This is a genomic window from Polynucleobacter sp. JS-Fieb-80-E5, from assembly GCF_018882015.1.
In the GTDB taxonomy this organism is placed as follows: domain Bacteria; phylum Pseudomonadota; class Gammaproteobacteria; order Burkholderiales; family Burkholderiaceae; genus Polynucleobacter.
In genome coordinates this window covers 515616-570963 of record NZ_JACVPH010000001.1, presented here as the reverse complement: position 1 = coordinate 570963, position 55348 = coordinate 515616, and the positions used below count along the sequence as shown (strand labels likewise).

Genomic DNA, 55348 nt, shown 5'->3' with positions numbered 1-55348 from the left:
ATGTTGGCAATGCTTAAGATTGCGAACGCACATCCTAAAAAGTAGTAGGAAAGTTGCTGAACTACTATGTGCGCCACCATACCCGCAGCTTGTGAATCGCTAATTAATAAATAAGCCGCTAGGCAGCTTATGGCTTGAGAAATGATTCCGCCGGCCAGAATGCAGGCTAGAAAGCGAAGTAGCCGATGGGTAAGGGGGTGCTGGGGTCTAGTTATTTCAACCATAAGTTAGATAGGGTTAATTAATGCGCTGCAGCACACTTTTCGGATCAGTTTCATACTAGCCTCAATCTAACTTTTATGCAGAAACTCCCATGGAAGTCACCAAAGCAGTCAGGGTAGCTCTCAATACCCTCGTAGATATTGCAAGCCATTCAGCTAATGGGCAGCTTGTCCCTGCTCCAGAGATAGCAAAAAGACAGCATATATCAGTCAGTCGTATCGAACTTTTGCTGCGTCCACTAAGGGAGTCGGGTCTTGTGACTGCAGTTAGAGGTCGGGCAGGCGGGTATCAACTTTCAAAGGATCCTAGAATTATTACCATCAAGGATATCGTTCTAGCAATGAACCAAATTAAGAAGAGAAAAGTTGAGGTATCGGATATTGCTAAAGAGCTTTATCAATCGCTTGAAACATATATGATGAGCTGCATCTCAAATGTGACTCTAGCTTCTGCAATCAAAGATTACATTCCACGATTTAGTGAAGTACAGACGGCGCCAGAGCGGAAACCCTACTTGCAATTAGAAAAGCAAGTAACCCCTAGTCAGGAAAAAAAGAAAAAAGGCGAATCTCAGAAGGTTGTGAAAACAAGCTTCAAAAAAGTTGAGGATGTGGCTCGCGGCCCCAATTCCATTTTCAGTTTTGCTGAATACCTAAATAGAGGTCCATCGGCAAACTAAATGGATTTTATGTCTCTCGCGTGAACAGTCAGCCTGGCCCTTACCCCGATTTAGCTTTTGTTGATATTGAAACCACAGGGTCTCATTTCGATCGTGATCGCATTACTGAAATTGGAATTAAAACACTAGCGGGTAATCAGATTCAGGTATGGGAAAAGTTAATTGATCCGCAGACCTATATCCCACAAAATATTCAAAGACTGACTGGTATTTCACCATCAATGGTGCAAGGACAGCCCTGTTTTTCTGAACTTGCGGAAGATTTAAAAAAAGAGCTTGAGGGAAAAATATTTGTTGCTCACAACGCTCGCTTTGATTATGGCTTTATCAAAGCCTCTTTTAAGAGGGTTGGCATTGACTTTAAACCTAAAGTTTTATGCACCGTAAAGCTATCTCGATTACTTTTCCCAGATCAGCCCCGCCATAATCTCGATACCATCATTAGCACCCATGGACTAAAGGTAAGCGCTAGACATCGCGCACTAGGGGATGCTGATTTATTGCTTCAATTTTGGCGTGTGTGTGAGTCAAAGTTCGGGCAAGAAAAATTGAATGAGGTTATAAGTCAGCTCATTGGTAATGCCAGTCTGCCCTCGAACATAGACCAGAATTTAATAGACTCCATACCCGATGGTCCGGGTTGTTATATCTTTTATGGGGAAAATAAGACCCCTCTTTATATTGGCAAAAGTATTTCCTTGCGGAGCAGGGTGATGGGGCACTTTCAGGGCGCTTTAACGCAACGCAAAGAAATGAAACTTTCTTTGCAGGTTCGAGATATTGATTGGATCGAAACGAGTGGAGAGCTGGGCGCTTTAATTCTAGAGTCGAGATTAATAAAAGAGCGCATGCCCTCTCTCAATATTAAGCTGCGTAGATCTAAGGATCTTTGTGCTTGGAGCTTGGAGGAGGATGCTATTGGAGTTCTGACGCCTTCTTTGGTCACCCATCATCATTTAGCCCCCGGGTTACAAGATAATTTATATGGCTTGTTTTATAGCAAGCGAGAAGCACATTCTTATTTAAAAGCGATCGCAAAAAAATACAATTTATGCGAAGCATTGCTTGGTCTAGAGAAGCGTATTGAAGGTAAATCTTGCTTTGGCTATCAAGTAAAGCAATGCAGTGGGACCTGCATCAATCTTACCCCTATTGCCTTACATAATTTACAGTTAAAAACAGCCATGGAACTCTTTAAAGTTCAGGTTTGGCCTTATTCTGGAGCCATCGCCATTAAAGAGGGCGGCGAAATGATCGTAATTGATAAATGGTGCTATTTGGGTACCGCGATTAATCAGGATGAGCTTTATGAGTTGGCACAGTCAGGTGAGGCTGAATTTGATCTCGACATTTATAAGATAGTCAAAAAAGCGCTATCGGGTACCTATAGGAATCAAATAATTCAGATTGGCACAGATAAATGACAACTGCATTCTATTGGTTTAGAAATGATCTCCGTCTAGAAGATAACCCATCGTTTTTACAGGCATGTAAGTCTGTGGATCATTTGCTACCAGTCTATATTCATCAGCCCAACCTAGGACAAGATACTGCATGGGGATTTCCGAGAATAGGAGAGCATCGCAAGGTATTTTTGGATCAATCTTTGCGGGAATTACGCAGTCAGCTTCGAGACTTGGGATCAGATTTATTTGAAATGACTGGTAATGTCTTATATGTTTTTGAGAAGTTAAAAGCACAGATTGATACAGACATTATTTATTGTGAGCAAATTCAGGCTCCCGAAGAGCTGGAGCAGCTGGCGCTATTAAGAAGTGCTAGTTTCCAGATTAATCCATTATGGCAATCAAGCATGTTGGACGCCCTATCTCTTCCATTTTCATTACAGGAGATGCCAGATATCTTTACCCAATTTCGTCAGCAAGTCGAAAAACAAAAATTACGTTTTGCTATTCCCGTAGATGCTCCCAAGAGCATTCCTTCATTGCCGGTCATTGAGACGACCTCCATCAAAGGGTTGGGCGGTAATACTATGTCTGGTGGTAGCAAGTTTCGGGGTGGGGAGCGGAGTGCTCAAACCCATATTCAGCAATATTTCGAGCGACGCCTTACCGATACTTATAAACAAACACGTAATGAGCTGATTGGTATGGATTACTCCAGCAAATTCTCCCCATGGCTAGCGCAGGGTTGTTGCTCTGCAGGATTCATTGCAAAGCAATTAGCGGATTATGAAATTTGCTATGGAGCAAATGATGGGACCTACTGGCTTTGGTTTGAATTACTTTGGAGAGACTACTTCCGGTTTCTCCACTTTAAGTATGGCAAAAGGCTCTATAACTCCAAAGGTTTAAGTAAGGCGCCTAGCAATCAGTTTGATGGTGAAAAATTCTCCAAATGGTCGTCTGGTAATACAGGGGAATCGCTGATAGATGCCGGTATGCGTGAATTGAAAAAAACGGGATATCTATCCAATCGCATGCGTCAAATAGTGGCAAGTTATTGGATTTATGACATGAAGGGTGATTGGCAAGGGGGTGCTGCTTGGTTTGAATATCAATTGATTGACTACGATGTTTATAGCAATCAAGGCAACTGGTTATATATTGCCGGAAAAGGCACCGATCCTAGGGGAGGCAGATCTTTTAATGTAGCCAAGCAAACCCAAGATCATGATCCGGATGGCATTTATCGCCAAATGTGGCTAACTTAGCCTTCAAAGACATTCTGCAGGTGGTGCTGGGATGGATAATGGTGCTCACAATATTTTTTGCGCCATTTTGGAATCATTCCCATGGAAATTAAAGTCAATTTTCTCGATAAGTTTCGTCTAGAAGCAAAGTTTGATGACTTTACGGTCATTACTGACCAACCAATCCGCTATAAGGGCGATGGATCTGCGCCGGGACCATTTGACTACTTCTTAGCTTCATCAGCTTTATGTGCAGCTTATTTTGTAAAGCTGTACTGCGAAACTCGGAATATTTCTACTGAGAATATCCGTCTATCGCAAAACAATATTGTTGATCCAGAAAATCGCTACAAACAAATCTTTAAGATTCAAGTTGAGCTGCCGGCCGATATTTCGGCAACTGATCGACAAGGTATTCTCCGCTCAATTGAGCGCTGTACAGTTAAGAAGGTAGTACAGGAAGGCCCCGAGTTTGTTATTGAGCAGGTTGCCAATCTTGATGCTGATGCGCAGAGTCTATTGACCTTAAGGCCTGACGTTAGCGCTAGCACCCGTATTCTGGGTAAAGATCTGCCCCTAGAGCAAACCATTGCCAATATGTCAGGTCTTTTGGCTAACCTGGGTATTAAGATCGAAATCGCGTCGTGGCGCAACCTGATTCCGAATGTATGGTCCTTGCATATACGTGATGCGCATTCCCCGATGTGCTTTACCAATGGTAAAGGTGCAACCAAGGAAAGTGCTTTGGCTTCTGCTCTGGGCGAGTATATCGAGCGCTTGAGTAATAACCATTTTTATGCCGGCGCGTATTGGGGTGAGGATATTGCCAATGCAGAGTTTGTGCATTACCCCAATGAGCGTTGGTCCAAGCCAGGTAAGAAAGATGCATTGCCCACTGAAATTCTAGATGAATACTCTCAAAACATTTATAACCCAGATGGAGAGCTAAAGGCTTCGCATCTAGTGGATACTAATTCCGGTAATGTAGAGCGTGGCATCTGTTCATTGCCGTATGTGCGGCAATCGGACGGCAAGACTGTGTATTTTCCATCTAACTTGATTGAGAATCTGTTCGTCAGTAATGGGATGAGCGCTGGCAACACACTAGCTGAAGCGCAGGTGCAGTGCTTGTCAGAGATTTTTGAGCGAGCAGTAAAGCGTGAAATTTTGGAAGGCGAAATTGCATTGCCGGATGTACCGCAAGAAGTGCTCTTGAAATATCCCAGCATTCTGGCTGGTATTCAGAGCTTGGAAGAGCAGGGCTTTCCGGTACTAGTTAAAGATGCATCACTTGGCGGAGTTTATCCAGTGATGTGCGTCACCTTAATGAACCCAAGAACAGGGGGCGTCTTCGCCTCTTTTGGTGCTCACCCAAGCCTTGAAGTTGCCTTAGAGAGAAGTTTGACTGAGCTATTGCAGGGGCGCAGCTTAGAGGGCTTGAATGATTTGCCCCCGCCTACTTTCGCCAGCGAGGCCGTGACTGAGCCGAACAACTTTGTTGAGCACTTTATTGATTCCAGCGGCATTGTATCCTGGCGTTTCTTTAGCTCTAAATCAGATTATGAATTCGTAGAGTGGGATTTTTCTAGCAAGGGCGAGGATTCGAATGCTAAAGAAGCCCAAACTCTGTTTGGTATTCTGAAAGCGATTGGCAAAGAGGCTTATGTAGCTGTCTATGATCAACTGGGCGCAATAGCTTGTCGAATCTTAGTCCCAGGATACTCTGAAGTCTACCCAATTGAAGATTTGATTTGGGACAACACTAATAAGTCTTTACTGTTCCGCAAGGATATTCTCAATTTATCCCAACTAGATGATGCTAGCTTAACTGCACTTCTGGATCGTTTGGAAAATAACGAACTAGATGAGTATGGCGACATCGCCACATTAATTGGCATTGAGTTTGATGAGAATACCGTTTGGGGCCAACTTACTATTCTGGAGTTAAAGCTGTTGATTCATCTTGCGCTAAAGCAATTTGAGGAAGCACATGAGCTAGTGGGCGCTTTTCTTCAGTACAACGACAATACAGTAGAGCGTAAATTGTTTTACCAAGCTCTAGATGCTGCCCTTGAAGTTCACTTAGATGATGAATTGGAGATGGCAGACTATGAATCGAACTTCCGCCGTATGTATGGTGATGCTAGGATGGATGCCGTTTTGGGTTCAATCGATGGAAGCGTGCTTTTCTATGGTTTAACGCCAACGAGCATGAAGTTAGAGGGGCTAGATAGGCATCATCGTTTAATCGATAGTTATCGGAAGCTACATAAAGCAAGAGCTAAGTAGCGCTAAACCTAAATAAAGCTAAGGAATCTTTATGCAGACATTAACTCCAGCCGAGGCAATTACTTCGCGTATGTCGGTAAGAGCATTTACAAAAGAAGCCGTCACCAAAGAGACCGTGCTCAAGTTACTCAATATTTCTGCGCGTGCACCCTCCGGTACTAATACGCAACCTTGGAAGGCCTATGTTGTAGAAGGCAAAGCTCTTGATGATTTATGCAAAAAGGTATGCGCTGCTTATGATGACATTGCACTCAATCCCGATTTAGCAAAAGAATATCAATCCGCCTACGACTATTACCCCACAAAATGGTTTAGCCCTTATATAGACAGGCGTCGTGAAAACGGTTGGGGCCTGTATGGTTTATTAGGGATTACTAAAGGCGATAAAGATAAGATGCATGCTCAGCATCGAAAAAACTTTGAGGCATTTGGTGCGCCAGTTTGCATCTTCTTCACTATCGATAAAGAGCTTGGTAGGGGCTCGATGCTTGACTATGGAATGTTCTTGCAGAACATGATGGTTGCAGCCAGAGGTGAGGGCTTGGATACTTGTCCACAAGCGGCATGGAATGACTATGCAAAGATCATCCTGCCTTGCATTGGTGCGAAAGAGAACGAGATGCTTGTGTGCGGTATGGCACTTGGATATGCCGACAAAAACGCATTAGTGAACAGTTTTCACACTCCTAGAGTCAGTGCAGAGGAATTTACCACCTGGGTAAAGTAGGAACGCCTAACCCTTTATTGCTAATGATTTTTGGAAGTTCCTAGCTAATTCCCCTAAAAACTATATGGGAAAATTAGAATTTAATTACCCAATAAACCCTATTTAAAGCCTTGAAATGGGGTTTTAGAAAATATATGTTGCTTTGCAACAAAAATATCTTGCTTTTGGAAAATAGGGATCTTAGAATGGTGCATTGCAATATAAATACCCATTTAACAAATTAAGGATAAATCATGTTCCAAACTCAATTAAACGACCAACTCGCTGCTGCACAAGCTAAAGCAATCGAAACTGCTAAACATTTGGCACAAGTTGCTGTTGAAAGCGCTCAAGAATTAGCTGAAATCAACCAAGCTGCTGCTAAAGATGCTTTAGTTGCTGCTCAAGATACAAGCTCACAATTGTTGGCAATCAAGGATGCACAGCAATTAGCTAAATTAGCTCAGCCAGAAGCTGCTCAAGAAGCCGCTAAATACGCTGCTGCTTATCAAGCTAAAGTAAACCAAGTAGTTCGTAACGGTAACAAGGAAGTAGCTCAAGTAGTTGATGCTTCTGTTAATGACGCACGTGCTGATTTGGTTAAGTTTGTTCAAGAAGCTACTAAGACAGCTCCTGCTGGTTCTGAAGCTTTTGTTTCTGCATTCAAAACTGCATTTGATTCTTCACTCCAACAGTTTGATCAAGTTCGCGCATCTGCAACTGACGCATTTGCTAACTTTGAGAAGAGTGTTGATGCTGCTTTGGCAAATATTCAAGGTCAATACGCTGTTACTAAGCCAGCCGCTAAAAGCCGTAAAGCTGCTTAATTAACTGAATAGTTAATTTTGCTGTTAAAAAAGCCACCCTCGGGTGGCTTTTACTTTTTCTATACTTCTATTTCTTACTCAATCCAAGTAACAAAGTCTTCCTTAGGCTTTCTGACTTTTTTCAAGTTAAGCAACCAGTCTTCATCTGCCTTTCTATAACCTAGCGGCAGCATGACAACACTGCGCAAACCTTTTGCTTTGAGGTCGAGGATTTCATCGAGAGCTGCAGCATCAAAGCCTTCCATTGGTGTGGAATCAATCTGCTCGTACGCTGCCGCAATGAGGGCAGTACCAAGTCCTATATATGCTTGCTTTGCAGCATGGGTGTAATTGGTTTCAGCATCTCTCGCGGTATAACCATTAAGTAGCTTCTGGCGGTAAATGTCACCAGCTTCGCTTTTGAAGTTGCGCAGCTTCTCAGTCATATCAAATGATTGATTAATTCGCTCTGCCGTATAGGTATCCCAAGCGGCAAAAACGAGCAAATGAGAAGAATCTACTACTTGGGTTTGGTCCCAGGAAATGGCTTTAATCTTCTCGCGAATAGCTTGATTGGTAATCACAAGCACTTCATACGGCTGTAATCCACTAGAGCTGGCAGTCAGGCGAATCGCCTCTAGGATTAACTCTACCTTTTCATGTGGTACGGACTTTGTGGAGTCCATTTTCTTGGTGGCATAGCGCCACTGTAATTTGTCAATTAAGCTCATTCTGATTTCCTTGGATTTAATAAAGCAATAGATGGCACAGTGTAATTTATAACGGAGGCTAGTGCTAAACGAGCTAATATGTAGGCATTCAATCTCAAAAGACCGGAACATGAATCAAATTGAAATTATTCGCGATGTCAGTGATGTGATGGATGCCCTTGGAGTCGCCGTAGTATCCATCGGTGTTTTATGGGGCCTCTTCTGTTTTGCAAAAGGCCTGATTACGCAGACGGCCGATATCGCCTATAAAACTTTTCGTATTCAGATCGTTCGCTCTTTGATCCTTGGTCTTGAAGTCTTGGTTGCGGGGGATGTGATCCGTACTGTAGCCATCAGCCCAACCTTGACAAGTGTGGCAGTATTGGGCGCCATTGTTTTAATTCGTTGCTTTTTGAGTTGGTCACTCACATTAGAAATCGATGGTCGCTGGCCATGGCAAACACCTAGACCAGGTCAATCAGAGTAAGAGGTATTTACTTCAATAAGAGAAAGGGAGTCGAAAGACTCCCTTTGTTTTGCTGCAAATTGATTATTAGTTATGCAGCAACCGCTTCTTCTGGCTCGGTAACCGATGAGCGAATGAGGTAATCAAATGCTCCTAGAGAAGCTTTAGCACCTTCACCCATAGCAATAATGATTTGCTTGTATGGAACAGTGGTGCAGTCTCCAGCTGCAAATACTCCCGGCAAAGAAGTTTCACCTTTTGCGTCGATGATAACTTCCCCGTGCTTAGAAAGATCAATAGTGCCTTTGAGCCAATCAGTGTTTGGTAACAAGCCGATTTGTACAAAGATACCTTCCAGTTCAATATTGTTCTCAGTGCTGTTGGTGCGATCTTGGTAGCGCAAGCCATTGACCTTGCCATTGGCACCCAATACTTCTTTGGTGAGTGCGCTCATAATGACAGTAACGTTTGGCATGCTAGCCATCTTCTTTTGCAATACTGCATCAGCCCGCAACTTACTATCGAATTCAATTAAGGTCACGTGACTAACGATACCCGCTAAATCAATGGCAGCCTCAACACCGGAATTACCGCCGCCAATCACCGCTACACGCTTACCTTTAAATAAAGGGCCATCACAGTGAGGGCAGTAAGCAACCCCTTTGCCGCGGTATTCTTGTTCGCCAGGAACATTCATTTCTCTCCAGCGGGCACCAGTACTGATGATCACAGATTTGCTATTCAGAACTGCACCGTTGGCTAATTCCACTTCAAGACCATGATTCGTTTTGCGCAAAGCATTGGCGCGCTGTAAGTTCATGATGTCGACTTCATAGCTCTTCACGTGTTGCTCGAGCGCTTGCACTAATTTAGGTCCTTCCGTTTCTTTTACAGAAATGAAGTTTTCAATACCCATAGTGTCCATGACCTGTCCGCCAAAACGTTCAGCCACAATGCCGGTGCGAATACCTTTGCGTGCCGCGTAGATAGCAGCAGCAGCACCGGCAGGCCCACCGCCAATGACTAAAACATCAAAGGACTCTTTAGCAGAAAGCTTTGCAGCCTCTTCTTTAGGGGTAGAGGTATCAAGCTTGGCAACAATCTCTTCAACACTCATGCGGCCTTGACCAAATACTTCGCCATTGAGAATCACAGTTGGTACAGCCATGATTTGGTATTGATCTACCAAGCCTTGGTAAAGAGCGCCATCAACCATTTCATGGGTAACGTTTGGATTGAGAGTTGCCATTAAGTTCAGTGCCTGAACAACGTCAGGGCAGTTGTGGCATGACAACGAGATGAAGGTCTGAAAGCTAAGCTTGTCATCTAATTTAGTAATGCGATCAATGATTTCTTGCTCTACTTTGGCTGGGTAGTCGCTAGCCTGCAAAATAGCCAAGATGAAAGATGTCATCTCGTGACCCATTGGTAGGCCGGCAAAAGTAATGCGAGCAACTTGATCAGTCTTGCTAACGGTAAAGCTAGGCTTATGTTCAGCTTGACCATCTGTTTTAAGGGTGATTTTGTCTGACTGCTCAGCTACTTCATTTAAGAGTTCAAGCATCTGCTTGGAGCTGTCGCTGTCATCTAGGCTAGCCACGAGAACGATGGGGCTAACAATCTTTTCAAAATATACCTTTAACTGGGATTTGATATTGGTATCGAGCATGATGATTTCCTTGGGTATTTTTTAGGTGAGTCTATTGGGCAGGATCTAGTCCTCTCCAATAGACTCTCCGAAGAGAGTCTATGGATTACTGATTCAACTTAGATCTTGCCTACGAGATCCAAAGATGGAGTCAATGTTGCTGCGCCTTCTTTCCACTTAGCAGGACATACTTCACCTGGGTGTGCTGCCGTGTACTGAGCGGCCTTCAACTTACGCAAAGTTTCAGAAACATCACGAGCGATTTCATTTGAATGAATCTCTGCTGTCTTAATGATGCCTTCTGGGTTGATGATGAATGTGCCACGCAATGCCAAACCAGCTTCAGGAATGTGAACACCGAAAGCGTTTGTCAATGTGTGTGTTGGATCGCCAACGAGTGGGAACTTTGCTTTCCCAACAGCAGGAGAAGTCTCGTGCCAAACCTTGTGTGAGAAATGAGTATCGGTTGTCACGATATATACTTCAGCCCCTAATTTTTGAAATTCAGCATAGTTCTCAGCTGCATCTTCAATTTCTGTTGGGCAGTTAAAAGTAAAAGCTGCTGGCATGAAAATCAAAACTGACCAATGGCCTTTGAGGGTTTCATCAGTAACAGTTACGAACTTGCCGTTGTGGAAAGCTTCGGTTTTGAATGGTTGAACTGCGGTATTAATAATGGACATACTGTGCTCCTAGTGTTGGTTAATCAATTTCTTTAGTAACTACTGCAACTGGATGAATTTTGAACCTCAGTTGATTATTTGTCTAATGAATAAATTTGATATTTATGATCGAATTTATAGATAATTGATTTCAGGGCCTGGGGTGTGCTTAAAACGGGTTATTTCTAGATTTTTCATCAACATTACGATTTTTTAGGTATTAGAAGGGCGTGGGTTGGTCTTTGGGCTATAGTGGTCTTAATGCCTGCAAGGCTAATTTTTTTACTGAATCTGGAGAAATGACATGAGTCTCATGAAACAAGGATTACTAGCCTTATCTATTGCAGCACTTGCGCTCTTAAGTGCCTGCGTCACCGAAGGTAAATACAACCAATTGGACCAGGCGTATAGCCAGCTCCAACAGGCTTACCAGGGCGATGAAGTAGAAATTCGCCAATTACAAGGTGAGTTGCGCATCACGATCCGCGACAAAATTTTGTTCCCAGAAGGCGGCTATCGTTTGAATGCCAAAGCTGAGCAGGTATTAGCAAAAATGGCGCCCACATTATCTGGCTTCAAAAATACTAAGGTAGTGGTTCGTGGCTATACAGATAACGTTGCTATTGGTGCTGAGTTACGTAATCAAGGCATTACTACTAATCTCGATCTGTCATCCAAGAGAGCGGATAACGTGGTTGACTACCTTATTCGCAAGGGCGTAAGTCAGAGTCTTATTTCTGCGCAAGGCATGGGCGAATCTAATCCAATTGCTTCTAATGCAACTCCAGAAGGTCGTGCACAGAATCGTCGCATTGAAGTTACTTTGGTTGGCCCAGGTAATTAATTCGTAGCTTATATAAAAGGATCAACAATGAAATATTTATTAAGACTTTGCGCAGTAGTAACAGTTGCATTGGGATTGGCTGCTTGCTCGGGTGCGCCTGATGTCAAAACATCTTCAGCAGATTTTATTAAAGTAACCAATGGTATTTTGACTAGTAGTTATGGCAAGACCATTTATACCTTTGATAAAGATCAGGCAGGCTCAGGCAAGTCAGAGTGCGTATCAACCTGTGCGACCAACTGGCCTCCAGTCTATGTGGAGCCAGGCATTAAGCTCTCCGGTGACTTTTCCTATATCAGTCGTAACGATGGTCAGAAGCAATTGACCTATAAAGGCAAGCCACTGTACTTCTTTGTTAAGGACAAAAACCCTGGCGATAAGACGGGTGATAACGTCAATAATGTTTGGCATGTTGTAATGCCGTAAGCTGCAAAATATTTAAAGAGCTATATTTAATAAATGCCACCTTAGGGTGGCATCGCCTTTTTATGAAATTATTTTTATTACTCATCATCAGTCTTTTTGCTTCAGCAAGTTATGCAGAGGGCTTACTGGTTCCCCTCTCAAAATTTGATAATGATTCTCAGCAGCTGACGAACAGCAAGGTGTTAGAGTTTTGGGGTTATCACAATTACGACGGTAACGATAATTATCAAAATATTTTGAAGTTACGTTACTACAATCCCTTGGAGGCAGGTGATTGGCGAGGGCGTATACGTCTCGATAGTTCTTACGCATCCAATTACAACTCCATTTCGTCCGCTAATAATTCAGGGCAATTCAGTGCGGGCAACACCATGGTCACTATCTGGGGTCAAGACCGAACTTTTCTTAAGTCATTGGGTGCTTTGGTTGGTGGTCGTGTTGTATTTCCATTTGGTAATAATGGGCAGTGGGCGGTTGGCCCGCAATTAGGGTGGTCATTTGTTCCTGAGGTCGATAGTCTGTTGGGTGTGACCGATTTCTCGCCCTTATTGCGCTATATGTACGGCTTCGATACTAAAAACAATAATCAGACCATTAACCCCAATCAACCTGCATTGGTCAGAAACCTGCAAATATTCCCAACTATTGGCTTCCAGCTATCTCCAAACACAATGCTGCGTTTTTGGGATGAAAACGGTGCGGTTTACAACTCTGCTGGAGGGGGCTGGTTTGTGCCGATTGATGCTATGGTGACCCATCGCCTCACTAAGGACTGGGTATTTGCAGTGGGTGCTAGTAAACAAGTGGTTCAAAGTTATCACCAGTACGACTGGTCTACCTACGCGAAGATCTCCTATAACTTCTAGAGCGCAGGTCTTTTACGGTTAAGCCTACAGACTATAATTAGTACCAAAATTAGTATTAAATATTTCCTTACCAACCTTATATCGCATCGGTCCTTTTATGAATAAGAAAATTCTTGCATCTCTAATAGCTATATCTGCAATCTTCATGTCTGTAGGTGTTGCTCATGCAGATGAGGCGCTCACACCGATTCCCAAGATCTCTAATCAGTGGACTGTTGATGTAACGCCTTATGTCTGGCTTCCTAATATTAGTTCAACACTGAATTACAAAGGTAAGTACCTTAATACTGCAGACGTGAACATGAGCGATATTATTAGCAACCTCAAATCAGGAGGAATGATTTCTGGAGAGGCTCATTATGGTAGCTGGGGAATAATGGCTGATCTGGTTAGTGCTACATTGCAAAAGAGTGGTACTACTTCAGTCACTCCAGCGCCGGGTTACAACTTTAAGCTGGCGATGAAACCTACGGTTCAGCAAACTATGCTGACTGGTGCTGCTACTTATAATTTAGTCAATAATCAAAATGCCAATATTGATGGTTTATTAGGGGTTCGCTGGATTAGCATGACTGCTACGATGAACCTTGCACTTGATGGCACCAACTATTCATTAAGCGACTCTAAGACTGTCAGTACTGTCGATCCGATTGTTGGCTTTAAAGGACGCTATCGCATCGCAGATTCCACTTGGTATATTCCTTTCTACGCTGATATCGGCAGTGGCGGCGGAACAACTAACGTGACTTGGCAGGCAATGGCTGGTGTTGGTAAGACGATTGAAAAGTGGGTTGATGTCTCCTTGGTTTATCGCGGTCTTTACTATGACATGAGTAGCTCGAAGACTAACGGTGCAGGCCTTCTTCAGAAGACAACCTTTCAAGGCCCGCAATTATCAGCAACATTCCACTTTTAAATCTCTTTTAAATATTTTATGAAATTTACTTTAAAAATATTTACTCCTTTAGTGGCACTTGGATTCATAAGCATTTCAGTTTTTGCTCAAGAAATTCCTGCGCGTGCAGGCACAATTTCGGCTGAGAAATCTGGCGAAGTGAGTGTTTCTGCCAAGCCAGAGGTAAACAACGTTGATATTGCCAAGAAATTGGCAAACCCAATCGCTAATATGATCTCTGTGCCACTGCAATATGAATTTAGTCGTGGCGTAGGTAAAAACCAAGGCGGCTCAGAGCAGTCACTCCTATTTCAGCCGGTAGCGCCATTTAATATTGGCGGTGGGGATGTCTTTATCGTGAGACCAATTGTTGCGGGTGTGAGAGAAGTTAGTGTTCAAGATGCTTCAGGCAAGTCATTCTCTGGCTATGGCATTGCTAGCGTAACTCTCGAGTCTTTCTATGCGCCTAATACCAACTCCTCTTGGATTTGGGGTATTGGCCCCTACGCTCAATCACCATCAGGTAATAGTGGTAAGTTTGGCTCACAACAAACAGGTGCCGGCGTGACTGGGGTAGTACTAAACCGTGATGGCCCATGGACTTATGGCCTGCTTGGTTATCAATCATGGAATGTAGGTGGCAATCCAACTTTTGGTACACAAAATAATTTGTATGGACAACCTTTTGTGGCCTATACCAACAAAGAGGCTTGGACTTATACGGTGAATATGGAAGCGCTTTATAACTACGATGCTCACCGTACCTCCAACCCTCTTTACGCTGGCGTCTCTAAATTAATGGTGTTTGATGGTGTTCCTGTTTCTTTCGGTGCAGGCCCGATGTATTACGTGAGCAATACTCCGGGCGGACCATCTGGTTGGGGTGCTCGTGCAACAGCAACACTAGTTATTCTGAAGTAATTTGCCTTAGAAGTACTAACTTATACAAGATAGGAAGTTAATCATGAAACAAAAGATGTTCAAAAAAGTACTAGCTGCTTCGGTTTCGGTTACTTTGGCATTTGCTCCATTAGTGAGTAATGCCTGCACTAGCTTCTTGCTAAAAGGGAGCGATGGCGGCTATGTTTATGGCCGCACAATGGAATTTGGTTTGCCATTGAATTCTCAGTTAACGACTATTCCAAGAGCTTATGCCCATCAGGGAATTGGTGTTGATGGTAAATATGGTTCTGGTCTGAATTGGAATTCAAAATATGCGGTAGCTGGAATGAATGCGCTTGGCTTGCCTGAACTTGTCGACGGCATGAATGAGAAAGGCCTCGTTGGAGGTGTACTGAATTATCCCAATAGTGCCGCTTACCAAGCAGTTACTCAAGCTGAGTCATCCAGTAGCATCAATTCAGTTCAGGTGCTCACTTATGTGCTGACGAATTTTGCTACTGTTGATGAAGTGAAGGCCGGTCTACCAAAGATTAAAGTCAATGGCGCAAAGTTGGCTGTTTATGGAAATCAAACTCCACCAGTGCACTATACGTTGCACGATGCTAACGGTAAAAGTATCGTAGTAGAGTACTCCAAAAATGGATTATCTATTATGGACAATCCAACGACTGTTTTAACAAATGATCCTCCATTTCAGGATCACCTCAATAGCATTGGAAATTATGCCAATCTCTCTAAGGTAGAGAAGCCACCACTAGTTATTAATGGAGCTACCTACGCAGCACCGAGTTCTGGTAATGGATTGCATGGTCTTCCTGGCGATTTCCTAAGCCCAAGCCGCTTCATTCGCGCACTGTTTTTATCTAACTCAGTGCCAACAAACTTTACCAACGCCCAAATGGACGGTGCTGCTTGGCACATTCTAGGAAGCTTTGATATTCCTCCTGGATCAGTGACCTTGCCAGCTAGTAACCCTTATGGTGGCGGCACTGGTGGCTATGAGGTAACTGAATGGAGCATTGTGGCGAACAATAAAACCATGGTTTACAACGTCAAGATGTTTGAAAACAATAATACGTATGCATTTGATCTGAAAAAAATGGATGTGAATGCTAAAGAAATAAAGTATGTCAAATTAGCTCAACCTAAGATTTTGGTTCCAGTGAATTAATTAATTGAAGTTTGGATATCCATGATTAAAAGGGGCTCGCTTGTCGAGCTTCTTTTTTTAATAGATTGATGATTGCAATTGACGCATGCTTAGTATTTTATAAATGAAGGTTTGATAGAGGCTCCCAGTGAATCTAAAGTCTAAAATTATTTATGCCGGTGTACTAGGTCTATTCTCTGGCCTTGTTTCAGCGGTTCAATTGCTTGATCCTCCATCAACACCTAAGGTCACCAATATCACTGTATTTGTGGCCAAAAAAATTGTCACGATGGATCCGGCGATTCCTAATGCAACTGCTGTTGCTGTTGCTGATGGACGTATTTTGTCTGTAGGCTCTTTGGAAGATATGAAGCCTTGGACAAGCAAGTACCCAACGCAGATTAATAAAGATTTTGCTAATAAAGTCATGTACCCGGGATTTATTGAGCCACATGCGCACCCTTTGTTGGGTGGTATTTTGTTCAACAAACCATTACTGACACCATCGCCTATGCCAAATCCATGGGGGCCAGCGTTTCCTGGGGTTGCTAATTTACAGTCAGCAATGACACAGCTCAAAAAATACTCTGATGACATCAAGGATCCGAACAAGACACTATTGGCTTGGGGCTTTGACGTAGTGGCTATGGGGAAGATGCCTGATCGTCAGCTCTTAGATCAAGCTTCGAGCACGAGACCCATTGTTGTATGGGATGCTTCGGGCCATGATATGTATGTCAATAGTGCTTTCATCAAGTTTTATGGCATCACGCCTGAGAAGGTGAAGAATGTGAAAGGCGTAGGCATTGATAAGGATGGTCAATTAAATGGCCAGTTCTTAGAAATCCCTGCGGTAACTTATATTTTGGGCATTGCTGGAAAAGATGTTCTCAACCCCAGTGAAATTCCGACTGACTATTTATATATGAGTGATCTCATGCAGCAGGGCGGAATCACCACTTCTGGTGATTTGGCATTTGGTACTTTGAACATCGATATGGAGCTCAAGATTGCTAAGGCCTTTAGTCAATCCTCCGCAGGCGCCTTAAGGATTGTTCCTGTCGTTTACTCAGAGCCCTTTATTCAGAAGTATGGTGATAAGGCGATTGCAGAAGCACAGGCTCTACAACAGCAAGACAACGACCGTTTGATATTCCAAGGCGTGAAGTTCTATAGTGATGGCGGTTACTTACCAGAAACCATGCGTATGGAGCACCCAGGCTATACCGATGGAAGTCTAGGCTCGTCAAACTATAAGTCTGCACAAGACTTTGCTACTGCCATGAAGCCATGGTGGGACGCGGGTTATCACATTCACATTCATAGCAATGGGGATATTGGCAATCAAAATTCTATTAACGCTTTACAGTTAATGATTGATGCCAAGCCACGCTTTGATCATCGGTACACGATTAACCATTTTGGTATTCCATCGACTGCAATGGTGATGAAGATTAAGGCCCTTGGTGCTGTAGTCAGTGCCAATATTTCTTATATTTCTGAGCGCGCTAAATTGGAATACCCAGCCTTAGGTATGGATCGCGTATCTTATGCAACTCGACTTGGTACTTTAGTTCGCAATGGCATTGTTACTTCTATTCATTCAGATGCGCCTGTGTCTGCGCCTGTGCCCTTAAAAGAGGCGTGGACTGCAGTGACTCGTAAGGATGTGTACAACGATGGCAAGGTGTGGGGCTCAGCTGAGGCGGTAACTGCCTCTGATGCAATGAAGATGATCACCATTAATGCTGCTTACACTTTAGGAGTAGAGGATAAGGTAGGGAGTATTGAAGCCGGCAAGTTCGCAGACTTTGCGGTCTTAGATGCGGACCCACAAACTGTTCCCGCAATCAAAATTAAAGATGTTGGAGTGTATGCGACAGTTTTGGGCGGAAAAGTTATTCCGGTATCGGAAACCAAGAAGCCCAGATCCTTAGAGTAATACTCTCAATTGAGACTGACTATTTAAACCCTATCAATCACCTAAATATGACCAATACACATAAATCTTTTTTGAAATACCTTACCTTAACTTTGTTGTCAGCAGCTTTTCTAGCTGGCTGCCAATCCACTGGTCAAGATGGCAAGCCGCTCACTACTGCAGAGATTATTCAAAAGCGCGATGCTACTTTGAAAATGTCAAAGACTGGTCTTGATGCATTAATTAAGCAAAACCCTTCTGTTCGCAAAGAGATTGACGAGGCAGCTGGCTATGCAGTCTTCACTACTACCAATGTCAATATCGTTTTGCTAGTAGTGGCCCGTGGTGAAGGCGTCCTTTTTGATAAGCGTCGCAAAGAACCTATCTTTATGCAAGCGCTCAAAACAGGTGAAGGTTTGGGGGCTGGGTATCAGGATCAATACCAAGTGGCGATCTTTAAGACTCCCGGTGCTATCGATCAGTTTTTGTTGACTTCAATTGATGGGCGCCGTGGCGGTATCGATGTAGATGCGAACTTTTCTGCTGGTTCTGGCGGTACGATTCGTTCCTTCAACCCAGATATTACTTTCTACACAGTAGGTCTCTCAGGATACGATCTGCAGGCCAACTATGGGGGTACGCTCTACTTAGTGGATCAGCAGCTCAATAGTGCCGAGACTCTGAACAGTCTTCCAAAGAAGAAGCCAGATACAAAGTAAGTTTGGAGTAAAGCTAAAACCAGAGTCTATCCATGTCTCAGCAGTCTTAGAGCCCCAGCTAGCAATGTCTGGGGCTTTTCTTTTGCCTGTATCGGGTAGATCTACTGGTATTTCTCTATAGAAACCCGCCTGAACGAGAGTAGATTGGTATCTGACATTTCCCATCTGAAAGGCTGATATGACCAAGAAATCACTTGATATGAATGCAATTCCAGGACAACAAAGAGCTATTGATGCAACCAAGGCAGCTGGGCGCGTGGCGATTGAAAGTGCTCAGGCAATCGCACAGATTAATCAGCGGGCGACGCAGGAATTAGCCGGCATGATTCAGAAGAGAGTATCTGAGCTAATGAAAACTCAGGATCCTCGATCTGCATTTGAGTATGTTCATGCAGAGGTATTGCAGGATGCTGCCAAAGAGATCTCCCAATATCACAACCAATTACTTCAGGTGCTTAAAAGCGGTAATCAAGAGCTCGCCGATATTGCCGAAACCATGATTCAAGAATCTAAGGCGGATTTAATTCACTTTGTAAATGATGCTACAGATAATGCTCCGCTTGGTAGCGAGGCTTATGTCTCAGTTTTTAAAACCTCATTTAATAATGCCCTGCAAAATTTTGAGTTGATTCGTGCCGCAATGGCAGACTCATTTACGAATTTTGAGAGCAGCGTTGAGAATGTCAGTAGTCTCGCTAGCCCAAAAAGCGTCTCAAAAAAGAAGAGCTAAAGATTTAATATTGCTTCTGAAATTGCAGGGCGGTCTTAATGGTCTGAAAGTGAATATCCACTGTAGATGTCACTTCCTTTCCGTAACCGCCCGCCATTGAAAACGCGATGGGTAGTTGTCTATCCAAGGCATACTGAAATACAGTCTCATCGCGCAAGCGCATTCCTGCTGTACTGACATTCAGCCTTCCTAGGCGATCACCTTCATGGGGGTCGGCACCAGCTAAAAAAATGAGAAAGTCTGGCTTAAAGCGTGAATCCAGTTGATCTAGGGATTGGCATAGGGCATGTAAATAGGTGGCATCATCGCAACCGTCCTCTAAGCCCAAATCAAGATCGCCCTTTTCCTTTTTAAATGGAAAGTTATTTTCTCCATGAATAGAAAGGGTAAAAATAGAATCGTCATTTTGCAAAATAGACGCAGTGCCATTTCCTTGGTGCACATCCAAATCAATCACTGCAACTTTGAGGGATGAGCTAATCTCTTTTTGTAAAGCGCGGGCAGCAATAGCTGAGTCGTTGAAAACACAAAACCCACTACCAGCATCTCGATATGCATGATGGGTACCGCCCGCAAGATTGGCGGCAATACCTTCTCGTAAAGCAGTTTTGGCTGCAGCAACCGTGGCGCCTGCTGAGCGACGTGAACGTTCCACCATCTGCTTGCTCCACGGAAATCCAATCTCTCTTTGTTCTTGTGGAGAAAGCTTGCCCTCAATGACTTTTATGAGATAGCTTGGGTCGTGAGCATACAGAATTTGGGTATCTGTTACAGGTGGTGCTTCTACAAGTTCAATATTTCTTTCTCCACTCACCAAATCACGTAAGCGAGAATACTTTTCCATCGGAAAGCGATGACCCTCTGGAAGTGGTAATACAAAATGGTCGGTATAAAACGCTTTCACACTTTTACATTTCTCTGGAATATTCTTTCAGGATATTCAAAGGGACAGTCTCTAGTGCTTTGATGTGAGTACTTTCTAGTTTGATAGAGGGCGCGCATTGGGCATTGAATGCCTCCACCCAGCGATTGATGCATAGGCACCATTGGGCACCAGCCACTAACCCTGGAAATTGATACTCTGGTCTTGGGGTGATGAGGTCATTTCCTTTTTGCAGGCTAAATTGCAAAAATTCATTTGTCACAATCGCACAAACTAAGTGACTGCCCACATCCTCTTCATTGGTTTTGCAGCAACCATCCCTAAAAAACCCTGTTAGGGGATCGAAAGAGCAGGGAATGAGGGGCTCACCAAAAACATTTAGCGCAACTTCTTTTTGCATAGCAACCTTAAAAATATCCGTGTCAGCCAGTTTATTGAATAAGCCGTAAACTTGCTGAACAATGACTCAATTAGAAAAGCTTACCTTGTTTTACGATGGCGCTTGCCCGTTGTGCCAGGCGGAGATTCTCTTTTTATCGGGACGCAATCAAGACAATCTATTGGGCTTTGTCGACATTAACTCAGATCAGTATGATCCTCAAAAGGTGGGCGTCTCTTGTGAGGCTGCATTGGCGGCGATGTATGGTCAGTATGCTAGTGGCAAATTGACTCAAGGCGTCTCAGTTTTTCCTGAGGCCTATCGTCGTGCAAACTTACCTCGTATGGCCTGGTTTTTTTCAAGAAAGCCGCTCCAACCATTCTTGAAATTGGCTTATCTCTTTTTTGCCAAGAATCGGCATGCGATATCTAATCTTTTTGGGCCAGCAGCATTACGATTAGTCAAGGCCCGTTCAAGGTCTGTAAAGCAATGAAGAAAATTCACCTACTTCTCATCGCTACTCTACTGAGTTTCTTGGTGCCGACCAGTTTTGCGCGCGATCCTTTGGAAGTGCCAGCATATTTAAGCACTGCAAAACTGCAAGGAAGCGGGCGACTGACTTGGTGGGGCCTACATATTTACGATGCTTCCTTTTATAGGGTAGGCTCATTGTCTTCCTCTGAGTTTGCCTTAGATATGCGCTATCAAAAATCCTTCTCCGGTAAATCAATTGCCAATCGGAGCGCAGAGGAAATGAAGCGCACTGGCGTGCCTGATGATCAGGCTGCCCTTTGGGGTAAGGAGTTGGCGTCATTCTTGCCTAATGTTGAGTCAGGGCAGACTTTGACTGCTATCTATTCCCCTAAGCAAGGGACAGTTTTTTATCATGATGGTAAGCAAATTGCGCAAATATCTGGACCTGAGTTTTCAAAAGCATTTTTTGGAATTTGGTTAGATCCTAAAACAAGCTCCCCTAAACTGAGAACAGAACTATTGGGGCAAACCTGTCCACCACCACTTTTTAATGAGGCTTGTTAAGTTATGAAATCTTTTTTTACGCGCCTTGCATTCACAATATTTTGTGGAGCGCTTTTAGTCTCATGCTCTTCACCTCAGGTATCTCAATATGCGGCTGAGAAACCAGCCTTAGAGCTGAGTGAATACTTTTCTGGAACGATTGATGCCTATGGCATCTTTACTGATCGTAGCGGTGAAGTGAAAAAGCGCTTTACTGTGCTGATCAAAGCAAATTGGACGGTAGTTGAAGGTAAAAAAGTCGGCACCTTGGATGAACGTTTTGAATACTCTGATGGCACAAAGCAAACACGCATCTGGACGCTAACTGAGCAATCTCCAGGTAACTATATTGGTAGGGCCGATGATGTGGTGGGGGATGCACAGGGTCAGCTCGCCGGAAATGCTCTGAACTGGACCTACACCCTTGCATTGCCGGTGGATGGCACCATTTATAACGTGCAATTTAATGATTGGATGTACTTAGTCACCCCCAAGGTAATGCTCAATAAGGCCAAGATGAGCAAGTTTGGGATTGATTTGGGTGAGGTGACTTTGAGCTTCTATAAGCGCTAAGCAAAAGCGCCCGATTTGTGTCACACTTTCTTGGAAGTCGCCTTTGGGCGCCTCATCCAAGGAGATCTAAATGAACAAGAAATTCAAGCAAATTTCGATTGCTTTGTCCGCTGTGGGAATGTTGTCATTAGTAGCATGCCAATCGATGGAGCAAGGCACGGGTCAAAAAGCCAGCGCTAGCCTCGATTCAAGATCAGGCTCTCAGGCAAAGGGTGATGTTATGTTTACCTGGCAAGGAGATGACGTTCTCATCAATGGTAAGTTTTCTGGATTAAAGCCAAACTCAGAGCAAGGTTTTCATGTTCATGAAAAAGGCGATTGCTCTGCTCCGGATGCAACCAGCGCAGGTGGTCACTTCAATCCTGAAACAAAATCTCATGGCATGCCCAATAGCGGTATGAATCATGCAGGAGATTTGCCCAACATTAAGTCCGATGCCAATGGCAACGCAACTTACACGGCTAAGTTACATGGATTTGCTGTAAATACAGGCCCAACTGGAATTGTCGGTCGCTCTGTGGTTGTGCATAGAGATCCGGATGATTACAAATCTCAGCCTGCAGGAAATTCTGGCCCACGTATTGCATGTGGCTTGATTAAGTAATCACATCTATTTATTAAATTAGTACATATAGGGCATTTCATGAGAATCGAAGATACCGATCCAGCGCGACATGCAGGGATTGAATATCCAATGGAGGTGGGTGCTCCCGTGTTTGCGCCCATCAAAGTAACTGAGGAAAAAGATAAGGCTGTAAATGTAGCTCGCCAAAATGCCAAGCTTGAGTACGATCGCATTATGGAGCAGGCTGAGGTCTTGATGAAACAAGCTAAAGCCCTGCAAGCAAGGCTAGATGCTACGGAAATGGTGCATAGCGCTAAATTTGGCTTTAATCCTATTCATGGAAAAATTTATCATCTGTACTATGACGGTAGAAATAACACCAATGTATTGATTCAGAATGGTCCGAAAGAATGGAGCTGTGGAATTCCAGGTGGCTGGACTTATTCAATGGCAGTAAAGAAGTTGGGTGACAGTACTTGGGCGGTAATTGAAGACGATTCTGTTGGCGCCCTTACTGTATGATGTTTTTTCTATATATAAAAATAATTAGGTGACCTGTGACAAAAGCTCGAGTCGTTAGTCTTACTGAACTAGGTAGTGCAGACGTAATCAAAGTGATTGATAAAGAATTGCCACCACCTGCAAAAGGTGAAGTGCAACTCCGTCAAACTGCCATTGGATTTAATTTCATTGACGTATATCAGCGCTCAGGCGTTTATCCATTAGAGATGCCTACGGGCCTTGGGCATGAGGCTACGGGTGTGGTTGAGGCTTTGGGCGAAGGCGTAACTGATTTAAAAGTGGGTGATCGCGTCGTTTATATGAATGCTGGGATTGGTGCTTATGCAAGTGCACGTAATGTAGCAGCCGACAAATTGGTTGTTCTGCCAAGCAATATTTCTGATGAAGTAGCCGCAGCCGTTTTCTTTAAAGCAATGACTGCACAATATCTTGTGCAAAAAACCTATAAAGTAAAAGCGGGTGATGTAGTGCTCGTGCACGCAGCTGCTGGCGGCGTTGGTCAAATATTAGCTGGTTGGGCAAAAGCATTGGGTGCATTTGTCGTGGGCACTGTGGGTTCGCCAGCAAAGTTTGCGGCTGCTAAAGAAGCGGGTTGCGATGCTGTTGTTGATTACTCTCAAGCAAATTGGGTTGAAGAAGTGCTTAAAGCCACTGGTGGCAAAAAAGCCAATGTGGTTTATGACTCTGTTGCTAAAACTACTTTCTTAGGCTCTTTAGATTGTGCTGCTCCTTTTGGAACAGTCGCTTTGTTTGGCGCTGCTTCAGGCCCAGCTCCAGAAATTCAGCCAGAGATCTTAAATAAGAAGGGCTGCCTGTTTTTAACTAGACCTTCTGTATTTCCGCACAACGCTACTGCAGCTTTGTTAAAAGAAAATGCCAAAGCAGTATTTGATGCAATTGCCAAAGGGCAGGTTAAAGTACAAATCGGTGCTAAATTTTCTTTAGAGCAAGCTGCTGATGCGCATCGTGCTGCTGAGGGACGAAAAGTTTCAGGCGCCATTGTGATGACTCCATAAGCTTAAGTGTTCTAACGCACATAAGCCCCGTGTATGCGGGGCTTTTTTTATGCATCAATCAGACGTAAGATAGAAGTATGAAAACACTTCTCAAAATACTGATTGCCACTCCAATCATCTTATTGAGCTGTTTGTCCTTGGCACAAATTCCTGAGACACAACATTCACAGGGAATTTCTTACATCACTGGTGGGGTAGGCGAGAGTGAGACGGTTGCGATTTTAGCTGATGCAAAGCAATGGCCATTGCTATTAGAAATGTCTCAAATAGAAAATGGCAGGGGAGTCTGGATCTTCGGAGCAAGTATCAAAATCATGAGTTCTAAAAAACAGCTCATTTTTGATGCCCAAGCAGATGGGCCTTATATGCTGATTAATCTTGAGTCTGGTGACTATGTGATCGAGGCAACTTATCAAGGGGTGGTTCAAAAGAGGGCGCTTTCTATTAAATCCGACTCACCACAAAAGGCTTCCCTTTTCTGGAAATAATGCCTTGAAAATTGACGCATTGCGTCATAAGCCTAAACATTCAATTTGGTCTATAGTTTCCTGATTACTACAATCATCAGGAGATGAATGAATGAAATGCTTTTCAACTAAAAGCGGTTTGAGCCTATTGCTTTCGGCAATATTAGTTTCAACAGCCTCACTCAGTAATGCGCAGAATTCTTCAGCTGTAGGTGCTCAGGGTAAGACTGAGGCGCTATGGCTTGGACAGGCAGGGTTTCGGATTAAATCTCCTCAGGGAAAAATAATTCTGATTGATCCCTGGATTACTGGCGGTCCTAAGACACCGCCGATTTACAAGAATGATTTGGCAGCGATTGGTCCGATTGATGTGTTGCTAGTGACGCATGCACACGTTGACCATCTTGGCGATGCGCCAGCTGTGGCTAAGATGAATAACATCAAGTTATATGGTCCAGCCGATATGGTGACGCCACTAACTACTTTGGGAATTCTGCCAGCAGACCTGGGTCATCGCTTTAATAAAACGGGTCGCGTAACACCTGCGCCTGGAATCAAGGTAACTGCAGTTCAAGCAGAACATTCTTCTTTATTGGTTTGGAAAAATCCTGCTACAGAAAAATTAGAATCGCACCCTGCTGGCGAGCCTATGGGCTTCATTATTGAGCTTGAGAACGGCTTTAAGATTTGGCATATGGGAGATACCGGCTTATTTAGCGATATGAAATTCATTAGCGAACACTACAAGCCCGATCTAGTAATGGTTCCAATTGGAGGCAATTTCACAATGGCTCCGGATGATGCTGCATATGCATTGCGCACCTGGGTGAAGCCAAAGATGGTGATCCCAATGCATTACAATTCTAACCCGATGACTAAAGGTACGTTAGCCGAGTTTCAGGAGGCTATGAAGGGTAGCAATATCAAAATTATTCCGATGACTGAAGGTGAAATAGTTCAATTCTGAGCAGTCTCTAACTTTCAATCCTAAGGATAATTTTGAATTCAATTGCTTCTGAAGTGAGGGCGCAGCTTGCCCCTCACGGTGTACTTTCTGCTGCCGTCTATCTTGGTAATTTCTTGTTAGTGACTGGTCGCACGTCTTCAGGAGAGCCTACGGGTATTGCGCCGGATATCTGTCGCGCGATAGCAAAGCGTATGGATGTGAAATTAGACCTAAAGGGTTTTGAGACTCAAGATGAGGTGGTTGATGCTGCCGCTAGCGGTAGGTGCGGAATTGTTTTAGTAGGATCTGATCCAGCACGTGCACAAAAGGTGATATTTACTCCTGCTTATGCGGAGCTAGAGGCAACTTACTTGGTGTCTGATGAGTCACCAATACAAGATATTGCTCAGGTGGATCAACCGGGGGTTCGAATCGCATCTTTCTTTAAGAGTGCGTACGATCACTGGTTACAAAGAAATTTAAAGCATGCCTCTCTAGTTCACGCAGATAGTCTCCAGGCAAGTAATGAACTTTTTCTTAGCGAGCACTTAGATGCGCTGGCCGGCCTTAAGACAGGCTTAGTAGCCTTTGCAAAAAAACATCCAGGTTTGCGAATATTGGAGGGTCAATTCACTGGAATTCAGCAAGCAATCGCAACCAATAAATCTAATGTAGAGGCAATCGATTTTCTGAGTGCATGTGTAGAAGAATGCATTCGTAGTGGTCTGGTGAATGATCTGATTCAGAAATACCAAGTTCAAGGCTTATGTGCAGCACCCATTCATCACGGATCAGTAGCAAAGTAGTATGAAAAAAATTACATTCGTCTTTACTCTGATGCTCGGCTTGTTTGCTTATCAAAACACCTTTGCCCAAGCAAGCACTTACCCGAACCACCAAATTAAAATCATTTCTCCTTTTGCCACAGGTGGGATTGCGGATGGATTCTCACGCATCATAGCGCAGGGCTTGAGCGAGTCTTTTGGGCAGCCAGTTATTGTGGAAAACAAGGCAGGTGGCGGTGGAAATATTGGTGCCGACTTTGTGGCTAAATCGCCAGCAGACGGCTACACCTTAATCATGGGAAGTATTGGCACACATGCTGTTAATCCCTACTTGGTTAAAAACATGCCCTATGATCCCCTGAAGGATTTTGTGCCGGTGGTATTCGTATTGGATGCAGAAGGTTTGTTAGCGGTTAATCCAAATTTACCCGTTAAAAATGTTGCCGAGTTAATTGCTTATCTGAAAGCAAACCCAGGAAAAGTTTCTTACGGTTCTGGGGGCATCGGTACCGCTAGTCATTTGGCTGGAGAGCTTTTTGTAATGACTGCAAAAGTAGACATGACGCATATTCCTTATAAAGGGAATGCCTTAGCTATTACTGATCTCATTGGGGGTCAAACTCAAGTGATGTTTGCAACCATGCCTACTATTCTTCCTTACGTCAAAAGTGATAAGTTGCGAGGTTTGGCTGTCACTGGCGCAGGGCGAGATCCATCTATGCCAGATTTGCCAAGTATTAGCGAAACCTTGCCGGGATTTGATGTAAAGAATTGGATTGGTCTATTTGCTCCAGCAGGTACCCCACCTGTAGTTGTTAAAAAATTACACGATGAAGTTGCCAAAATCATGCAGCAGCCAGCAGTTCAAAAGAAGTTGGAAGCAGAGGGCGCAAAGTATTACGCTATGACACCAGAGGCATTCGGAGCATTTCAAAAGAAGGAATCGATTCGCTGGGGCAAGATTATTAAGAGTGCTGGCATCAAGCCGGAGTAGAGCCCTCTAAAGGCGGGCGTGTCTCGCTCTGTGCGCTAAGCGCTAGCCAAGGAAGCTAACAGAGGCTAACCTAGTGAGCTAGCACTTACTAATTGCAATGTAGTACTGGCTTTAAACCCTATAAATTGAAGGTTTCTTAGTTTTTTATTGCAAATAGTTCGTATTAGTACTATATTAGTTCTAACTAGTACTTTAAATAGGATTTATGAACTTTTTACCCGTCCTGAGAAACCTCGTTTCTGCCTATCAAGCTTTTGAGCGTTATTCAGCTCCGCACATAGCGGCAATGGGTTTAACGATGACCCAGTTTGATGTGATTGCCACGTTGGGTAATCAGTTGCCGATGTCTTGTAAAGAGTTGGGTGAGAAAACACTGGTGACCAAGGGAACGTTAACGGGAGTGCTAGAGCGCTTGGAAGCAAAAGGTCTCATTTTTCGTCAGATAAATTCTGAAGATGCGCGTAGTCAGCTGATTGGTTTAACGGCATCTGGACAGTCATTATTTGAAAAAGTATTTCCAGAGCATTTGGAACATCTAAATGGCGCATTTAAGAAATTATCATCAAATGAATTAAAGCAATTAGAAGAGTCATTGCGGTTGCTGAGAGACGCATTTAAATCATAAACATCAAGTCAAGATTTTTTTAGGAGAAATTGATGAGTAAAGTAGCTGTTGTATTTCATAGTGGTTATGGGCACACCGTAAAGCAGGCTGAGGCTATTGCTAAAGGCGCTAATGGAACATTGATTGCCATTAACGCTGAGGGCAATATTACTGATGCACAATGGGCGACACTCAATGATGCTGACGCTATTGTGTTTGGCTCTCCAACCTATATGGGTACGGTGAGTTGGCAGTTTAAGAAGTTTGCTGACGCTAGCTCTAAGCAATGGTTTTCACAACAATGGAAAGACAAGGTCTTCGGTGGTTTTACGAATTCAGCAACAATGAATGGTGATAAGCATTCAACCCTACATTACTTCTTTACTTTGGCTATGCAGCATTCTGGTCTTTGGGTTGGCACTGGATTGATGCCTTCGAATTCGAAAGCTGCAAAGCGTGATGATATTAACTATGTGGGTTCATCTGCGGGTGCAATGATGCAAACACCATCTGATGCAAGTGCTGACGAAGTAAATGCAGGTGATCTGGAGACTGCACGACTGTATGGCGAGCGTGTTGCAAAAATTACCAAACAGTTGCGCGGATAATGGATAAAGTCAGATACACCTCTGTTGCCATCATCTTGCATTGGGTGATGGCGCTCTTGATATTTGCAACATGGTCAATTGCAATTGCCGTGGATGATATGCCATTGAGTCCACTCAGAATTACAGGAATCAGCTGGCACAAATGGCTTGGTGTCACCATATTCTTTTTGGTGGTTCTGCGCTTATTGTGGCGCGCAATTCACCCAGCTCCTGCATTAAACCTCGCAATGCCAGCATGGCAAGAGCATGCAATGAAGCTAACCCATCTTGCACTGTACTTATTGATGCTTCTGATTCCGATTGTGGGCTGGTTAATGAGTTCTGCTAAGGGCTATACCGTCAACTACTTTGGCTTATTTGAATTACCGGATCTGGTAGATAAAGATAAGGCACTTGGCCATCAGTTGAAGGAGATCCATGAGTTTTTGGCTAATGGATTAATAGCTTTGGTTGGACTTCATATTTTGGCTGCTCTAAAACATCAATTTATCGATAAAGATGGCTTATTAAGTCGTATGACCTTTGGAGGGTCTACCCGTGAAAAGTAAATTTTCATTTCATTTAGGAATGTTGGCACAGGCTTTATTGGCGATGCTATTTATTAGCGCTGCAAGCTCGGCTTATGCAGTGGAGTATTCATCTATTGATGCCGCGAAAAGTAAAATTACTTTTACAAGCAAATTAATGGGTTCAAAAATCTCTGGAAGTTTTGGAAAATTTTCTGGGAAGGTTTTATTTAACCCAGACGAGCCAGAAAAAGCGAAGGCTAACCTCATTATTGAAATCTCAAGTTTTAATGCTGGTGGGGAAGAGTTGCAAGAAGAGGCAAAAGGAAAAGACTGGTTCAGTACAAAGCTCTTTCCAACTGCCAGCTATGTAACGGATGCTGTAAAGATTACGGGCCCCAATAGTTTGGATGCCCATGGAACCCTAACCATCAAGGGCAAAGCTGCGCCACTGTTGATATCCGTGAAGTATCAGCTGCAAGGCAAGCAGATGGTCTTTGATGCTAGCTTTCAGGTGCTGAGGTTGGATTTTGGCTTGGGTGCTGGAAACTGGGCAGACACTTCTGCAGTCGCTAATGAGGTGCCAGTCAATGTTCACTTAGTCTTAAATCCAAAATAGTTTTACAAATTAACTTACTTACTCAATTTTTAATCAGGAGAATTACATGAAATCAAAATTACTTATCGCTTTATTTACAACTATTGGCCTTAGCTCTGCTTTTGCTGCGCCAGTAACTTATGCTACTGATGCTAACCACACCTTTGCTCAGTTTGAATATAACCATTTAGGATTCTCTAAGCAGACCAGTCGCTTTAATGCAGTTGCTGGAACTGTAGCGATTGATCAAGCAGCTAAAAAAGGCAGTGCAGATATCACCATTGATACGAAATCTGTCGATACAGGATCGACTGTATTCAATAATCACATCCAGGGTGAAGATTTCTTATCGACTACACAGTTTCCAACTGCTAGCTTTCAATCAAACGATATGATTTTTAAAGGCGACAAGCCAGTTGCTTTAAAAGGGGTGTTGACATTGAAGGGTGTAAGCAAGCCAGTTACATTGAATATCACTAATTTTGAGTGTAAAAAACATCCAATGTCTGGTGCTGATTATTGCGGTGCCAATGCTGAAACAAAAGTGAAGCGCACAGAATTCAATATGGGTAAATACGCGCCGAACGTGGGTGACGATGTAACCATCATGATTGCTATTGAGGGCTCTAAAAAGGAGTAATTCCTTTTGTTGGGCTGATGTCATCTGAAAAAACCACCTACGGGTAGTTTTTTCATTCTCGGCCGACTCGGTTTATAATTACATAAGTAATTGAATTAAAAGGGATTATTCCTTTAATTCCACTTTTGCTGGTTTGACAGCTCTTAGGGGCTCTTGGACAATGCCATGGGTGGTTGATTCAAGCCCCAAGTCCACATGACAGCTGATACTCATTCCTCTTCCAATACACCACATTTGACGCTCGAAGCTCGTGCGCTGACATGTATTCGTGGGGAGCGACAATTATTTCAGAATCTGAATCTCACAGTAACGGCTGGAGAGTGCCTACATGTGCGCGGCGAGAACGGGGTTGGAAAAACTAGCCTCTTAAGACTCCTGACGGGACTTTCTAAACCAGAGACGGGAGAGGTTCGTTGGAATCATCAGTCAATCACTAAAGACCCTTCTACATATCATCGGGAGCTTTTATTCCTGGGGCATCGTGATGCTCTGAAAGAGGATCTCACTGCATTGGAAAATCTACAGTTATATGCAGTGCTGGACGACATTCATTTGCCAGGTGATAAGGCTTTAGCAGCGCTCTGGCGTTTTGGTTTGCGTGGGCGCGAGAGCCTGCCGGTCAGTTGTTTATCGGCTGGACAAAAGCGTCGAGTCTTAATGGCGCGTATGTTGACACGTCAAGCGAAGCTGTGGATTTTGGATGAGCCATTCAATGCGCTGGATATTCGTGCCGTTCAAGATTTGCAAGGGTTAATAGCAGAGCATGTGGAGCAAGGTGGTCTAGTGGTACTGACTAGCCATCAAGCAGTGGATCTTTCGCGTGTGAGGGTGCTAGACCTATGAACGCTCTGCTCGCAATCATTCGCCGTGATTTGCTCTTGGTCATGCGCCGCAAGAGCGAGGTACTTACGGCCCTCTTCTTTTTTGTCGTGGTGACTAGTTTGTTTCCATTAGGTATTGGTGCGGATGCTGCTTTGCTGCGTAAGATTGCTCCAGGCGTTCTTTGGGTTGCAGCCTTACTGTCTACTCTATTAGGCTTGCAGCGGATGTTTGCTGCCGATTATCAAGATGGCGCTTTAGAGCAGCTTGCCCTGTCACCGCAGCCTATGGTCTTGTTCGTAACTGGAAAAATTATTGCCCATTGGATGGTGAGTGGGCTACCACTCGTGCTCTTAGCCCCGATCATCGGCATTCAGTTTGATCTGGATGCTAGCTCTTTGTATGTACTGATGGGAACTCTATTATTAGGTACCCCAGTGCTATCCTTGCTAGGCTCCATAGGTGCAGCCTTAACCTTGGGTGTCAGAGGCGGCAGCGTGTTATTAAGCTTATTGATATTGCCTTTATATATTCCGGTTCTCATTTTTGGCGCTGGCGCCGTATATGCTAATAGTGTGGGTTTGGATACGTCAGGCCATTTTTCATTGCTTGGCGCATTATTGATTTTGGCTTTAGCATTTGTTCCTTGGGTAAGTAGTGCTGCTGTAAAGATTGCAATTGAATGAATCCGATAAATACTTTTTCTAATCACCGCTTAGTTAACTGGTTTAAGTTATCTAGCCCCAGCACTTTTTATCCGGTGGCGGGTAAGCTCATCCCATTCTTCTGGGTATTGGCTTTTCTATTTGGTGCTGCTGGTCTGTGGGTAAGTTTCTTTGTTGCGCCGGTAGACGCTGTGCAAGGGCAGGGCTATCGCATCATTTTTATTCATGTGCCCGCATCCTGGATGTCGATGTTTATTTATTTAGTTATGGCTACATGGGCAGGATTAGGACTAGTCTTGAATACCCGTTTGTCTGCCATGATGGCGCAGGCTCTTGCCCCTATAGGTGCTTGGATGGCATTTCTATCTCTGTGGACCGGAGCGTTCTGGGGCAAGCCCATGTGGGGTGCCTGGTGGGTTTGGGATGCTCGGCTGACTTCAGAGTTAATTCTTCTCTTTCTGTATTTGGGCTTTATTGCCTTGCGAGCATCGATTGATGATCCTCGCCGTGCCGATAAGGCGAGCGCCATTTTGGCTTTGGTAGGTGTTGTAAACGTACCGATCATTTATTTCTCAGTGAAATGGTGGAACACCTTGCATCAAGGCGCCTCCGTTTCTCTCACAAAAGCCCCGGCGATGGCACAAACCATGCTCTGGGGAATGCTGTTGATGGCTTTATGTCTTTGGATGTACACCATTGCAGTCACCTTAATGCGAGTGAGGGCAATCATTTTGGAACGTGAAGCCCATGCTGATTGGGTGAGACAATCAATTGAGGTGAAAATCTGATGTGGAATAGCCCTTCTGAGTTTTTTGCCATGGGCGGCTACGCACTGTATGTCTGGAGTAGTTTTGGTGTTTGTGCGCTGGTATTGATATTGGAATCCCTCATGGTGCGTGCTCGATTTAGAGCAATCGTACGTCGGTTGAAGCAAGAGCAATTAGCTGAGCAGTTTGATAAAGAGATTAGTAAGTGAAGCCTAGACATAAACGTGCATTGATGATTGTTGCAGCGCTGATCGTAATTGGTGTAGCCGCACTTTTAATTTTGAATGCGCTTAATAGTAATATTGCTTTATACGTCACCCCAAGTGAAGTGTCAGCAGGCAAAGCGCCTCAAGGTCAGGCTTTCCGAATTGGTGGCATGGTAAAAGACGGCTCTTTAAAGCGCGATGGCCTAACCGTGCACTTTGTGATTACTGATCTGGTGAAAGATATTCCAGTAGCCTATACAGGCATCCTTCCTGATTTGTTTAAGGAAGGTAAAGGTGCCGTGATCCAAGGCCGTATGAATGCGAATGGTGAATTTATTGCCAGTGAAGTATTGGCTAAACATGACGAGAACTACATGCCTCCTGAAGCAAAACATGCTTTAGAGCAAGCTCAAAAAAACGGAACGAATAAATGATTCCGGAGTTTGGACATTACGCACTAGTTCTGGCGCTTTGTATTGCCTGTATTCAGGGGGTTTTGCCATTACTAGGCGCGCACTATGGCCGACGTGATTGGCTAGTATTAGCAAGACCTGCTGCGCAAACGGTTTTCTTATTGCTGGCGATTGCTTTTGGAATCTTGGCCTGGAGTTTTTACGCCAATGATTTTTCTTTACTCTATGTTGCTGAGCACTCCAATTCACAACTACCAGTGATTTATCGGTTAGGCGCAGTATGGGGTGGTCATGAAGGATCGCTTTTATTGTGGATTTTCTTGCTGACTACCTGGACCATTTTGGTTGCTCAGCTTTCGAAAGCATTAGATGACTTTATGGTGGCGCGAGTCATTGGTGTTTTGGGGCTGGTCACTAGTGGCTTGCTCCTGTTTGTTTTAACAACCTCAAATCCGTTTGAGCGTTTATTGCCTGCTGCTCAAGATGGCCGCTCATTAAATCCACTCTTGCAAGATCCGGGCTTAGTATTTCATCCGCCAATGTTGTACATGGGTTATGTTGGTTTTTCAGTGGCATTTGCATTTGCAATTGCTTCTTTATTGTCTGGAAGATTAGATGCCGCCTGGGCTCGTTGGTCACGTCCTTGGACAACCGCTGCTTGGGTTTTCCTGACCCTCGGTATTGCTTTGGGTTCATGGTGGGCCTATTACGAATTGGGTTGGGGCGGCTGGTGGTTTTGGGACCCCGTTGAGAATGCCTCGTTTATTCCTTGGCTCGTGGGTACTGCCTTATTACATTCTTTAGCTGTTACTGAAAAGCGCGGTGGCTTTAAGAGTTGGACTGTGCTCTTAGCAATTACCGCCTTCTCTTTATCGCTACTAGGAACCTTCTTGGTTCGTTCGGGTGTTCTAACTTCAGTTCATGCGTTTGCAACCGATCCAAGGCGCGGCATCTTTATTCTGATCTTCTTATCACTCGTCGTTGGTTCGTCTCTGATGCTTTACGCATGGCGTGCGCCTAAGAGTTCGATGGGCGGCAAATTTAGTTTGAGCTCCAGAGAAACATTGATTTTGCTCGGCAATGTCTTTTTAGTGGTTTCTGCCGGATCTGTTTTACTGGGCACCCTATATCCATTGCTGATTGATGCTTTGCATCTAGGTAAGATTTCTGTAGGCCCTCCTTATTTCAATAGCGTATTCGTGCCCATCATGGTGCCATTGCTGGTATTGATGGGTATCGGTCCATGGGCAAGCTGGAAGCAGAGTAATTTAATCAGCATCATCAAGCGCTTATGGATTGCAGGCGCAGTCGCTCTGATTGCAGGCGTTGGAATTCCCTTAATCATGGGCCAATTTACTTGGCTTGCAGGCATGGGCTTCATGTTGGCATTTTGGGTAATCGCTTCGGGCTGCATGCAAATTATTCGCCAAGCTAAAGCCGGTAAACCAACCCGTTCTTTTATTGGTATGCAGGTGGCGCATTTAGGTATTGCGGTATTTGTGATTGGCGTCACAATGGTCGGCGCTTATCAAGAAGAAAAAGATGTGCGCATGTCAGCCGGCGATACAATTAGTGTTGGCGGATATCAAATCCAGCTGCAGGGAGTTAGCGCTGCTCGCGGCCCAAATTACCAGGCAATGCGCGGCACATTTCTGCTGTCTAAAAATGGTAGCGAACAGATCAGCCTTTATCCTGAGAAGCGAAGCTATTTTTCATCGACGATGCCAATGACTGAAGCGGCGATCGATGCTGGGCTTACCCGCGATATTTATGTATCGCTAGGTGAAGAACTCAGCGATCAATCCTGGGCTGTACGCGTTTACTACAAGCCTTTCGTGGATTGGATTTGGGGCGGTTGCTTGTTGATGGCTTTAGGTGGCGTGTTGGCTATGTCGGATAAGCGCTATCGACTGAAGTTAAAGAGCAAGTTCGTATGAAAGCAAAATTTTTAATCCCCCTGATCTTATTTGTAGGCTTAGTAGTCTTCTTGGCGATTGGCTTAAATCGTGATCCACATGAAGTACCTTCACCATTAATTAATAAGTCTGCCCCTGCATTTGAAGTTTCTCAATTGGCTGATGCCAATAAAACGTTCTCGCCAGCAAGCATGAAGGGTCAAGTGTGGATTCTGAATGTTTGGGCATCCTGGTGCGTAGCCTGTCGTGAAGAACATCCGGTATTGGTTGAGCTTGCTAAGTCCCAAATAGCGCCAGTGATTGGTTTGGATTACAAAGATAAGCGTGAAGATGCTCTGGCAATGCTGGCAAAACAAGGTAATCCTTATTTACTCTCTGCTTTTGACGGCAATGGGCGTGTTGGTATTGATTACGGTGTCTATGGTGTGCCTGAGACTTACATCATCGATAAGGCCGGGGTGATTCGCTTTAAACACATTGGCCCGTTAACAATGGATTTATTGAATCAAAAAATTTATCCTATGCTAAGTGAGTTAAAGAAATCATGAGGCTGATTTTATTAATCGCCGTTTGCTTATTTAGTTTAGGCAGCGTGTTTGCCAAAGATGCTGCACCACTCGCAGATGACCCTGTAACAGAGCAGCGTCTTATTAGTATTTCAGAAGAAATGCGCTGCTTGGTGTGTCAGAACGAGTCATTGGCAGGCTCGCGCTCGGATTTAGCCAATGATTTGCGTCGTGAAATTCGCATATTGATCAAAGAGGGTAAGAGCGATGATCAAATCCGCTCGTTTATGGTCGAGCGCTATGGCGATTTTGTACTGTATCGTCCGCCAGTCAAGCCAGTGACCTGGTTGCTATGGATTGGCCCATTTGTTATTTTGGGTCTGGGCATTGCTGGTTTATTAATGTATTTAAGACGTAGAGATAGCAGCCTGCCTAATGTCACGCTGACTGATGCTGATAATCAAAAAATCGATGCACTATTAAATGCAAGCGATAAGAAAGAGGGATGAAATAAGTGACTAGCTTTTTGATCCCCGCCTTTTTACTCCTGGTTCTGGTATTGGTGCTATTGCTGCACCCATTCATCTTTCCCGCGAAGAGCTCGTCGACATCGCGTCGTCAGATGAATGCCACCATATACCGAGAAGAGTTGGATAAATTAGAGCTTGAATATAAAGCTGGTGCAATCACTTCAACTGATTATGAAATTGCGCATGCTGAAATGCGTCAGAGACTCTTTCAAGACACTATTGAAGAGGATGACCGAGAGGTTGCGGGCTCTTCAAAGAAGACTGCAATCGGCCTTTGTATCTTTATCGCGTTGCTCTCATCGGCACTGTATTTCTCCTTGGGGGATGTTGTTCGGGTAGCCCAAAACAATTCTGAAAAACCAGTCACCCAAGAGGGTGTCGAAAAAATGGTGGCTGAATTTGCCATCAAAATGGAAAAAGATCCTGGCAACTTAAAGGGCTGGGCGATGTTAGCTCGCTCCTATCGAATCTTGGGCCGTGATGAGGATGCTGCCAAAGCGTACGCACGTGCTGGTAGCTTTATTGATTCTGATCCGCAATTGTTAGCCGACTATGCAGATATCTTGGCAAGCAATGCAAATGGGAGTTTTGTTGGGAAGCCTTCGCAGTTGATTAATCAGGCATTAAAGCTGGACCCCAATAACATGATGGCACTTTGGCTTTCTGGAACCGCATCTTATAACGCTAAAAATTACAAGGCAGCGTTGCAGTCCTGGGAGAAGCTTGCGCAACAACTCCCGCCCAATACGGATGAGGCGCGTGCTATTCAAGAATCCATTGCTGAGGCGCGCTCTAAGGGTGGCCTAAATAGCTCAGCGCCGATTGCTTCAACCGGAAATGGTATTAGCGGTAAGATTGAATTGTCTGCTGATCTTAAATCTAAGATTAAGCCTGGCGACATTGTGATGGTGATTGCACGTAAACCTGGTGAGCGTATGCCGGTGGCTGTCTTGAAAGTGCCTGCAACCAACTTTCCTATGAGCTTTACATTGAATGATTCCTTAGCCATGAATCCCAGTGCACCCCTTTCTCAACTATCTGAGGCAAGTATCGAGGTGCGGATTTCTAAGACTGGGATGGCGAAACCGGAAGCGGGGGATTTAATCTCTTCAGTGCAGACAATTAAAGTCGGCACAACCAATGTTCGCCTACTAGTCGACCAAGTTCGCCAGTAAGGTTTTAGCCTCTACCCACAAACGGCATGTTGGTTGCCATAATGGTCATCGACAGAATATTGCTTTCGAGTGGCAGTTGGGCCATATGCAGTACAGCCTCACCAACATGATCAACATCCATGCGTGGCTCTACCTTAATCGATTGATCTGCCTGCAGGATTCCAGCAGCCATACGTTCAGTCATCTCTGTTGCAGCATTGCCGATATCGATTTGACCGCACGCGATATTAAAAGGGCGCCCATCTAATGCAATGGTTTTAGTTAAGCCGCTGATGGCATGTTTGGTTGCCGTGTAGGGTGCTGACATTGGACGAGGTGCATGCGCAGAAATTGAACCATTATTGATAATTCTGCCACCTTGTGGAGATTGCGCTTTCATCATACGAATCGCTTCTTGTGAGCACAGGAATGCACCACAGAGGTTGGCATTGACTACATTCATCCATTGCTCATAACTCAGGTCTTCCATTGGTATGGCCGGGGCTCCAATACCAGCGTTATTGAAGAGTACATCAATGCGGCCAAATTTATTGCTAAGTGCCGTGAATAGCTTTTTGACTTCATCGGGTTTGCCAACATCGCAAGCAACCGCTAGACAGTTACTTTGATTACCGCCAATATCAGCAATAGCCTTTTCTAATCTATCTAGATTGCGTCCAGTAAGGACCACTTGATAGCCTCCCTTGAGGAGGGCTTTGGCAGCCGCACGCCCAATACCAGTTCCCGCACCGGTGACTAGGGCTACCTTAGTTTTTGCTGAATTCATCATGTTCTTTAGGGCTGCTTAAAAGCATCATCTTATCGTGATTTATTGGGCCTGTTTTGAAACCTTTGCCTATTGCTTTGCTCGGGGCATAATGCAAAAAACACAAGAGATTTCCATGAATTTCATCAAAAGACAAATTTATAACCCTATAGCCCTTGTAATCAGCTTTTTTGCGCTACTGATCATTTTCTTTGGCGTACTCTGGATCTTGGTTCCTCCGCCTCCCAAGTCGATTGAAATGGCCACCGGCTTTCCTTCTGGGCTTTATTACCAGTTTGGTGAACGCCTAAAAACGGAAATAGCTAAAGAGGGTGTTGATCTCCATTTGCGATCCACTGGTGGAACCTTGGATAACTTAACCCTTTTAAATGATCCTAAGTCTGGGGTTGATTTTGCAATGGTGCAGGGCGGTGTTGCTAATGTTGCCGAATATCCAAATTTGGTTTCGATAGCCGGTATGTTTTATGAGCCTATTTGGGTGTGGTATCGAGATGCTGCATTCAAAAGTGATGGCGGGCAACTCACTATCTTGAACCAATTAAAAGGTAAGAGAGTTTCGATAGGTAATGAAGGAAGTGGTACTTTAGTGCTCGCTAAAGATTTATTTCGAGCTAGTGGCATTTCTGAAAATGAGATTAGTCTAGAAAAACTCAAGCCAGATGACGCAATTGAAAAATTAAATAATGGCCAATTGGATGCAGTATTTATTGTGGCCGCAGCTGAGGCACCAATTCTGCATAAGTTTTACTCTGTTCCGGGTATTCGTTTGATGAACTTTGATCAGGCGGATGCTTACACTCGTAACTTAACCTATCTCTCTAAGGTGGTTGTACCTAGGGGCTTGTTGAGTATTGAGTTTGACCAACCACGTCAAGATATTCAGGTGATGGCAGCCACTGCTACTTTGGTTGCCCATGATAATGTCAGCCCGGCCTTGGTATCGCTTTTGCTTGGGGCTTCCTATGATATTTTGAAAACCTATTCTCGCCTACAAAAAGTGGGTGAGTTTCCATCTAGCTCAGGCTTGGATTTCCCTTTACATGTAGATGCAGAAATCTATTTAAAAGATGGACCTTCATTCTTACATCGCCACTTACCATTTTGGACGGCAGTTTGGGCGGGACGCTTTGTCAAAATTGTGATTCCCCTATTGGTTATTCTGATTCCGCTATTTACTTACATTCCTTCAACCAAGAACTTCTTCTTACGTTTGAAGTTAGCTCAGGTATATGAAGAGCTCAAGGTGATTGAGAAGAATTCCCAAAATCCAGCGTTAAAAGAAAAGAATTTCAAAGATCTTGAGGATATAGAGAGGCGCGTTGGAAATATCAAGGTATCCATGTTGGATGCCAAAGAACTATACGACCTCAAAGGGCATGTGGGTGAAGTGCGTCACCGCCTAAATTTGGTTCATTAAAAAGGATGTAGATATGAGTAGGCTAATTCAACATCTATTTTTAGCTTTAGGCTTACTTGCCTCTATTGGAGTTCAGGCACAGACCTACCCAAGCAAGCCTATATCCATGGTGGTGCCTCAGGCGGCAGGCGGCACTAACGACATTGTGGCGCGTTTAATTGCACCATCATTTGGTGAAGCTATTGGCGCCTCGATTGTGGTTGAAAATAGACCTGGTGCTGGCGGTAATATTGGTACCCAAAGTGTTGCACGCTCACCTAAGGATGGCTATACCTTACTGCTCACCATTAATAGTGCGCAAGCTATCAATCCTTCTTTGTATAAAAATCCTGGCTTTGATCCTGTAAATGATTTTGTGCCTTTGTATTACATTGGAGCAACGCCTTATGTATTAGTTTCTCCACCAGGATCTCCTTATAAAACATTGGCGGATGTCGTGGCTGCGGCTAAGAAGAGGCCTGGAGAGTTGTCATATGCATCAGCTGGTAATGGCACGATTAGTCACTTATTAGGTGCCATGCTCAATGCGAGCGCTGGTATTGACATGCAACATATTCCTTACAAAGGAGTAGCCCCAGCAATTAATGATGTATTAGGTGGACAAGTGCCACTTGCATTTGCGAGCTTACCCTCTGCACTCAACTACATTAAAGCAGGGAAGCTTCAGGCGATTGCGATTAGCTCTGCGAAGCGTTCTAGTGCTGCGCCTGAAATTCCAACGATTGCAGAAACTTATCCTGATTGTGTTGGTGAGGTATGGGTAGCCATCTTTGCCCCTGTTGGTGTTAGTGCGGATGTAATAAAGAAGGTACAGGCAGCGATGGAGAAGACCCTATCTAAATCAGAAGTGCGTGAGAAACTATCTGCACAGGGCTTGGATCTTGCACCCGTTCCAACTAATAAGTTGAGCGCTTTACTAAAGGATGAGTTGGCTAAGTGGGCAAAAATTGTGAGGGCATCTGGGGCACAGTTGGATTAACGCATTTTTGCTGCTTGACCTAAAATAGACCCATGACAATTACTGGCCTTGCGCCAACACTGACCCCCCTCAAGCAGATTGATCAAGCTTTGCGTGATGACGGCTTTGCAGTGGTGTCCGCTGAGACGGTTGCTGAGTTTAGCAACGTAGATCTATCCAAGCTTCAAACTCTTACCAAGTATTGGGAAAACTTGCCCCGCGACCCTTATTTAAAAGATGGTGGGCGCTATCGCTTTCGTCGACATGCTAGCTATGAGATTAAGGGCGATGAGCTCACCTTGGTTCCACATCGCGCACACTGGCAATCACTGGATTACAACGCATTGCATGGTGGAATTGAGCGCTGGTTTGAGCCTATTCAAGGTGAGTTATTAAGTAATGCTGCTTGGCAATCTGTCTTGCTCGGGCTTGCACATCTCTTGAATAGCCTAAAGCCTGTGAATACTTGGTTTGTTGAGGCGCATCAATTTCGAATTGATACTACTGATGGTATCGGACGTCCAACGCCTGAAGGCGCTCATCGCGATGGCGTTGATTTTGTAGCAGTCTTCTTATTAGGTCGAGAGGGTATTAAAGGTGGCGAGACCAGAATATTTGATACCTCTGGCTCCGCAGGATTGCGTTTCACACTCACGCAACCTTGGTCTCTTTTGTTAATGAATGATCAGCGCATGATTCATGAATCAACCCCAATTCAGCCATTAGCAAAATATGGTTATCGTGATACCTTGGTTCTCACTTACCGCTCTAATGGTTTTCAAGACTCCCCAAATCGAAGTCAACAATAACGCTGCTAGGTTTATTCTGGCTCCATGCCAGCTTCTTTAATCGCTTTGGCCCACTTAGCAGTTTCTAGTTTGATCTTTTGGCCAAGAGCCTCAGGCATTCCTGGCTGAGTTTCAAAACCATTTGCAGAAAGTCGATCTGCCAAATCTTTTGATTTAGCCGCATTGTTAATTGCTTGGTTTAGCTTGAGAATAGCGTCCTTTGGCATGCCTGCAGGCCCAAATGCCGCAAAGAATGAGATGAGTTCATATCCTTTGATGCCTAGGGCTTCATTGACTGTAGGTAGCTCGGGAATCGCCGGCGAGCGCTTCAAAGAGGTAACAGCTAGCCCACGGATTTTGCCTGCTTGTACCTGAGGTAATGAGACCCCAAAGTCGGATGTGAACATATTCACCTGACCGCCAATTAAATCAGTCATAGCATTAGGGCCGCTCTTGTAAGAGACCCCAATCATTTTAATATCAGCAAAGTTTGCCAGCATTTCTGATGAAACGCGCTGTGATGTACTTGCATAAGCAAAAGTCATTTTTCCTGGATTAGCTTTGGCTAGAGAAACAAAGCCATTGAGTGATTTGGCGGGCACATCATTATTGATGGCAATAATGAGTGGAGCAGATCCAAAAAATCCAATGGGAGTAAAGGCAGTGTCTTGGTTATAGGGTAAATTTTTAACCAAGCTCTTCAGCGCGGCATTGGTGCTATTGGTTCCGAACAAAATCGTATAGCCGTCTGCGGGGGCCTTGGCCACAAAATCTGCACCAATCAGGCCATTTGCGCCAGGGCGATTTTCAACAACTACGGGCTGGCCTAATGACTCAGACATTTTTGCCGCAAAAGCGCGTCCAATTTGATCGGTTGTACTGCCAGGTGCAAAAGGAACAATCGCTTTAATGGGTTTGGAGGGGTAGCTATCCGCTGATGCCAGGGTACTTGCGAAGCTAATGATGAGGCCGGCCCCGATCTGTAATAAACGAACTATCAAAGATTTGCTATTCATACTGTCTCCGTCTTGTTTTCAATAGTGTAGCGGGTCTAATTCGTTCTGGGCGAGTAGAATGAGTTCACGTTTCTACTGACTAACTATGCGCTTTCGTTCAGCTGGCTATACCCCTCTTATGCTTTTGGCACAAACCTGTGCTTTATTGGGTTTTGCTTGCTATGCTGTCGTGTTAACGACTTTGCAAGAAGAGTGGCATCTCAGTAATTTGCAGTCAGGTCTGATTGCGAGCGCTTTTTTCTTTGGTTACATGCTTGCCGTTCCATTAGCTACGGCTTTAACAGATCGGGTAGACGCGCGTAAGGTGTATTTAATAGGTGGTCTCACAGCAAGCTGCGGTCTTTTGGGTATGAGTCTGTTGGCTTATAACTTTTGGACGGCCCTACTTTTTATGGCGTTGAATGGCGCTGGTCTTGCTGGTACTTATATGCCAGGCCTCAAGATTTTGTCAGACCGCATCCAATCGGGAGAGTTAACTAGACATATTGCGTTCTATACCGCCTTCTTTGGCATCGGTACTGGATTTTCGTATTTGTGTTCTGGTTGGATTTTGAATGCGCTTGGTTGGCACTATGTATTTGGTTTGATTGCCTTAGGCCCATTTAGCGCATTTCTGATTGTCTTGTTGCTAATTCCAGCGCTTCAGCATGAAAAATGGCAGGGGCCGATCAATATCCGTCTGCACGATATCTTTCCAGTGGATAAATGGAAATTAGTTTTACAAGACAAAAATGCATCAGGCTTTATTTTTGGATATACCGCACATACTTTAGAACTCTTTGCTTCAAGAAGCTGGATTGTTGCCTTCTTTGCTTTTTGTGCAGTTGCTTCTGGCGAAGATTTCTTTCTGACTGCAACCACTTTAGCTGGAGTGATTAATTTCTTTGGCGTGCCATCTTCTATATTGGGTAATGAAATTGCTTTGAGAGTAGGGCGTCAAAAATGGGTGTGCATTGTGATGCTAACTAGTGCGGTATTAGGGATTGCATTCGCTTGCTCAACTGGCCAGTCGTGGTGGTTGATTGTTGCTTTGGCTATCGGGCACGCTATTTTCATCATGGCAGATTCCTCAACGCTCACTGCAGGCTTGGTAATTAGTGCGCAAGAAAATATCAAGGGCGCTGCAATGGGCCTGCACTCATTGATGGGGTTTGGTGGTGGTCTATTGGGCCCCGCCATTTTTGGTTTTGTTTTGGATATTTCCGGTTCACGTACTTCACAAATTGCCTGGGTATGGGCATACGTTGCCGTAGTCATGTGGGGTGTTCTGTTTGTGATTTATGAGCGACGTAGGGGCTGGGGTAGTTCAGTGCGCGTATGAGTAATCAGATGAATGAGCAGATAAATGAGCAGATAAATGAGCAGATGAGCAAGAAGAATGCTTTAGTTTGCTATCACTGTTCAATCCAGATTCTCCCAGGGGAACTCATTGAGGCGGAACTGGGTGGCGAGGCGCGTCCATTCTGTTGTCCAGGTTGCATGGCAATTGCGCAAACAATTCATGGAGAAGGCCTAGAAGTTTTTTATGCCAGACGTTCTCAATCGGGTGATAAGCCGGCGGCCTATCTTGCAAGTGATGAGATTCCGGAGAAGCTTAAGCCCTATGATGATCCTTCATTGCGAGGGCGTTTCACTCGTCCATCTGGAGGGGAGGGTGATCTTGAAACCACTTTACGTTTAGAAAAAATTCGATGTGCAGCTTGTGTTTGGCTGTGCGAGCAACATTTACGTCGTAATGCAGGTGTTAAGGATGTGCAAATCAATTATGTTACTCAAAAAGTAATGGTTCGTTTTTCTCCAGATAAAACGAGCTTAGCAAGATTACTTTTTGAAATTGAGCGCATTGGTTATGAGGCTTGGCCATTTGAACCCTCCCAATCATTAGATCGCGCTAAAAAGGAAAGGCGCCACCTTCTTTTGCGACTAGGTGTAGCAATGCTGGGCATGATGCAGGTCATGATGTATGCCTGGCCTACGTATGTCGGCGCCGACATTACTCCGGAATTTGAGATTCTTTTAGGTTGGACTAGCTGGTTATTGACTGTTCCTGTGATGGTCTACTCAGCAGGTCCAATATTCCAGGCGGCTTGGCGAAGTGTGCAGTCTTTTAAGCAAACGCATATGTTGGGAATGGATGTTCCTATTGCATTGGCTTTAGCTTTGGCATTTATTGCGGGCACTATTAATTTAGTTGCTGGTGTTGGGCATACTTATTTTGATTCCATCACCATGTTTGTGGCATTTATCTTGGCGGCCAGATATGTGGAGCTATTAGCAAGACAAGATGCGCAAGGTGGAGCAGAAGCCTTAGCTAAACAACTGCCTGCAACATGTGAGCGGGCATTGAACTATCCAGCATTACAAGAAATTGAAGTGGTTCCCGTGGTTAATTGCAATCCTGGGGAAGTATTACGAGTTTCTCCAGGGGAAGTGGTGCCTGCTGACGGTGTCCTGATTGAAAATGTGAGTGCTTTAGACGAGTCTTTGCTCACAGGCGAATCTAAGCCGGTTGAGAAAAAGATTGGTGACCGTGTATACGCCGGTACCCACAATATTCTCAATCCATTGTTCATGCGAATTGAGGCAGTGGGGCAATCAACCCGCATTGCTGGAATTGCTTCCTTATTAGATCAAGCATTACTTGCTAAACCAGTCATGGTGAGTCTGGCTGAAAAGTGGACGGCTTATTTTGTTGCTTTTTTACTGTTCGGTGCCTTTGCTTCATCCGCTATTTGGTTGTACTTTGACCCTAGTCGTGCGTGGACAGTTTTAGTTTCTGTTCTAGTTGCTAGTTGCCCTTGTGCGTTATCGCTAGCAGTTCCAACTGCTATGGCAGCAGCGCAAGGTGCGGTAACTAAATTAGGTTTACTGATTGTGCGTGGTCATGTGATGGAGGGTTTAGTAAAAGCAACTGACTTAGTGTTAGATAAAACCGGCACATTAACGATGGGTCAGCCAGAATTGCAAGAGGTCATTAATTTGCGTGGGGGCTATCGACGTGAAGATGCCTTGGCCTTGGCTGCGGCATTGGAGGCAGGGCAAAGACATCCGTTGGCACTTTCTTTGATGCGTGCCGCTACTGCTGAAAATTTATCTTTACCTACATTGAGTGAACCAGTGATTAATCAACTGGGAAAAGGATTAAGTTCGGGCGAGTATCGCTTGGGAAGTGCCATATGGCTCGAGGTAGAGCAGAGTGCGCAATTAGGGCAATACGGTCAGGTGCATTTAGCGGATGCGCAAGGATTGGTAGCTAGCTTTGTATTCTTGGACACGCCTAGAGCAGGATTAGAGCAATTTCTAAAAGTAGTGAAGTCGAGAAAGATTGCAGTGCATTTAGTTTCTGGTGATGATCGCGCCACGGTTGTATGGTGGGCTCAGCATGTTGGTATCCAGCACTATCAAGGCGGCTGTACGCCTGAAGATAAGTATGACTACATTGCAAGACTGCAAAAAGAAAATCGTTTTGTATGGGCCATTGGCGATGGTGTGAACGATGCACCTTTGCTTGCTCGTGCTGATATTTCTATTGCGGTTGGTGCTGGTGCACCATTAGCTGCTGCTGGAGCCGATGCAATTCTGACTGCTAGCTCTCTAGAGCCTTTAGCCAAGACTTTATTGTTGGCTGATAAAACTCAGGCAATCATCAAGGAAAACTTATGGTGGGCCTTAGCTTACAACTTGCTGGCTATTCCTGCCGCAATGATGGGCTTGGTAAATCCCTGGGTTGCCGGGATCGGAATGTCGCTTTCTTCATTGGCGGTGACTTTAAATGCCTGGCGTTTACGAAAAGCTTAGACTAGAGGGATGGAAAGTCTATTTCTTCTCATCCCTTTATCGCTGGTCTTAGTCGGCCTTTTGGCTTGGATTTTGCGCTGGTCCATTAAGAGCGGGCAATTTGATGATTTGGATGGTCCTGGACACGCTATTTTGATGGATGATGACACTCCAGCGCCCCAAAAAGTTAGTGAACACTCTCAAAAATAGCCGCATTGCTATTGGCCTAGAGAAATCTAGGGTTTATCTTCACAACACCCCCTGAATTTGCCCCACCCTTTTTGATATAGATCAAATCCCCCTTAGGGCTCTACTTTGATAATTAATCCAGTCTATTTGGATTATGTCGCTGTTTGGTCACAAAAAAGGAGAAACCATGGGACTTACCGTGGGGAGTAATCAAGATACCTTCAATTACAAGGTTGTCAGCCAATTTGCCATCGTTACTGTGCTTTGGGGAATTGTTGGCATGCTCGTGGGAGTTATTCTCGCAGCCCAGTTGATCTGGCCTGAAATCACTTTTAATATTCCTTGGTTGAGTTATGGTCGCTTGCGTCCTTTGCACACCAATGCAGTGATTTTTGCCTTTGGCGGTTCTGCACTATTCGCAACGTCGTACTACATTGTGCAACGCACATGCCAGGTTCGACTCTTCTGTGACAAGTTAGCGGCATTTACTTTTTGGGGATGGCAAGCGGTGATTGTTTCTGCTGCCATTACCTTGCCGTTAGGTATTACTACTTCCAAAGAGTACGCTGAACTAGAGTGGCCGATTGATATTTTGATCACTGTAGTTTGGGTAGCCTATGCAGTTGTTTTCTTTGGCACCATCATGAAGCGCAAAACGAAACATATTTACGTTTCGAACTGGTTCTTCGGCGCATACATTCTGACTATTGCCATTCTGCATATCTTTAATAACTTAGAGATGCCTGCAACATTATGGAAGTCCTACTCTGCATATGCTGGGGTACAAGACGCGATGGTTCAGTGGTGGTATGGTCACAATGCAGTAGGCTTCTTCCTGACTACTAGCTTCTTGGGCATGATGTATTACTTCATCCCAAAGCAGGCTGAGCGTCCAATCTATTCATATCGTTTGTCGATTGTCCATTTCTGGGCTTTGAATTTTACGTATATGTGGGCAGGTCCTCACCACTTGCAGCACACTTCTTTGCCTGACTGGACTCAGTCGCTCGGTACTGTGTTCTCTTTAATTTTGCTAGCCCCATCTTGGGGTGGCATGATCAACGGCATCATGACATTGTCTGGCGCTTGGTATAAATTGCGTCGTGACCCGATCTTGAAATTCTTGGTAGTGGCACTGTCCTTCTACGGTATGTCTACCTTTGAAGGCTCCATGATGTCTATCAAGACAGTGAATAGCTTGTCTCACTACACAGACTGGACTATTGGACACGTTCACTCTGGTGCTTTGGGTTGGGTAGCCATGATTACTATTGGCTCTCTCTACTATCTGATCCCGCGCTTGGTTGGTCAAAAAGAGATGTATAGCACTAAGTGGATCGAGTTGCATTTCTGGATCGCCACTATTGGTGTTGTTCTCTATATCGCTGCAATGTGGATTGCCGGCGTTATGCAAGGTTTGATGTGGAGAGCGTTTGAACCAGACGGCACTTTGACATATAGCTTTGTCGAGTCTGTTAAAGCGACTTTCCCTTTCTATGTTATTCGTTTGATGGGCGGATTGTGCTACCTAAGCGGCATGTTCTTGATGGCGTATAACGTCTTCAAAACAGTGCAGGGTAAAACTTTTGTAAATGCGCCTATTCCAATGGCCGTTGCTGAACACTAAAAGGAGAAGAAAATGTCTAGCGAAAATAAATTCTTTTCCCACGGAACGCTTGAGAAAAACGTTGGTTGGTTAATTATTGCAACGATCGTGGTCGTATCGATCGCAGGGTTGGTGCAAATTGTCCCGCTCTTTTTCCAGCACACTACGACTGAGCCTAGTCCTGGCGTTGTTCCATACACAGCTTTACGTTTAGCTGGTCGCGATATCTATCAACGTGAAGGTTGTGTTGGTTGCCATTCACAGCAGATACGGACATTGCGTTCTGAAGTAGAGCGCTACGGTCCCTATTCATTGGCTGGCGAGTCTGTATATGACCATCCATTCCTATGGGGTAGTAAGCGTACAGGCCCAGATTTAGCTCGTGTAGGTGGACGCTATTCAGATGCTTGGCATCAGATCCACCTAAACAACCCGCGCGATGTGGTGCCGGAGTCCAATATGCCTGCTTACCCTTGGCTCGGAAAAAATGCAGCTGATGCAAGCTCTATTCAGTCACATATGGTTGCTATGCGTCGTTTAGGCGTTCCATACACTGATGAAATGATTGCAAATGCACCTGCAGAGTTAGAGGGTAAGACGGAGTTAGATGCTTTAGTTGCTTATCTTCAGGGGTTGGGCATTACGCGTCGCTATATTACTGTCGAAGAAGTTGTAGCGAAGTAATTAACAAGGTTATTAATTAAAACTACTTAAATCAAATGGAACAGATTACTCCCTACCTCTCGGCATTTTCTACAGTAATAGGCCTTGTCTTTTTTATAGGAATTGTTTTGTGGGCTTGGTCTCCTGGGCGCAAGAAAGCAAATCAGGAATCAGCAGATCTTCCATTTGATCTTCCGGATGAATTTAGTAAGGACAAATCATGAGTGACTTTTTTAGCAGCGGTTGGAGTGCTTACATCGCCTTAGTTGCATTAGTTGGAATTTTCTGGTGTATCTGGCTTTTGTTCTCCCAAAGAAAAGCTAAGGTTGTGCATACGGCCGATGGCGCGGTTGCTGATACGGGTCACGTATGGGATGGCGATCTGCGTGAGTTAAATAATCCATTGCCACGTTGGTGGATGTGGATGTTCTTGCTCTCTTGTATCTTCGGATTGGTTTATTTGGTTTTATTCCCTGGTCTTGGATCGTTTCCTGGAGTGTTGGGCTACAGTACTGATGGATCGCTAATGCAATCAATGACTAATGCTAATGATGAGCTCAAGCCTGTTTATGCGAAATACGTCAAGATGGACATTGAGCAAGTGGCGGCCGATCCTAAAGCCCGCGAAATGGGTCAACGCCTCTTCCTGAATTCTTGTGCACAGTGTCATGGCTCTGATGCTGGAGGCGCTAAAGGCTTCCCTAATTTGACTGATGGTGACTGGCTCTATGGAGGTTCACCAGAAAATATCAAGGCATCCATTACCTATGGACGTGGCGGTGTGATGCCTCCATTCCCACAGCTGGATAGCAATCAAATTGTGGATGTTGCTAACTATGTACGCAGCCTTTCAGGTCTGTCTGCAGATGATGCGAAAGCAGCTCGTGGCGCACAAGTATTCGCTGCAAACTGCGTAGCCTGCCATGGCCCTGATGGCAAAGGAAATATTGCTATTGGTGCACCAAACTTAACTGATAAAACTTGGTTATATGGCGGTTCAGAAGCGACGATTATTGAAACGGTAACTAAGGGTCGTATGGCAATGATGCCTGCTCAAGACAAGGTATTGAGTCCTGAGAAGATCCAGGTGTTAACAGCTTATGTCTGGGGTTTATCTAACAGTAAACAACCGGCTGCAGCTAAATAAGATTAGTAATTAGTGCCATATATTCCGCCGGGTGGGAAACCTGTTCCGATAGAAGTTATTGAGGAGTCTCTTTACGAGGTCCGGCGAAAGATTTATCCGCGTTCAGTATCAGGGCTCTTTGCCCGCTGGCGCTTTATTCTGGTATTTGCTACTCAGCTGCTGTTTTACGGCCTGCCATGGGTTAGTTGGAATGGCCGTCAAGCAGTTCTCTTTGATTTAATCCAGCGCAAGTTTTACATCTTTGGCCTCGTGTTATGGCCACAAGACGTGATTTATCTCACCCTCTTATTGATTCTTTCTGCGCTCGCTTTATTTCTATTTACTGCAGTTGCAGGGCGTTTATTTTGTGGATATGCCTGTCCGCAGACCGTCTATACCGAAATCTTCATGTGGATCGAGCGCAAGGTCGAGGGTGACCGTTTTGCGCGGATTCGTTTGGATGGTGAAGAGTGGCCTTGGGGTTTGCGTAAATGGCGTTTAAAGATTACGAAGCATTTCCTATGGTTATTGATCGCATTCTGGACAGGCTTTACTTTTATTGGGTATTTCACCCCAATTAGCACCTTAGGTTCTGCATTAATTCATCTGTCTTTGGGTCCATGGCAGACTTTCTGGTTGTGCTTCTATAGCTTTGCAACCTGGGGTAACGCAGGGTTCATGCGTGAACAAGTATGTAAATACATGTGCCCATATGCACGCTTCCAAAGCGTGATGGTAGATAAAGATACATTCTTGGTGACATACGATAAAGTGCGTGGCGAACCAAGGGGCAGTCGCAGCAAGTCTGCAGATCTAACTTCCCTGGGTTTGGGCGATTGCGTTGACTGCAGTATTTGTGTTCAAGTTTGCCCTACTGGCATTGATATTCGTGATGGCTTGCAATATATGTGTATTGGTTGTGGCGCCTGCATTGATGCATGCGATCAAGTGATGGAGAAAGTGGATTATCCAAAAGGACTCATTCGCTATACGACTGAGCGTGCCATTGAGGATAAAGAGTCCAATCAAAGTGCGATTCGCCATATATTGCGCCCGCGCGTATTGATCTACACCGCTTTTATCACTGTGCTTACAGCCGCTTTTATAGTTTCTCTCGCCACCAGAAACCCATTAAGGGTTGATGTGATGCGTGATCGTGGGGCATTGGCGCGTGAGGTCGAGGGTGTAAGGATTGAGAATATTTATCGCATTCAAATCATGAATGCATCTGAAAATAATATGAATGTGCAGGTAAAGGCGCTTGGTTTGGATGGATTAAAAGTGCTTAATTCACAAGGGCAGATTGTTACCGAGATTGAGGTTGGGCCAGCTAGCAACCTTCTGATGCCGATCAAGGTGAGCGCCGATGTTGGAGCGAATGAGGCTGGTAACTACCCAATTCATTTTGATGTAGTTGCCCATGAGATGTCAGGTGACGAGTTAATTACGAGAACCCGCGAAGAGAAATCTACTTTTATTATTCCCCGTTAAGCTAGAAGGCAATGGAGAGGATGGATATGACAGAACAACAAAATACTAAACCCTGGTTCAAGCAACTATGGCCATGGCTTTTAATTAGCGGGCCTGCTGTAGCCATGATTGGATGCGCTATCACTATTTACTTGGCTGTAAATCTGTATGCAGATAAGCCATTGCGTGATGGTGTTGTAAAGCAGGGCTTAAAAGTTAAGCAGCTCAAAGATGTGCAGGCAGCAAAATGAAGTACCGCCTACTAATCTGGATTTTGTGGCCCTCATTTTTGGTGGCTGGCATGGCAGAGGGCTTGTTGTTTACTGTGATCCACCCACAAGACCTTTTATTTTTTGGTTATCACCCAGATATTTCTGATGAGGGTATTTATACAGTCGGGTTCTTCGTGATTTGGACCTTCTGTGCGATCTCTAGCGCGCTTACTGCTTATATCCTGCCTGGGATTGAGTCACCCGATAGCAAGGAAGTTGACCGCGGCTTAATTTAAGCCTGTTTGATTGGGATTTCAGGGCTTACGCAGCCGTGGCGATCTGGGTTTGGAATGCCTGCCAGTTCGTATAGCCCATCCATATCGATGAGTTTGATGTGGCGTTGTTTGATTTGAATTAAGCCTGACTCTGCAAAGCGTGAGAGCATGCGACTGACAGTTTCAATTTGAATCCCAAGATAACTGCCAATATCATTGCGACTCATGCGCAAGTCGAATTCATTATTCAAGTAGCCGCGTGCAGCAAGACGTTGCGAGAGGCTTAATAAAAAGGCTGCCAATCTTTCTTCTGCACGCATCGTGCCAAGTGATAGTAGGTGGCGTTGATCTTGAGTCAGTTCCCGACTCATGATTTTATGGAACTGATTTTGTAAGACGGGGATCTGCCGAGCCAAATCTTCAAAAGCATCGTAACGAATAATGCAGACTTCGCTCTCTTCAAGAGCAATCGCATCTGACTGATAATGCCCCTCACCAATGCCATCAAGTCCTAGAATTTCGCCGGGCAGATGAAAGCCAATCACTTGTTGTCGACCGTCTTGCAGACAGAACTCTGTTTTAAGGGTGCCAAAGCGCACGCTATATACAGAACTGAGTGGATCGCCGTGACGATAAAGGCTTTCACCTTTTTGAAGATGAACGCGCTCTTTAACCAAGGTATCGATTTGGGAAACTTCGCTACTATTTAATCCAACCGGTAGACAAAACTGACCCAGTACGCAAACTGAGCATTTGCTGGTTGGGCTGTCGGTAGGTTTGTAGTTCATATTAGGGCTGATCTATAAGATCAGTTTATTCTATAAGTATGAAGATTATGGCTTTTACCTATTTTCTGTTGATTTCATGCTGACAACTAGCTTACTCGTTGCGGTCTTTCTGGGTGCACTTGTGAGTGGCTGGCACTGTGCTCTGATGTGCGGTGGGATAGCGGCTGCCATAGAGCGGCCAAGCACCTCAGAGACCCCATTGCGGCCCAAATCAGAGCTTTTTTACCTACAACTGATTATGCATTTGGGGCGTGTCACAACCTATGTCTTATTAGGCGCTCTTGCTGCCTCATTGGGGGTCGTGGTTTGGCAGCAAAACCTCATTCCAATCCAACGCCCCTTATTTGCTTTAACTTCCCTGATCTTAATTCTGATGGGCATGCGTCTACTCAGAATAGGCAAGTCAGAAGGTTTACTTGGCGGCAAATGGTTAAGTGCAAAAATTGCGGCTTATTGGGCTAAATACTTGGGCGCTATGGCGAGCGGCCCTTCGCGTTGGTTTAGCGGCATGCTATGGGGTTTGGTGCCCTGTGGTTTGGTCTATAGCGTTTTACCACTCGCCTTTTTATCGGGTGATGTAGTAACTGGTGCCGCGCTGATGTTGGCATTTGGTTTGGGTACATTACCTAACCTATTACTGATCTCTAAATTTTCAGCGGCGCTGACTCAGTTTGGGCAATATCTATGGGTGAGGTATTTGGCTGCTGCACTTCTATTGATTGCAGGCGGCTTTGGTATGTATCGTGCCTGGGTATTGCCAGAAGCCTTATTAAAAGGTGGCTTCTGTATTTCTTAAGTCGCTCTTAAGTTGTTGCTGCTTCTATGCCGGAGCTCAGATCTGGATAGAAAGAATCTTGGGGTAGCGTAGATAAAAATTCACTGCGCTCTGCCATCTCTAATGGTTGATGCGCTAAGCCGCAAATGATCAATCGAATATTACGAATCTTGCACAGGTGCGCTAGTTCCATGATTGTATCCATGCCAGAAGTATCAATGTAGATTACGTTCTTTAAATCGAGCAAGAGTGTTTGTGAGGGTAAATTCGCTTCAATCTTTTCTAGGAGTTTTACTGCTCCAAAAAAGATGGCACCATGAATGCGATAGGCATCAATTCGACCTTGCTGATTACTCAGTCCCGGGTAATCGCCAACTAGAGCAGGCTCGCAACGCGATAGACTAGAGATGCGGTAAATGAAGGTGATAAAGGCGAGTAGTAAACCTACTTCTACTGCAATCGTAAGATCCAGTACAACAGTGAGAATAAAGACGCTCAAGATAGTGATTCGATACGGCAAGCGGAATTGCTTTAGATCGATGAACTTCCGCCACTCACCCATATTCCAGGCCACATACATCAAGATGGCGGCAAGGCTGGCTAAAGGAATGTTTTTGGCAAGCGGCGCTGCAAATAAAACAATGACTAGTAAAGTTGCTGCATGGACGAGTCCAGAGACAGGTGTAGTGCCGCCACTCTCTATATTAGTTACTGTGCGAGCAATCGTGCCAGTCGCTGGCATGCCACCAAAAAATGGAATGGTGAAGTTAGCAATACCCTGAGCTACTAGCTCTTGATTTGACTCATGGCGATCATGAATAAGGCCATCGGCAATGCGCGCACAGAGTAAAGATTCAATTGCGCCTAATAGGGCAAGTGTTAAGGCTGGTGCCACCATGTATTGAGCGCTATCCCAGCTTACCGGAATCCATTCAAAAGCGGGGAGCCCTGAAGGGATCCCGCCAAAGCGACTACCAATCGTATCTACTGGTAAATTAAAGATGCTGGTAACGATTGTTGCTGCTACCATTGCTACAACAGTGCCAGGAAGATGAGAGAGCCAACCTAAGCGATTCTGAAATATCTTCCATAAGATCAGTAAGGCAAGACTCCCACAAGCTAAACCAAGCGCAATGGGGTTAAAGGTGTCTGCTGCTAAGTAGAGTGCATGCACTGATTGAAAAAATTGAGCTGGCATTTTTTCAATCTGAAGTCCGAAGAAATCTTTGACTTGAGATAGCCCAATCAAAAAGGCAATGCCATTGGTAAAACCAATAATGACTGCAATTGGAATGAAGCGTACTAGCGTTCCAAGACGAAATACTCCCATCAGAAATAAAAATACTCCTGACATGGCGGTTGCGAGTAATAAATTGGGAACACCATAGCGCTCCACAATGCCGTAAACAATGACAATGAAGGCGCCGGCCGGCCCGCCAATTTGTACGCGGCTACCTCCAAGTAAGGAGATAAGCCCGCCAGCAATAATGGCAGTAAAAATACCCGCTTGGGGTTTGAGTCCACTGGCAATAGCAAAAGCCATGGCTAATGGGAGCGCAACAATGCCAACCGTCATTCCAGCAAAAACATCCTTAGTGAAAAGGGCGCGGCTATAGCCAGAAAATGAGTCAAAAAGTCGGGGACGAAAAAACATAAGATGAATGTTTCAATGGCCTAAGAGATACGGTTGCCAACCCAGTAGGCAAAACTCGCACACAAGGCGGTAACAAAACTGCCCCATGCAATATCAATGAAAGCCAATTGTGTTGGAAAGTTTCTAACCACCGCCAGATTAGTGAGGTCATAGGTCATGTAGCAAAACAGGCCAAACAAAGCGCCATATTGCAGCGCATATATACAAGACTGTTTTGATAATGCCGGAACAATCACAAAAATACAGACGCCCAAGGCGTAAATCAGGTAGAAGGTGAGTCCAGCTAGAAGCTTAGGTTCGCTGGCCATTAAGTCACCCATCTCATTGCGATAGAGGTTTTTTGCGATTCCCAAAAGCCACACTAAATCGATTGCAATGAGGGCAATTAAAAATGAGAGGTAGATAGCAAAATTCTTAATCAATTAAGTTACCTTTATTCTTTTATAGGTTAATAATAAGTATTATGATGGAAA

Annotated in this window: 65 protein-coding genes (1 of these 65 running past the window's edge); 54 read left to right on the top strand and 11 right to left on the bottom strand. The window is 44.5% G+C overall.

The window, feature by feature from the left end; all coding sequences use genetic code 11:
* Nucleotides 1-224: the beginning of a hypothetical protein gene (locus ICN44_RS02750; protein ID WP_215310668.1), read on the bottom strand. The gene continues 268 nt to the left of window position 1, outside the view; 224 of the gene's 492 nt are visible here — the first part of the coding sequence; the start codon lies at nucleotides 222-224; its stop codon lies beyond the left edge, outside the window.
* Nucleotides 225-313: 89 nt separating this feature from the next.
* Between ICN44_RS02750 and ICN44_RS02745 the strand changes: the two genes are divergently transcribed.
* The 6 genes from ICN44_RS02745 to ICN44_RS02720 all read left to right on the top strand — a co-directional run bounded on the left by ICN44_RS02745 (nucleotide 314) and on the right by ICN44_RS02720 (nucleotide 7376).
* Nucleotides 314-901 carry an Rrf2 family transcriptional regulator gene (locus ICN44_RS02745; protein ID WP_216262588.1) on the top strand — a complete coding sequence of 196 codons (588 nt, stop codon included), beginning with the start codon at nucleotides 314-316 and terminating at the stop codon, nucleotides 899-901.
* A gap of 20 nt (nucleotides 902-921) precedes the next feature.
* Nucleotides 922-2325, top strand: a complete 1404-nt coding sequence (locus ICN44_RS02740) for an exonuclease domain-containing protein (protein ID WP_216262587.1) — start codon at nucleotides 922-924, stop codon at nucleotides 2323-2325.
* A complete protein-coding gene (locus ICN44_RS02735) occupies nucleotides 2322-3575 on the top strand; it encodes a DASH family cryptochrome (RefSeq protein ID WP_216262586.1) in 1254 nt (417 codons plus the stop codon). The genes ICN44_RS02740 and ICN44_RS02735 overlap by 4 nt, the downstream gene beginning before the upstream one ends.
* Before the next feature lie 81 nt (nucleotides 3576-3656).
* Nucleotides 3657-5843, top strand: coding sequence for an OsmC domain/YcaO domain-containing protein (locus ICN44_RS02730; RefSeq protein ID WP_216262585.1), 2187 nt, complete (start codon nucleotides 3657-3659; stop codon nucleotides 5841-5843).
* 31 nt (nucleotides 5844-5874) lie between these two features.
* Nucleotides 5875-6570, top strand: coding sequence for a nitroreductase (locus tag ICN44_RS02725; protein ID WP_216262584.1), 696 nt, complete (start codon nucleotides 5875-5877; stop codon nucleotides 6568-6570).
* 233 nt (nucleotides 6571-6803) lie between these two features.
* The gene (locus ICN44_RS02720) at nucleotides 6804-7376 is read left to right on the top strand and encodes a phasin family protein (RefSeq protein WP_216262583.1); all 573 of its coding nucleotides are present in this window, start codon (nucleotides 6804-6806) and stop codon (nucleotides 7374-7376) included.
* Nucleotides 7377-7450: 74 nt separating this feature from the next.
* Here ICN44_RS02720 and ICN44_RS02715 read toward each other — a convergent pair whose 3' ends face one another.
* Nucleotides 7451-8086 carry an NAD(P)H-dependent oxidoreductase gene (locus tag ICN44_RS02715; protein WP_216262582.1) on the bottom strand — a complete coding sequence of 212 codons (636 nt, stop codon included), beginning with the start codon at nucleotides 8084-8086 and terminating at the stop codon, nucleotides 7451-7453.
* Nucleotides 8087-8195: 109 nt separating this feature from the next.
* Between ICN44_RS02715 and ICN44_RS02710 the strand changes: the two genes are divergently transcribed.
* Nucleotides 8196-8552, top strand: coding sequence for a DUF1622 domain-containing protein (locus ICN44_RS02710; RefSeq protein ID WP_215320723.1), 357 nt, complete (start codon nucleotides 8196-8198; stop codon nucleotides 8550-8552).
* Nucleotides 8553-8622: 70 nt separating this feature from the next.
* On the opposite strand, the gene ahpF is transcribed toward ICN44_RS02710, so the two are convergent.
* Together ahpF and ahpC are read right to left on the bottom strand one after the other, a co-directional pair.
* The gene (gene ahpF / locus ICN44_RS02705) at nucleotides 8623-10200 is read right to left on the bottom strand and encodes an alkyl hydroperoxide reductase subunit F (protein WP_216262581.1); all 1578 of its coding nucleotides are present in this window, start codon (nucleotides 10198-10200) and stop codon (nucleotides 8623-8625) included.
* A gap of 98 nt (nucleotides 10201-10298) precedes the next feature.
* Nucleotides 10299-10862 carry an alkyl hydroperoxide reductase subunit C gene (ahpC, locus tag ICN44_RS02700; protein ID WP_215322991.1) on the bottom strand — a complete coding sequence of 188 codons (564 nt, stop codon included), beginning with the start codon at nucleotides 10860-10862 and terminating at the stop codon, nucleotides 10299-10301.
* Nucleotides 10863-11145: 283 nt separating this feature from the next.
* On the opposite strand from ahpC, the gene ICN44_RS02695 reads away from it, so the two are divergent.
* The 9 genes from ICN44_RS02695 to ICN44_RS02655 all read left to right on the top strand — a co-directional run bounded on the left by ICN44_RS02695 (nucleotide 11146) and on the right by ICN44_RS02655 (nucleotide 19295).
* A complete protein-coding gene (locus tag ICN44_RS02695) occupies nucleotides 11146-11685 on the top strand; it encodes an OmpA family protein (RefSeq protein ID WP_304609734.1) in 540 nt (179 codons plus the stop codon).
* Nucleotides 11686-11712: 27 nt separating this feature from the next.
* Nucleotides 11713-12111, top strand: coding sequence for a hypothetical protein (locus tag ICN44_RS02690; RefSeq protein ID WP_216262580.1), 399 nt, complete (start codon nucleotides 11713-11715; stop codon nucleotides 12109-12111).
* Nucleotides 12112-12173: 62 nt separating this feature from the next.
* The gene (locus ICN44_RS02685) at nucleotides 12174-12977 is read left to right on the top strand and encodes a hypothetical protein (RefSeq protein WP_216262579.1); all 804 of its coding nucleotides are present in this window, start codon (nucleotides 12174-12176) and stop codon (nucleotides 12975-12977) included.
* A 97-nt stretch (nucleotides 12978-13074) separates the two neighbouring features.
* Nucleotides 13075-13893 carry a hypothetical protein gene (locus ICN44_RS02680; protein ID WP_216262578.1) on the top strand — a complete coding sequence of 273 codons (819 nt, stop codon included), beginning with the start codon at nucleotides 13075-13077 and terminating at the stop codon, nucleotides 13891-13893.
* Nucleotides 13894-13911: 18 nt separating this feature from the next.
* Nucleotides 13912-14793, top strand: a complete 882-nt coding sequence (locus tag ICN44_RS02675; RefSeq protein ID WP_216262577.1) for a hypothetical protein — start codon at nucleotides 13912-13914, stop codon at nucleotides 14791-14793.
* A 43-nt stretch (nucleotides 14794-14836) separates the two neighbouring features.
* Complete coding sequence (locus tag ICN44_RS02670; RefSeq protein ID WP_216262576.1) at nucleotides 14837-15946, top strand: linear amide C-N hydrolase; 1110 nt, start codon at nucleotides 14837-14839, stop codon at nucleotides 15944-15946.
* A 127-nt stretch (nucleotides 15947-16073) separates the two neighbouring features.
* Nucleotides 16074-17867: an amidohydrolase family protein gene (locus tag ICN44_RS02665; RefSeq protein ID WP_216262575.1), complete on the top strand. Its 1794-nt coding sequence runs from the start codon at nucleotides 16074-16076 to the stop codon at nucleotides 17865-17867.
* Between the two features lie 47 nt (nucleotides 17868-17914).
* The gene (locus ICN44_RS02660; protein ID WP_216262574.1) at nucleotides 17915-18565 is read left to right on the top strand and encodes a hypothetical protein; all 651 of its coding nucleotides are present in this window, start codon (nucleotides 17915-17917) and stop codon (nucleotides 18563-18565) included.
* A 178-nt stretch (nucleotides 18566-18743) separates the two neighbouring features.
* Nucleotides 18744-19295, top strand: coding sequence for a phasin family protein (locus tag ICN44_RS02655; protein ID WP_216262573.1), 552 nt, complete (start codon nucleotides 18744-18746; stop codon nucleotides 19293-19295).
* Between the two features lie 4 nt (nucleotides 19296-19299).
* Here ICN44_RS02655 and ICN44_RS02650 read toward each other — a convergent pair whose 3' ends face one another.
* Together ICN44_RS02650 and ICN44_RS02645 are read right to left on the bottom strand one after the other, a co-directional pair.
* Nucleotides 19300-20199, bottom strand: coding sequence for a histone deacetylase (locus tag ICN44_RS02650; RefSeq protein ID WP_216262572.1), 900 nt, complete (start codon nucleotides 20197-20199; stop codon nucleotides 19300-19302).
* A 4-nt stretch (nucleotides 20200-20203) separates the two neighbouring features.
* Nucleotides 20204-20578, bottom strand: a complete 375-nt coding sequence (locus tag ICN44_RS02645; RefSeq protein ID WP_216262571.1) for a DUF2237 family protein — start codon at nucleotides 20576-20578, stop codon at nucleotides 20204-20206.
* Nucleotides 20579-20639: 61 nt separating this feature from the next.
* Here ICN44_RS02645 and ICN44_RS02640 point away from each other — a divergent pair, with 61 nt between their 5' ends.
* The 24 genes from ICN44_RS02640 to ccmI all read left to right on the top strand — a co-directional run bounded on the left by ICN44_RS02640 (nucleotide 20640) and on the right by ccmI (nucleotide 37395).
* On the top strand, nucleotides 20640-21050 hold the full coding sequence (locus ICN44_RS02640) for a thiol-disulfide oxidoreductase DCC family protein (RefSeq protein ID WP_216262570.1): 411 nt from the start codon (nucleotides 20640-20642) through the stop codon (nucleotides 21048-21050).
* A complete protein-coding gene (locus tag ICN44_RS02635) occupies nucleotides 21047-21595 on the top strand; it encodes a chalcone isomerase family protein (RefSeq protein WP_216262569.1) in 549 nt (182 codons plus the stop codon). Before ICN44_RS02640 ends, ICN44_RS02635 begins: the two co-directional genes overlap by 4 nt.
* 3 nt (nucleotides 21596-21598) lie before the next feature.
* The gene (locus tag ICN44_RS02630; protein WP_215358368.1) at nucleotides 21599-22147 is read left to right on the top strand and encodes a DUF3833 domain-containing protein; all 549 of its coding nucleotides are present in this window, start codon (nucleotides 21599-21601) and stop codon (nucleotides 22145-22147) included.
* 70 nt (nucleotides 22148-22217) lie between these two features.
* Nucleotides 22218-22751: a superoxide dismutase family protein gene (locus ICN44_RS02625; RefSeq protein ID WP_255537348.1), complete on the top strand. Its 534-nt coding sequence runs from the start codon at nucleotides 22218-22220 to the stop codon at nucleotides 22749-22751.
* Nucleotides 22752-22790: 39 nt separating this feature from the next.
* Nucleotides 22791-23234: a DUF2452 domain-containing protein gene (locus tag ICN44_RS02620; protein ID WP_216262568.1), complete on the top strand. Its 444-nt coding sequence runs from the start codon at nucleotides 22791-22793 to the stop codon at nucleotides 23232-23234.
* Nucleotides 23235-23269: 35 nt separating this feature from the next.
* A complete protein-coding gene (locus ICN44_RS02615) occupies nucleotides 23270-24250 on the top strand; it encodes a zinc-binding dehydrogenase (RefSeq protein ID WP_216120540.1) in 981 nt (326 codons plus the stop codon).
* Nucleotides 24251-24327: 77 nt separating this feature from the next.
* Nucleotides 24328-24738, top strand: coding sequence for a carboxypeptidase regulatory-like domain-containing protein (locus ICN44_RS02610; protein WP_216262567.1), 411 nt, complete (start codon nucleotides 24328-24330; stop codon nucleotides 24736-24738).
* Between the two features lie 91 nt (nucleotides 24739-24829).
* Nucleotides 24830-25684, top strand: a complete 855-nt coding sequence (locus ICN44_RS02605) for a metal-dependent hydrolase (protein WP_216262566.1) — start codon at nucleotides 24830-24832, stop codon at nucleotides 25682-25684.
* Between the two features lie 32 nt (nucleotides 25685-25716).
* Nucleotides 25717-26469: a transporter substrate-binding domain-containing protein gene (locus ICN44_RS02600; protein ID WP_216262565.1), complete on the top strand. Its 753-nt coding sequence runs from the start codon at nucleotides 25717-25719 to the stop codon at nucleotides 26467-26469.
* Between the two features lies 1 nt (nucleotide 26470).
* Nucleotides 26471-27442 (top strand): tripartite tricarboxylate transporter substrate binding protein, encoded by a 972-nt coding sequence (locus tag ICN44_RS02595; protein WP_216262564.1) that lies wholly within the window; start codon nucleotides 26471-26473, stop codon nucleotides 27440-27442.
* A 205-nt stretch (nucleotides 27443-27647) separates the two neighbouring features.
* Nucleotides 27648-28067, top strand: a complete 420-nt coding sequence (locus ICN44_RS02590; RefSeq protein WP_216262563.1) for a MarR family winged helix-turn-helix transcriptional regulator — start codon at nucleotides 27648-27650, stop codon at nucleotides 28065-28067.
* Between the two features lie 32 nt (nucleotides 28068-28099).
* The gene (locus ICN44_RS02585) at nucleotides 28100-28654 is read left to right on the top strand and encodes a flavodoxin family protein (RefSeq protein WP_216262562.1); all 555 of its coding nucleotides are present in this window, start codon (nucleotides 28100-28102) and stop codon (nucleotides 28652-28654) included.
* Nucleotides 28654-29202 (top strand): cytochrome b, encoded by a 549-nt coding sequence (locus ICN44_RS02580; RefSeq protein ID WP_216262561.1) that lies wholly within the window; start codon nucleotides 28654-28656, stop codon nucleotides 29200-29202. Before ICN44_RS02585 ends, ICN44_RS02580 begins: the two co-directional genes overlap by 1 nt.
* A complete protein-coding gene (locus ICN44_RS02575) occupies nucleotides 29192-29779 on the top strand; it encodes a YceI family protein (RefSeq protein WP_216262560.1) in 588 nt (195 codons plus the stop codon). The genes ICN44_RS02580 and ICN44_RS02575 overlap by 11 nt, the downstream gene beginning before the upstream one ends.
* Nucleotides 29780-29825: 46 nt before the next feature.
* On the top strand, nucleotides 29826-30398 hold the full coding sequence (locus ICN44_RS02570) for a YceI family protein (protein ID WP_216262558.1): 573 nt from the start codon (nucleotides 29826-29828) through the stop codon (nucleotides 30396-30398).
* Between the two features lie 195 nt (nucleotides 30399-30593).
* Nucleotides 30594-31241, top strand: coding sequence for a cytochrome c biogenesis heme-transporting ATPase CcmA (ccmA, locus tag ICN44_RS02565; protein ID WP_216262557.1), 648 nt, complete (start codon nucleotides 30594-30596; stop codon nucleotides 31239-31241).
* Complete coding sequence (ccmB, locus tag ICN44_RS02560) at nucleotides 31238-31903, top strand: heme exporter protein CcmB (RefSeq protein WP_216262556.1); 666 nt, start codon at nucleotides 31238-31240, stop codon at nucleotides 31901-31903. The genes ccmA and ccmB overlap by 4 nt, the downstream gene beginning before the upstream one ends.
* A complete protein-coding gene (gene ccmC, locus ICN44_RS02555; protein ID WP_216262555.1) occupies nucleotides 31900-32670 on the top strand; it encodes a heme ABC transporter permease CcmC in 771 nt (256 codons plus the stop codon). Before ccmB ends, ccmC begins: the two co-directional genes overlap by 4 nt.
* Nucleotides 32670-32858, top strand: a complete 189-nt coding sequence (gene ccmD, locus ICN44_RS02550; RefSeq protein ID WP_216262554.1) for a heme exporter protein CcmD — start codon at nucleotides 32670-32672, stop codon at nucleotides 32856-32858. The genes ccmC and ccmD overlap by 1 nt, the downstream gene beginning before the upstream one ends.
* Nucleotides 32855-33289, top strand: a complete 435-nt coding sequence (gene ccmE, locus ICN44_RS02545; RefSeq protein WP_072583721.1) for a cytochrome c maturation protein CcmE — start codon at nucleotides 32855-32857, stop codon at nucleotides 33287-33289. The genes ccmD and ccmE overlap by 4 nt, the downstream gene beginning before the upstream one ends.
* Nucleotides 33286-35205, top strand: coding sequence for a heme lyase CcmF/NrfE family subunit (locus ICN44_RS02540; protein ID WP_216262553.1), 1920 nt, complete (start codon nucleotides 33286-33288; stop codon nucleotides 35203-35205). The genes ccmE and ICN44_RS02540 overlap by 4 nt, the downstream gene beginning before the upstream one ends.
* Entirely contained in the window at nucleotides 35202-35732 is a 531-nt protein-coding gene (locus tag ICN44_RS02535) for a DsbE family thiol:disulfide interchange protein (protein WP_216262551.1), read from the top strand. The genes ICN44_RS02540 and ICN44_RS02535 overlap by 4 nt, the downstream gene beginning before the upstream one ends.
* The gene (locus ICN44_RS02530; RefSeq protein ID WP_216262550.1) at nucleotides 35729-36199 is read left to right on the top strand and encodes a cytochrome c-type biogenesis protein; all 471 of its coding nucleotides are present in this window, start codon (nucleotides 35729-35731) and stop codon (nucleotides 36197-36199) included. Before ICN44_RS02535 ends, ICN44_RS02530 begins: the two co-directional genes overlap by 4 nt.
* 5 nt (nucleotides 36200-36204) lie before the next feature.
* Complete coding sequence (ccmI, locus tag ICN44_RS02525; protein WP_216262549.1) at nucleotides 36205-37395, top strand: c-type cytochrome biogenesis protein CcmI; 1191 nt, start codon at nucleotides 36205-36207, stop codon at nucleotides 37393-37395.
* Nucleotides 37396-37399: 4 nt separating this feature from the next.
* On the opposite strand, the gene ICN44_RS02520 is transcribed toward ccmI, so the two are convergent.
* Nucleotides 37400-38161, bottom strand: a complete 762-nt coding sequence (locus ICN44_RS02520; protein ID WP_216262654.1) for an SDR family oxidoreductase — start codon at nucleotides 38159-38161, stop codon at nucleotides 37400-37402.
* Nucleotides 38162-38276: 115 nt separating this feature from the next.
* On the opposite strand from ICN44_RS02520, the gene ICN44_RS02515 reads away from it, so the two are divergent.
* From ICN44_RS02515 to ICN44_RS02505, 3 genes are read left to right on the top strand one after another with little or no spacing between them, the layout of a single operon-like run.
* The gene (locus ICN44_RS02515) at nucleotides 38277-39578 is read left to right on the top strand and encodes a TAXI family TRAP transporter solute-binding subunit (protein ID WP_216262548.1); all 1302 of its coding nucleotides are present in this window, start codon (nucleotides 38277-38279) and stop codon (nucleotides 39576-39578) included.
* Nucleotides 39579-39591: 13 nt separating this feature from the next.
* Complete coding sequence (locus ICN44_RS02510; RefSeq protein ID WP_216262547.1) at nucleotides 39592-40557, top strand: tripartite tricarboxylate transporter substrate binding protein; 966 nt, start codon at nucleotides 39592-39594, stop codon at nucleotides 40555-40557.
* Nucleotides 40558-40589: 32 nt separating this feature from the next.
* Nucleotides 40590-41345, top strand: a complete 756-nt coding sequence (locus ICN44_RS02505) for a 2OG-Fe dioxygenase family protein (RefSeq protein ID WP_216262546.1) — start codon at nucleotides 40590-40592, stop codon at nucleotides 41343-41345.
* Nucleotides 41346-41356: 11 nt separating this feature from the next.
* On the opposite strand, the gene ICN44_RS02500 is transcribed toward ICN44_RS02505, so the two are convergent.
* Nucleotides 41357-42340, bottom strand: a complete 984-nt coding sequence (locus tag ICN44_RS02500) for a tripartite tricarboxylate transporter substrate binding protein (protein ID WP_216262545.1) — start codon at nucleotides 42338-42340, stop codon at nucleotides 41357-41359.
* 85 nt (nucleotides 42341-42425) lie between these two features.
* On the opposite strand from ICN44_RS02500, the gene ICN44_RS02495 reads away from it, so the two are divergent.
* The 10 genes from ICN44_RS02495 (at nucleotide 42426) to ICN44_RS02450 (ending at nucleotide 51679) form a co-directional block, all read left to right on the top strand.
* Nucleotides 42426-43661: an MFS transporter gene (locus ICN44_RS02495; protein ID WP_216262544.1), complete on the top strand. Its 1236-nt coding sequence runs from the start codon at nucleotides 42426-42428 to the stop codon at nucleotides 43659-43661.
* Nucleotides 43658-46138 (top strand): heavy metal translocating P-type ATPase, encoded by a 2481-nt coding sequence (locus ICN44_RS02490; protein WP_255537347.1) that lies wholly within the window; start codon nucleotides 43658-43660, stop codon nucleotides 46136-46138. Before ICN44_RS02495 ends, ICN44_RS02490 begins: the two co-directional genes overlap by 4 nt.
* A 9-nt stretch (nucleotides 46139-46147) precedes the next feature.
* Nucleotides 46148-46327 (top strand): cbb3-type cytochrome oxidase assembly protein CcoS, encoded by a 180-nt coding sequence (gene ccoS, locus ICN44_RS02485; protein ID WP_072583711.1) that lies wholly within the window; start codon nucleotides 46148-46150, stop codon nucleotides 46325-46327.
* A 166-nt stretch (nucleotides 46328-46493) separates the two neighbouring features.
* Nucleotides 46494-47933 (top strand): cytochrome-c oxidase, cbb3-type subunit I, encoded by a 1440-nt coding sequence (ccoN, locus tag ICN44_RS02480; protein ID WP_216262543.1) that lies wholly within the window; start codon nucleotides 46494-46496, stop codon nucleotides 47931-47933.
* Nucleotides 47934-47945: 12 nt separating this feature from the next.
* Nucleotides 47946-48596 carry a cytochrome-c oxidase, cbb3-type subunit II gene (gene ccoO, locus ICN44_RS02475; protein ID WP_215320652.1) on the top strand — a complete coding sequence of 217 codons (651 nt, stop codon included), beginning with the start codon at nucleotides 47946-47948 and terminating at the stop codon, nucleotides 48594-48596.
* Nucleotides 48597-48631: 35 nt separating this feature from the next.
* Nucleotides 48632-48799 carry a cbb3-type cytochrome c oxidase subunit 3 gene (locus ICN44_RS02470; protein ID WP_216262542.1) on the top strand — a complete coding sequence of 56 codons (168 nt, stop codon included), beginning with the start codon at nucleotides 48632-48634 and terminating at the stop codon, nucleotides 48797-48799.
* Nucleotides 48796-49722: a cytochrome-c oxidase, cbb3-type subunit III gene (gene ccoP / locus ICN44_RS02465; protein ID WP_215361801.1), complete on the top strand. Its 927-nt coding sequence runs from the start codon at nucleotides 48796-48798 to the stop codon at nucleotides 49720-49722. Before ICN44_RS02470 ends, ccoP begins: the two co-directional genes overlap by 4 nt.
* A gap of 12 nt (nucleotides 49723-49734) precedes the next feature.
* The gene (gene ccoG / locus ICN44_RS02460) at nucleotides 49735-51192 is read left to right on the top strand and encodes a cytochrome c oxidase accessory protein CcoG (protein WP_370624851.1); all 1458 of its coding nucleotides are present in this window, start codon (nucleotides 49735-49737) and stop codon (nucleotides 51190-51192) included.
* 26 nt (nucleotides 51193-51218) lie between these two features.
* Entirely contained in the window at nucleotides 51219-51422 is a 204-nt protein-coding gene (locus tag ICN44_RS02455) for a FixH family protein (RefSeq protein ID WP_216262541.1), read from the top strand.
* On the top strand, nucleotides 51419-51679 hold the full coding sequence (locus ICN44_RS02450) for a hypothetical protein (protein ID WP_216262540.1): 261 nt from the start codon (nucleotides 51419-51421) through the stop codon (nucleotides 51677-51679). The genes ICN44_RS02455 and ICN44_RS02450 overlap by 4 nt, the downstream gene beginning before the upstream one ends.
* On the opposite strand, the gene fnr is transcribed toward ICN44_RS02450, so the two are convergent.
* Nucleotides 51676-52446: a fumarate/nitrate reduction transcriptional regulator Fnr gene (fnr, locus tag ICN44_RS02445; protein WP_216262539.1), complete on the bottom strand. Its 771-nt coding sequence runs from the start codon at nucleotides 52444-52446 to the stop codon at nucleotides 51676-51678. The genes ICN44_RS02450 and fnr overlap by 4 nt on opposite strands.
* A 76-nt stretch (nucleotides 52447-52522) precedes the next feature.
* Between fnr and ICN44_RS02440 the strand changes: the two genes are divergently transcribed.
* Nucleotides 52523-53242 carry a sulfite exporter TauE/SafE family protein gene (locus ICN44_RS02440; protein WP_216262537.1) on the top strand — a complete coding sequence of 240 codons (720 nt, stop codon included), beginning with the start codon at nucleotides 52523-52525 and terminating at the stop codon, nucleotides 53240-53242.
* Between the two features lie 7 nt (nucleotides 53243-53249).
* Here the strand turns inward: ICN44_RS02440 and ICN44_RS02435 are convergent, their stop codons facing one another.
* Both ICN44_RS02435 and ICN44_RS02430 read right to left on the bottom strand, forming a co-directional pair.
* Entirely contained in the window at nucleotides 53250-54875 is a 1626-nt protein-coding gene (locus ICN44_RS02435) for a SulP family inorganic anion transporter (protein ID WP_216262535.1), read from the bottom strand.
* Nucleotides 54876-54895: 20 nt separating this feature from the next.
* Nucleotides 54896-55297: a DUF2177 family protein gene (locus ICN44_RS02430; protein ID WP_216262534.1), complete on the bottom strand. Its 402-nt coding sequence runs from the start codon at nucleotides 55295-55297 to the stop codon at nucleotides 54896-54898.
* Between the last annotated feature and the right edge of the window lie 51 nt (nucleotides 55298-55348).

Excerpts from the sequence above, each read along its gene's own strand:
- ICN44_RS02625 (WP_255537348.1), top strand. The coding sequence starts at position 22,218 with ATGAACAAGAAATTCAAGCAAATTTCGATTGCTTTGTCCGCTGTGGGA.
- ICN44_RS02590 (WP_216262563.1), top strand. The coding sequence starts at position 27,648 with ATGAACTTTTTACCCGTCCTGAGAAACCTCGTTTCTGCCTATCAAGCT.
- ccoN (WP_216262543.1), top strand. The coding sequence starts at position 46,494 with ATGGGACTTACCGTGGGGAGTAATCAAGATACCTTCAATTACAAGGTT.
- ICN44_RS02645 (WP_216262571.1), bottom strand. The coding sequence starts at position 20,578 with ATGCAAAAAGAAGTTGCGCTAAATGTTTTTGGTGAGCCCCTCATTCCC.
- ccoP (WP_215361801.1), top strand. The coding sequence starts at position 48,796 with ATGAGTGACTTTTTTAGCAGCGGTTGGAGTGCTTACATCGCCTTAGTT.
- ccoS (WP_072583711.1), top strand. The coding sequence starts at position 46,148 with ATGGAAAGTCTATTTCTTCTCATCCCTTTATCGCTGGTCTTAGTCGGC.
- ICN44_RS02670 (WP_216262576.1), top strand. The coding sequence starts at position 14,837 with ATGAAACAAAAGATGTTCAAAAAAGTACTAGCTGCTTCGGTTTCGGTT.
- ahpC (WP_215322991.1), bottom strand. The coding sequence starts at position 10,862 with ATGTCCATTATTAATACCGCAGTTCAACCATTCAAAACCGAAGCTTTC.
- ICN44_RS02450 (WP_216262540.1), top strand. The coding sequence starts at position 51,419 with ATGAAGTACCGCCTACTAATCTGGATTTTGTGGCCCTCATTTTTGGTG.
- ICN44_RS02540 (WP_216262553.1), top strand. The coding sequence starts at position 33,286 with ATGATTCCGGAGTTTGGACATTACGCACTAGTTCTGGCGCTTTGTATT.
- ICN44_RS02435 (WP_216262535.1), bottom strand. The coding sequence starts at position 54,875 with ATGTTTTTTCGTCCCCGACTTTTTGACTCATTTTCTGGCTATAGCCGC.
- ICN44_RS02630 (WP_215358368.1), top strand. The coding sequence starts at position 21,599 with ATGAAATCTTTTTTTACGCGCCTTGCATTCACAATATTTTGTGGAGCG.
- ccmC (WP_216262555.1), top strand. The coding sequence starts at position 31,900 with ATGAATCCGATAAATACTTTTTCTAATCACCGCTTAGTTAACTGGTTT.
- ccoO (WP_215320652.1), top strand. The coding sequence starts at position 47,946 with ATGTCTAGCGAAAATAAATTCTTTTCCCACGGAACGCTTGAGAAAAAC.
- ICN44_RS02605 (WP_216262566.1), top strand. The coding sequence starts at position 24,830 with ATGAAATGCTTTTCAACTAAAAGCGGTTTGAGCCTATTGCTTTCGGCA.
- ICN44_RS02620 (WP_216262568.1), top strand. The coding sequence starts at position 22,791 with ATGAGAATCGAAGATACCGATCCAGCGCGACATGCAGGGATTGAATAT.
- ICN44_RS02660 (WP_216262574.1), top strand. The coding sequence starts at position 17,915 with ATGACCAATACACATAAATCTTTTTTGAAATACCTTACCTTAACTTTG.
- ICN44_RS02710 (WP_215320723.1), top strand. The coding sequence starts at position 8,196 with ATGAATCAAATTGAAATTATTCGCGATGTCAGTGATGTGATGGATGCC.
- ICN44_RS02635 (WP_216262569.1), top strand. The coding sequence starts at position 21,047 with ATGAAGAAAATTCACCTACTTCTCATCGCTACTCTACTGAGTTTCTTG.
- ICN44_RS02520 (WP_216262654.1), bottom strand. The coding sequence starts at position 38,161 with ATGAATTCAGCAAAAACTAAGGTAGCCCTAGTCACCGGTGCGGGAACT.
- ahpF (WP_216262581.1), bottom strand. The coding sequence starts at position 10,200 with ATGCTCGATACCAATATCAAATCCCAGTTAAAGGTATATTTTGAAAAG.
- ICN44_RS02730 (WP_216262585.1), top strand. The coding sequence starts at position 3,657 with ATGGAAATTAAAGTCAATTTTCTCGATAAGTTTCGTCTAGAAGCAAAG.
- ICN44_RS02640 (WP_216262570.1), top strand. The coding sequence starts at position 20,640 with ATGACTCAATTAGAAAAGCTTACCTTGTTTTACGATGGCGCTTGCCCG.
- ccmA (WP_216262557.1), top strand. The coding sequence starts at position 30,594 with ATGACAGCTGATACTCATTCCTCTTCCAATACACCACATTTGACGCTC.
- ICN44_RS02440 (WP_216262537.1), top strand. The coding sequence starts at position 52,523 with ATGCTGACAACTAGCTTACTCGTTGCGGTCTTTCTGGGTGCACTTGTG.
- ICN44_RS02725 (WP_216262584.1), top strand. The coding sequence starts at position 5,875 with ATGCAGACATTAACTCCAGCCGAGGCAATTACTTCGCGTATGTCGGTA.
- fnr (WP_216262539.1), bottom strand. The coding sequence starts at position 52,446 with ATGAACTACAAACCTACCGACAGCCCAACCAGCAAATGCTCAGTTTGC.
- ICN44_RS02500 (WP_216262545.1), bottom strand. The coding sequence starts at position 42,340 with ATGAATAGCAAATCTTTGATAGTTCGTTTATTACAGATCGGGGCCGGC.
- ICN44_RS02690 (WP_216262580.1), top strand. The coding sequence starts at position 11,713 with ATGAAATATTTATTAAGACTTTGCGCAGTAGTAACAGTTGCATTGGGA.
- ICN44_RS02490 (WP_255537347.1), top strand. The coding sequence starts at position 43,658 with ATGAGTAATCAGATGAATGAGCAGATAAATGAGCAGATAAATGAGCAG.
- ICN44_RS02720 (WP_216262583.1), top strand. The coding sequence starts at position 6,804 with ATGTTCCAAACTCAATTAAACGACCAACTCGCTGCTGCACAAGCTAAA.
- ccmB (WP_216262556.1), top strand. The coding sequence starts at position 31,238 with ATGAACGCTCTGCTCGCAATCATTCGCCGTGATTTGCTCTTGGTCATG.
- ICN44_RS02515 (WP_216262548.1), top strand. The coding sequence starts at position 38,277 with ATGAATTTCATCAAAAGACAAATTTATAACCCTATAGCCCTTGTAATC.
- ICN44_RS02570 (WP_216262558.1), top strand. The coding sequence starts at position 29,826 with ATGAAATCAAAATTACTTATCGCTTTATTTACAACTATTGGCCTTAGC.
- ccmD (WP_216262554.1), top strand. The coding sequence starts at position 32,670 with ATGTGGAATAGCCCTTCTGAGTTTTTTGCCATGGGCGGCTACGCACTG.
- ICN44_RS02675 (WP_216262577.1), top strand. The coding sequence starts at position 13,912 with ATGAAATTTACTTTAAAAATATTTACTCCTTTAGTGGCACTTGGATTC.
- ICN44_RS02595 (WP_216262564.1), top strand. The coding sequence starts at position 26,471 with ATGAAAAAAATTACATTCGTCTTTACTCTGATGCTCGGCTTGTTTGCT.
- ICN44_RS02715 (WP_216262582.1), bottom strand. The coding sequence starts at position 8,086 with ATGAGCTTAATTGACAAATTACAGTGGCGCTATGCCACCAAGAAAATG.
- ICN44_RS02505 (WP_216262546.1), top strand. The coding sequence starts at position 40,590 with ATGACAATTACTGGCCTTGCGCCAACACTGACCCCCCTCAAGCAGATT.
- ICN44_RS02470 (WP_216262542.1), top strand. The coding sequence starts at position 48,632 with ATGGAACAGATTACTCCCTACCTCTCGGCATTTTCTACAGTAATAGGC.
- ICN44_RS02455 (WP_216262541.1), top strand. The coding sequence starts at position 51,219 with ATGACAGAACAACAAAATACTAAACCCTGGTTCAAGCAACTATGGCCA.
- ICN44_RS02535 (WP_216262551.1), top strand. The coding sequence starts at position 35,202 with ATGAAAGCAAAATTTTTAATCCCCCTGATCTTATTTGTAGGCTTAGTA.
- ICN44_RS02745 (WP_216262588.1), top strand. The coding sequence starts at position 314 with ATGGAAGTCACCAAAGCAGTCAGGGTAGCTCTCAATACCCTCGTAGAT.
- ICN44_RS02685 (WP_216262579.1), top strand. The coding sequence starts at position 12,174 with ATGAAATTATTTTTATTACTCATCATCAGTCTTTTTGCTTCAGCAAGT.
- ICN44_RS02695 (WP_304609734.1), top strand. The coding sequence starts at position 11,146 with ATGAGTCTCATGAAACAAGGATTACTAGCCTTATCTATTGCAGCACTT.
- ICN44_RS02580 (WP_216262561.1), top strand. The coding sequence starts at position 28,654 with ATGGATAAAGTCAGATACACCTCTGTTGCCATCATCTTGCATTGGGTG.
- ICN44_RS02530 (WP_216262550.1), top strand. The coding sequence starts at position 35,729 with ATGAGGCTGATTTTATTAATCGCCGTTTGCTTATTTAGTTTAGGCAGC.
- ICN44_RS02610 (WP_216262567.1), top strand. The coding sequence starts at position 24,328 with ATGAAAACACTTCTCAAAATACTGATTGCCACTCCAATCATCTTATTG.
- ICN44_RS02735 (WP_216262586.1), top strand. The coding sequence starts at position 2,322 with ATGACAACTGCATTCTATTGGTTTAGAAATGATCTCCGTCTAGAAGAT.
- ICN44_RS02680 (WP_216262578.1), top strand. The coding sequence starts at position 13,075 with ATGAATAAGAAAATTCTTGCATCTCTAATAGCTATATCTGCAATCTTC.
- ICN44_RS02655 (WP_216262573.1), top strand. The coding sequence starts at position 18,744 with ATGACCAAGAAATCACTTGATATGAATGCAATTCCAGGACAACAAAGA.
- ICN44_RS02510 (WP_216262547.1), top strand. The coding sequence starts at position 39,592 with ATGAGTAGGCTAATTCAACATCTATTTTTAGCTTTAGGCTTACTTGCC.
- ICN44_RS02585 (WP_216262562.1), top strand. The coding sequence starts at position 28,100 with ATGAGTAAAGTAGCTGTTGTATTTCATAGTGGTTATGGGCACACCGTA.
- ICN44_RS02495 (WP_216262544.1), top strand. The coding sequence starts at position 42,426 with ATGCGCTTTCGTTCAGCTGGCTATACCCCTCTTATGCTTTTGGCACAA.